General features: G+C 58.2%; 50 protein-coding genes. 29 read left to right on the top strand and 21 right to left on the bottom strand.

Annotated features, from left to right (window positions below; all coding sequences use genetic code 11):
- The 4 genes from BUB54_RS13290 to BUB54_RS13305 all read right to left on the bottom strand — a co-directional run bounded on the left by BUB54_RS13290 (position 1) and on the right by BUB54_RS13305 (position 5926).
- On the bottom strand, positions 1-1161 hold the full coding sequence (locus tag BUB54_RS13290) for a carbohydrate porin (protein ID WP_048880517.1): 1161 nt from the start codon (positions 1159-1161) through the stop codon (positions 1-3).
- 217 nt (positions 1162-1378) lie between these two features.
- On the bottom strand, positions 1379-3880 hold the full coding sequence (locus BUB54_RS13295) for a branched-chain amino acid ABC transporter ATP-binding protein/permease (protein ID WP_082075601.1): 2502 nt from the start codon (positions 3878-3880) through the stop codon (positions 1379-1381).
- The gene (locus BUB54_RS13300) at positions 3877-4746 is read right to left on the bottom strand and encodes a branched-chain amino acid ABC transporter permease (RefSeq protein ID WP_048878041.1); all 870 of its coding nucleotides are present in this window, start codon (positions 4744-4746) and stop codon (positions 3877-3879) included. Before BUB54_RS13300 ends, BUB54_RS13295 begins: the two co-directional genes overlap by 4 nt.
- A gap of 22 nt (positions 4747-4768) precedes the next feature.
- Positions 4769-5926, bottom strand: a complete 1158-nt coding sequence (locus BUB54_RS13305; RefSeq protein WP_244890787.1) for an ABC transporter substrate-binding protein — start codon at positions 5924-5926, stop codon at positions 4769-4771.
- A gap of 439 nt (positions 5927-6365) precedes the next feature.
- On the opposite strand from BUB54_RS13305, the gene BUB54_RS13310 reads away from it, so the two are divergent.
- The 5 genes from BUB54_RS13310 to BUB54_RS13330 are packed head-to-tail and all read left to right on the top strand — an operon-like array spanning position 6366 to position 12047.
- Positions 6366-8084 (top strand): FAD-dependent oxidoreductase, encoded by a 1719-nt coding sequence (locus BUB54_RS13310; protein WP_048878039.1) that lies wholly within the window; start codon positions 6366-6368, stop codon positions 8082-8084.
- Positions 8085-8087: 3 nt separating this feature from the next.
- The gene (locus tag BUB54_RS13315) at positions 8088-8699 is read left to right on the top strand and encodes an NIPSNAP family protein (protein WP_048878038.1); all 612 of its coding nucleotides are present in this window, start codon (positions 8088-8090) and stop codon (positions 8697-8699) included.
- A gap of 27 nt (positions 8700-8726) precedes the next feature.
- Positions 8727-9548 (top strand): shikimate dehydrogenase family protein, encoded by an 822-nt coding sequence (locus tag BUB54_RS13320; RefSeq protein WP_048878037.1) that lies wholly within the window; start codon positions 8727-8729, stop codon positions 9546-9548.
- Position 9549: 1 nt separating this feature from the next.
- Entirely contained in the window at positions 9550-10365 is an 816-nt protein-coding gene (locus tag BUB54_RS13325) for a sugar phosphate isomerase/epimerase family protein (protein WP_048878036.1), read from the top strand.
- Entirely contained in the window at positions 10362-12047 is a 1686-nt protein-coding gene (locus BUB54_RS13330; RefSeq protein ID WP_048878035.1) for an FAD-dependent oxidoreductase, read from the top strand. Before BUB54_RS13325 ends, BUB54_RS13330 begins: the two co-directional genes overlap by 4 nt.
- 86 nt (positions 12048-12133) lie before the next feature.
- Here the strand turns inward: BUB54_RS13330 and BUB54_RS13335 are convergent, their stop codons facing one another.
- From BUB54_RS13335 to BUB54_RS13350, 4 genes are all read right to left on the bottom strand, one after another.
- Complete coding sequence (locus BUB54_RS13335; protein WP_048878034.1) at positions 12134-12325, bottom strand: hypothetical protein; 192 nt, start codon at positions 12323-12325, stop codon at positions 12134-12136.
- 326 nt (positions 12326-12651) lie between these two features.
- Complete coding sequence (locus BUB54_RS13340; protein WP_048878033.1) at positions 12652-13491, bottom strand: IclR family transcriptional regulator; 840 nt, start codon at positions 13489-13491, stop codon at positions 12652-12654.
- A gap of 20 nt (positions 13492-13511) precedes the next feature.
- Positions 13512-14570 (bottom strand): Gfo/Idh/MocA family protein, encoded by a 1059-nt coding sequence (locus tag BUB54_RS13345; RefSeq protein ID WP_048878032.1) that lies wholly within the window; start codon positions 14568-14570, stop codon positions 13512-13514.
- A 79-nt stretch (positions 14571-14649) separates the two neighbouring features.
- Positions 14650-16053 (bottom strand): DHA2 family efflux MFS transporter permease subunit, encoded by a 1404-nt coding sequence (locus BUB54_RS13350; protein WP_241869330.1) that lies wholly within the window; start codon positions 16051-16053, stop codon positions 14650-14652.
- A gap of 245 nt (positions 16054-16298) precedes the next feature.
- Between BUB54_RS13350 and pobA the strand changes: the two genes are divergently transcribed.
- The gene (pobA, locus tag BUB54_RS13355) at positions 16299-17480 is read left to right on the top strand and encodes a 4-hydroxybenzoate 3-monooxygenase (protein WP_048878030.1); all 1182 of its coding nucleotides are present in this window, start codon (positions 16299-16301) and stop codon (positions 17478-17480) included.
- Positions 17481-17487: 7 nt separating this feature from the next.
- Here pobA and BUB54_RS13360 read toward each other — a convergent pair whose 3' ends face one another.
- Positions 17488-18255 (bottom strand): IclR family transcriptional regulator domain-containing protein, encoded by a 768-nt coding sequence (locus BUB54_RS13360; protein ID WP_052948318.1) that lies wholly within the window; start codon positions 18253-18255, stop codon positions 17488-17490.
- 103 nt (positions 18256-18358) lie between these two features.
- Between BUB54_RS13360 and BUB54_RS13365 the strand changes: the two genes are divergently transcribed.
- The 4 genes from BUB54_RS13365 to BUB54_RS13380 all read left to right on the top strand — a co-directional run bounded on the left by BUB54_RS13365 (position 18359) and on the right by BUB54_RS13380 (position 21848).
- The gene (locus BUB54_RS13365) at positions 18359-19066 is read left to right on the top strand and encodes a CoA transferase subunit A (RefSeq protein ID WP_048878028.1); all 708 of its coding nucleotides are present in this window, start codon (positions 18359-18361) and stop codon (positions 19064-19066) included.
- Complete coding sequence (locus BUB54_RS13370; protein WP_048878027.1) at positions 19066-19701, top strand: 3-oxoacid CoA-transferase subunit B; 636 nt, start codon at positions 19066-19068, stop codon at positions 19699-19701. The genes BUB54_RS13365 and BUB54_RS13370 overlap by 1 nt, the downstream gene beginning before the upstream one ends.
- A 114-nt stretch (positions 19702-19815) precedes the next feature.
- Positions 19816-21018 carry a 3-oxoadipyl-CoA thiolase gene (gene pcaF, locus BUB54_RS13375; RefSeq protein WP_048878026.1) on the top strand — a complete coding sequence of 401 codons (1203 nt, stop codon included), beginning with the start codon at positions 19816-19818 and terminating at the stop codon, positions 21016-21018.
- On the top strand, positions 21018-21848 hold the full coding sequence (locus tag BUB54_RS13380; RefSeq protein ID WP_048878025.1) for an aldo/keto reductase: 831 nt from the start codon (positions 21018-21020) through the stop codon (positions 21846-21848). The genes pcaF and BUB54_RS13380 overlap by 1 nt, the downstream gene beginning before the upstream one ends.
- Here BUB54_RS13380 and pcaQ read toward each other — a convergent pair.
- Positions 21797-22786 carry a pca operon transcription factor PcaQ gene (gene pcaQ, locus BUB54_RS13385; RefSeq protein ID WP_048878024.1) on the bottom strand — a complete coding sequence of 330 codons (990 nt, stop codon included), beginning with the start codon at positions 22784-22786 and terminating at the stop codon, positions 21797-21799. The genes BUB54_RS13380 and pcaQ overlap by 52 nt on opposite strands.
- Before the next feature lie 105 nt (positions 22787-22891).
- Between pcaQ and pcaD the strand changes: the two genes are divergently transcribed.
- Genes pcaD through BUB54_RS13410 form a run of 5 tightly spaced genes read left to right on the top strand, consistent with a single transcriptional unit; the run spans position 22892 to position 26512 of the window.
- Positions 22892-23686, top strand: coding sequence for a 3-oxoadipate enol-lactonase (pcaD, locus tag BUB54_RS13390; protein WP_048878023.1), 795 nt, complete (start codon positions 22892-22894; stop codon positions 23684-23686).
- On the top strand, positions 23679-24086 hold the full coding sequence (gene pcaC, locus BUB54_RS13395; RefSeq protein ID WP_048878022.1) for a 4-carboxymuconolactone decarboxylase: 408 nt from the start codon (positions 23679-23681) through the stop codon (positions 24084-24086). Before pcaD ends, pcaC begins: the two co-directional genes overlap by 8 nt.
- Positions 24079-24822 carry a protocatechuate 3,4-dioxygenase subunit beta gene (gene pcaH, locus BUB54_RS13400; protein WP_048878021.1) on the top strand — a complete coding sequence of 248 codons (744 nt, stop codon included), beginning with the start codon at positions 24079-24081 and terminating at the stop codon, positions 24820-24822. Before pcaC ends, pcaH begins: the two co-directional genes overlap by 8 nt.
- Positions 24823-24825: 3 nt before the next feature.
- The gene (gene pcaG / locus BUB54_RS13405; RefSeq protein ID WP_048878020.1) at positions 24826-25452 is read left to right on the top strand and encodes a protocatechuate 3,4-dioxygenase subunit alpha; all 627 of its coding nucleotides are present in this window, start codon (positions 24826-24828) and stop codon (positions 25450-25452) included.
- Between the two features lie 7 nt (positions 25453-25459).
- A complete protein-coding gene (locus BUB54_RS13410; RefSeq protein WP_048878019.1) occupies positions 25460-26512 on the top strand; it encodes a 3-carboxy-cis,cis-muconate cycloisomerase in 1053 nt (350 codons plus the stop codon).
- Between the two features lie 29 nt (positions 26513-26541).
- Here the strand turns inward: BUB54_RS13410 and BUB54_RS13415 are convergent, their stop codons facing one another.
- On the bottom strand, positions 26542-27933 hold the full coding sequence (locus tag BUB54_RS13415) for an amidase (protein ID WP_048878018.1): 1392 nt from the start codon (positions 27931-27933) through the stop codon (positions 26542-26544).
- Between the two features lie 110 nt (positions 27934-28043).
- Here BUB54_RS13415 and BUB54_RS13420 point away from each other — a divergent pair, with 110 nt between their 5' ends.
- Positions 28044-29000 (top strand): LysR family transcriptional regulator, encoded by a 957-nt coding sequence (locus BUB54_RS13420; RefSeq protein WP_048878017.1) that lies wholly within the window; start codon positions 28044-28046, stop codon positions 28998-29000.
- Between the two features lie 400 nt (positions 29001-29400).
- On the opposite strand, the gene BUB54_RS21825 is transcribed toward BUB54_RS13420, so the two are convergent.
- A complete protein-coding gene (locus BUB54_RS21825) occupies positions 29401-29526 on the bottom strand; it encodes a hypothetical protein (protein ID WP_264797911.1) in 126 nt (41 codons plus the stop codon).
- Between the two features lie 351 nt (positions 29527-29877).
- Here BUB54_RS21825 and BUB54_RS13425 point away from each other — a divergent pair, with 351 nt between their 5' ends.
- Positions 29878-30954 carry a sensor histidine kinase gene (locus BUB54_RS13425; RefSeq protein WP_048878016.1) on the top strand — a complete coding sequence of 359 codons (1077 nt, stop codon included), beginning with the start codon at positions 29878-29880 and terminating at the stop codon, positions 30952-30954.
- Positions 30948-31673 (top strand): LytR/AlgR family response regulator transcription factor, encoded by a 726-nt coding sequence (locus BUB54_RS13430; RefSeq protein WP_048878015.1) that lies wholly within the window; start codon positions 30948-30950, stop codon positions 31671-31673. Before BUB54_RS13425 ends, BUB54_RS13430 begins: the two co-directional genes overlap by 7 nt.
- A 270-nt stretch (positions 31674-31943) precedes the next feature.
- Here the strand turns inward: BUB54_RS13430 and BUB54_RS20325 are convergent, their stop codons facing one another.
- Positions 31944-39242 (bottom strand): autotransporter outer membrane beta-barrel domain-containing protein, encoded by a 7299-nt coding sequence (locus tag BUB54_RS20325; RefSeq protein WP_048878014.1) that lies wholly within the window; start codon positions 39240-39242, stop codon positions 31944-31946.
- Between the two features lie 80 nt (positions 39243-39322).
- A complete protein-coding gene (locus tag BUB54_RS20850) occupies positions 39323-39463 on the bottom strand; it encodes a hypothetical protein (RefSeq protein ID WP_175556515.1) in 141 nt (46 codons plus the stop codon).
- A 1316-nt stretch (positions 39464-40779) separates the two neighbouring features.
- On the opposite strand from BUB54_RS20850, the gene BUB54_RS13440 reads away from it, so the two are divergent.
- On the top strand, positions 40780-41898 hold the full coding sequence (locus tag BUB54_RS13440; protein ID WP_048878013.1) for a fumarylacetoacetate hydrolase family protein: 1119 nt from the start codon (positions 40780-40782) through the stop codon (positions 41896-41898).
- Positions 41899-42169: 271 nt separating this feature from the next.
- On the opposite strand, the gene BUB54_RS13445 is transcribed toward BUB54_RS13440, so the two are convergent.
- Both BUB54_RS13445 and BUB54_RS13450 read right to left on the bottom strand, forming a co-directional pair.
- A complete protein-coding gene (locus BUB54_RS13445; RefSeq protein WP_048878012.1) occupies positions 42170-43462 on the bottom strand; it encodes an NAD(P)/FAD-dependent oxidoreductase in 1293 nt (430 codons plus the stop codon).
- A 101-nt stretch (positions 43463-43563) separates the two neighbouring features.
- The gene (locus BUB54_RS13450; RefSeq protein WP_048878011.1) at positions 43564-44766 is read right to left on the bottom strand and encodes an MFS transporter; all 1203 of its coding nucleotides are present in this window, start codon (positions 44764-44766) and stop codon (positions 43564-43566) included.
- Positions 44767-44900: 134 nt separating this feature from the next.
- On the opposite strand from BUB54_RS13450, the gene BUB54_RS13455 reads away from it, so the two are divergent.
- From BUB54_RS13455 to BUB54_RS13465, 3 genes are all read left to right on the top strand, one after another.
- Positions 44901-45689 (top strand): AraC family transcriptional regulator, encoded by a 789-nt coding sequence (locus BUB54_RS13455; RefSeq protein ID WP_048878010.1) that lies wholly within the window; start codon positions 44901-44903, stop codon positions 45687-45689.
- A 462-nt stretch (positions 45690-46151) separates the two neighbouring features.
- Positions 46152-47936, top strand: coding sequence for a sulfatase-like hydrolase/transferase (locus tag BUB54_RS13460; RefSeq protein ID WP_048878009.1), 1785 nt, complete (start codon positions 46152-46154; stop codon positions 47934-47936).
- Between the two features lie 450 nt (positions 47937-48386).
- Positions 48387-48692 (top strand): DUF2867 domain-containing protein, encoded by a 306-nt coding sequence (locus BUB54_RS13465; RefSeq protein ID WP_264797922.1) that lies wholly within the window; start codon positions 48387-48389, stop codon positions 48690-48692.
- 39 nt (positions 48693-48731) lie between these two features.
- On the opposite strand, the gene BUB54_RS13470 is transcribed toward BUB54_RS13465, so the two are convergent.
- The gene (locus tag BUB54_RS13470) at positions 48732-49676 is read right to left on the bottom strand and encodes a GlxA family transcriptional regulator (RefSeq protein WP_048878008.1); all 945 of its coding nucleotides are present in this window, start codon (positions 49674-49676) and stop codon (positions 48732-48734) included.
- A 79-nt stretch (positions 49677-49755) separates the two neighbouring features.
- Between BUB54_RS13470 and BUB54_RS13475 the strand changes: the two genes are divergently transcribed.
- Both BUB54_RS13475 and BUB54_RS13480 read left to right on the top strand, forming a co-directional pair.
- Positions 49756-50439: a DJ-1/PfpI family protein gene (locus BUB54_RS13475; protein ID WP_048878007.1), complete on the top strand. Its 684-nt coding sequence runs from the start codon at positions 49756-49758 to the stop codon at positions 50437-50439.
- A gap of 27 nt (positions 50440-50466) precedes the next feature.
- Positions 50467-51210, top strand: coding sequence for a glucose 1-dehydrogenase (locus BUB54_RS13480; protein WP_048878006.1), 744 nt, complete (start codon positions 50467-50469; stop codon positions 51208-51210).
- Positions 51211-51253: 43 nt separating this feature from the next.
- Here the strand turns inward: BUB54_RS13480 and BUB54_RS13485 are convergent, their stop codons facing one another.
- The 4 genes from BUB54_RS13485 to BUB54_RS13500 form a co-directional block, all read right to left on the bottom strand.
- Positions 51254-52675 carry a DHA2 family efflux MFS transporter permease subunit gene (locus BUB54_RS13485; RefSeq protein WP_048878005.1) on the bottom strand — a complete coding sequence of 474 codons (1422 nt, stop codon included), beginning with the start codon at positions 52673-52675 and terminating at the stop codon, positions 51254-51256.
- Positions 52676-52678: 3 nt separating this feature from the next.
- Complete coding sequence (locus BUB54_RS13490; protein WP_048878004.1) at positions 52679-53008, bottom strand: hypothetical protein; 330 nt, start codon at positions 53006-53008, stop codon at positions 52679-52681.
- A gap of 68 nt (positions 53009-53076) precedes the next feature.
- Complete coding sequence (locus BUB54_RS13495) at positions 53077-53523, bottom strand: MarR family winged helix-turn-helix transcriptional regulator (RefSeq protein ID WP_048878003.1); 447 nt, start codon at positions 53521-53523, stop codon at positions 53077-53079.
- Positions 53524-53600: 77 nt separating this feature from the next.
- Positions 53601-54299, bottom strand: coding sequence for a DJ-1/PfpI family protein (locus BUB54_RS13500; RefSeq protein ID WP_048878002.1), 699 nt, complete (start codon positions 54297-54299; stop codon positions 53601-53603).
- An 81-nt stretch (positions 54300-54380) separates the two neighbouring features.
- Here BUB54_RS13500 and BUB54_RS13505 point away from each other — a divergent pair, with 81 nt between their 5' ends.
- The 5 genes from BUB54_RS13505 to BUB54_RS22100 form a co-directional block, all read left to right on the top strand.
- Positions 54381-55370 carry a GlxA family transcriptional regulator gene (locus BUB54_RS13505; protein WP_048878043.1) on the top strand — a complete coding sequence of 330 codons (990 nt, stop codon included), beginning with the start codon at positions 54381-54383 and terminating at the stop codon, positions 55368-55370.
- 347 nt (positions 55371-55717) lie between these two features.
- Positions 55718-56032 (top strand): DUF302 domain-containing protein, encoded by a 315-nt coding sequence (locus tag BUB54_RS13510; RefSeq protein WP_241869329.1) that lies wholly within the window; start codon positions 55718-55720, stop codon positions 56030-56032.
- A gap of 230 nt (positions 56033-56262) precedes the next feature.
- The gene (locus tag BUB54_RS13515) at positions 56263-56532 is read left to right on the top strand and encodes a cupredoxin domain-containing protein (protein ID WP_139284907.1); all 270 of its coding nucleotides are present in this window, start codon (positions 56263-56265) and stop codon (positions 56530-56532) included.
- 9 nt (positions 56533-56541) lie between these two features.
- Entirely contained in the window at positions 56542-56736 is a 195-nt protein-coding gene (locus BUB54_RS13520) for a hypothetical protein (protein ID WP_048877999.1), read from the top strand.
- A 39-nt stretch (positions 56737-56775) separates the two neighbouring features.
- A partial coding sequence (locus BUB54_RS22100; protein ID WP_139284782.1) for a helix-turn-helix domain-containing protein occupies positions 56776-57020 on the top strand: 245 nt, incomplete at its 3' end.

Here is a 57020-nt window from a genome sequence, read left to right on the forward strand (position 1 = left end):
TTACAGTACAGCTTTCACCTGCAAGCCGAAGACCCATGCATTGGGGATATGGGTGTAGGAGAACGTGCCTGGATCCATCACATATTGCATATTCGGATGGATAGTCAGCCAGGGCGTGGCGCGGAAGCCATAGCCAAATTCAAGAACGCCTTCGCCTGTGGACAGGTTGGTTAAAGTCCCGTTTGACGCTGCTTCCTTCGCGTCCACGGCACGCTTGTTGAGAATGGCGCGGACATAGCCTAGATCGATAAAGTCATTCGGCCGTGAGGCGAAGGGGCCTTGCGCGATCAACCCGCCCAGCACGGAACCTTGGAACAATGCTGTGGTCGGATCGGAATAAGAGACCATGGCAATGGCAACCAACCCCCTCTTCGGTGTACCGAAATTCACCAGCATCTGATGGCCGATGGCATAAAAGCCATAGCGCCCGCTCTGCATGTCAGAGCTGTTGGTGACGGAAGCCGCATCGCTGGTATCGTAATAAGCGCCAACCTTGTACTCGCCAGGCAAGCCGCCCAGCGTCATCTTGTACCCGGCCTCAACGGGGATCAGCGCGCCGGTGGAGCCGGACATACTGATCTTCAGGCCATTATTCTTCTCGTAATAGCCGGGGTTCACATCATACACGCCGGTTTCGAGATAGAGAGATGGCACTGGCGTAATCTTGATCCGCCCGCCCCATTTTCCTGTGGGGTAATCCGACCAGCCGGAAGACGCTGGCAGGTTCTGCGCATGCGCGCAGAAGCCAACGTTCTGGAAGTCGCAGCCATCCTCGATCTCGCCAAAGTCGTTACCCATCGGCGCGAATCCCACCTTGGTGTTGACCACGCCATGGTCGAAATTCTGCTCATAAGAGAGCTCGGTGAGGCGTAGCGTTTCACCCGCGCCGTAAACTTCCTGCACCGCTAGACGGTTGCCGATGAAGTCCGACGAGACAGAGCGACCCTGACGCTGGTTGAAGGCAATATGCAGCGTTCCCCCCTGCAGCCCAAACAGTTTACCCATATCAAGGTTCACGCCAAAGCCAAGCTGCTGCGCATAGCCATTGCCCTGCCGCTTGCCGCCGGAAAAGGCGTCCGCAAAATTGCCGTCATAGAACCCTTTGAAGGTCAAACCGGCATCTTCAAGCTTCGTCCGACCGCCATTCCAGTTCCCCGTCATCGTCGGACGTGTCAGAAAACTGTCAATAAAAGAACTCTGCGCGTGGGCAACTGACGCAAAACCCAAAGCTGTTATGCCACTTAGAAGTAATTGCTGTAGTCTTTTATTATTCATAAGATTTCCTCCCATTGTGCCGATATTTTGAGGTCACGCCTCTCCTGTCCGGGTGCCAAGCCTGGCACCCGGCGCATCTCATTCAGAAAATTAGTCGCTTCAGCTACGCAGCGTCAGCATGCACTACGCCAAGAAGCTTCGCCTGTAGCGCTTCGTCTGCGGCCAACGCCTCTGAAGATCCTTCATAGGCAACCTGACCATTAACCAGCACTACGGCACGGTCTACAATCGACAAGACCGATTCCGCGTGATGCTCTACGATAATCAAGCTCGCCTTGCTGCGCAGCTTTACAACCGCTTCCATCACTTCCTTCACCACTGAGGGGGCCAAGCCTTCAAATGGTTCGTCGAGAAGAATGATACGGCTTGGAACCATCAGCGCCCTGGCCACTGCCACCATCTGCCGCTCCCCTCCGGACAAAGCCGAAGCTCGAGACCGTGACAGCACTTTTAATTTTGGAAACAGCTCATACACGTCTTCCAAAGATGCTCCCCCTGGACGCATGGCCAAACGTAGATTCTCCAGAACCGTGAGGTTCGGGAACAAACGCCGCCCTTCAGGCACCAGGGAAAGCCCGCGCCGGTTGATCTCAAACGGCTTACGGCCTGTAATGTCCTTGCCGTCGAGTAGAATCTCACCGCCGCTGATATCTACACTGCCCATCAGGCTGTTCAGCGTCGTGGTCTTACCCACACCGTTACGACCCAGAATGGCGACTGCCTCGCCTTCGCGTACCGTGAAACTGACGCCATCAATAATCACGCTGCCTGCATAGCCCGCCGTGAGGTTTTTTACTTCCAGGACCGGTTTGCCGATTTTGGCCTGCTCCATTGGGTGAATTTCATGCGCAGCTTCCTTCTCGGCCCCCAGATACGCATCGATCACAGCAGGATTTGCAGCAACTTCAGCCGGCTTTCCATCCGCAATCAGGGCCCCTTGATGCAACACAGTAATTCGGTCAGACAGCGTCAACACGCGATCCATATCATGCTCTATCAAAAGTACCGCATGCGCGTCGGCCAAGCGGCGGATCAAAGCACCGACTACCTGCCGGTCCGCCTGCGCAAGCCCGGCCAGCGGCTCGTCCAGCAGCAACAGCTTCGCATCTGTCGCTAGGGAAATTGCAATCTCAAGAAGTCTTTGCTCGCCATGCGACAGATTTGAACATATTTCCGCTGCCCTTTGATCAAGCCCAACGGCTGCCAGCAAGGTCCAGGTCCGTGCATTGATCTGATCGATCTTGTATGCATCGTGAAAATACTGAATTGGACTCAACTTATGCCTGCGCTGCACGGCAATACGGACATTTTCAAACGCCGTTAGATTCTTGAATACACTTACAATCTGAAATGAACGACTCAGCCCCATCCTTACCCGCTGGTACGGCTTCAGTGCCGTAATTTCCTTTCCGGCAAAGTTGATCTGTCCTTCAGTTGGCTTAAGCAACCCCGTTAGAAGATTAAAAAAAGTGGTCTTTCCTGCGCCATTCGGACCAATAAAGCTGTGCAGTTGGCACGGCATTACATCAAGATCTATATTGCGAGCTGTATAAAGCGAACCAAATCGGTTGGTAAGGTTACGTACTGTCAAAACAGGTACATTCATGTCCACACCTTTAAAGCTCGGCTGATAAGGAGCAATCACCTCCGGACGGTTTGGAATTTCATTACGAGTCAGCGTCCATCGTGACTTTCCAATCAAACGCTGCACCATTCCTTGAATGCCTTCAGGTGAAGCAAGAGCAAACCCCATGATAATCGGCGCAAAGATCAGCCACCAATTCGCGGTCAGCAAGGAGAGCCTGTCCTGAAGTGTAATGAAGACGATAGCACCCCAAAGTGGCCCCAAAAACTGGTGTACGCCTCCTAGGACCGTCATCAGCAGAGCATCACCTGCGTGCTCCCAGCCCAGATTGTCCGCATACGCTCCTTGCAGCAACAGCGCCAGCAACCCCCCGGCAATCCCCACCACTACACCGCACAAGCAAAACGCAACCAGCTTGAGGTGCCCGGTGTTATAACCCAGGCAGGACATACGCTGTTCATTATCCCGCAACGCCTGTAAGGCCCTGCCGAACGGCGCATGTGCTAGACGCCACAACAGACCAACCACAGCCACAGCAAGACAAACTGTAAAAATGTAAAGCCGTAAAGGCGTTGTCAGCACGGAAAGCGGGACATTCTGTAAGCCATTCTCACCGCCGGTAACAGCCGTCCATTTAAAAGCAACCTCAAATGCAATCTGTGAAGCTGCGAGAGTCAGCAATGAAAAATACAAACCACGGCGTCGCAGAATAAGCAGGCCAAGCAGGAACGCCAACACCAGAGATGCCAACACCGCAAATCCTAGTGCCAGAAATTCATTATCTCCCGTGTTTATCATGAATACCGCAACAAAATAGGTGGCGCAGCCAAAGAACACAGAAGCCCCAAAAGGCACCAGCCCGGTATAGCCAACCAGCATATTCACGCCGAAACCATACAACACGTAAATTGCGATTTCGGTCAGTTTACTTAACGGCATACCGACCGCGGGGCCAATGAACCCAAGAAGCACCAGAACCGCCCCCAAGATCAGGACGGGATTTTTCAGAACGGCGTTCATTCGAAGCGCTCCCATTGCTCGCCAAACAATCCCCGCGGACGCAGCAGCAGCACAACAGCCATCAGCATATACATCGCAGCCGTGGAGGCTTCAGGCAGAAATTGAATCGTTAGTGATTGTACAAGACCAACCGCCAGCCCGGCCACGATGGCTCCCGCATAAGAGCCAAGCCCACCAATGGTGACCACGACAAAGGCGGGCATAATCGCGTTTGTTCCCATTGTCGGCGCCACTGTCCAAATCGGCGCCGCGAGGAAACCAGCGATAGCCGCCAGCAAACAGCCCAGCCCAAACGTGCCCGTCAAAACATGCGGCAAATTAATTCCAAGCAGTTGAACCATCTGCGGATCACGTGACCCGGCGCGCAAAACCCGCCCAAAAGGCGTGAAGTTCATAAACATCCAGAACCCGAACAAAATCACGATGGCGCACACCATGATCGCAACACGATAGCTGGCAATAATGAACGGCCCCATTATGATAACGCCATTCAACCAGGCTGGCGCACTAAATGGTTGTCCCTGCGGGCCCCAAATGGCGCGGATCACTGCTTCCGCCAGCAATGCCAATCCAAATGTCACAACCAAACTTATTAATGGTTCTTTATCATATAGTCTGCGGATCAGCAGAACTTCAGTTATCATGCCGATCACGCAGACAATGACCAAGGCCAGCGGTATCCCCCACCACCCCATTAGATTGAACAAGGTCAGTGAAAAATAAGCTCCCAGCGCAAAGAACACGCCATGTGCGAAATTAACGATGCCAAGCAGGCCAAAAATAATAGACAGCCCCAGGGCGATCAAAACATATAGAAACCCCAATGCAAGACCGTTTCCAGCCTGCATGATCATCATATCGAGCATGGCGGAGACTCCTCTCTCCCCGTTACAGCGGCGTCATATGGCAGGCACTGTCCGCCGCCGTGCCAAAAGCCTTTTCGGCTGCTTCATTATTTTCAGGAATTGAGCGGAGGACATCGAAATAGTTCCAATTATCTGGAATATGCTTTTTCACACCCACAACCAGGAAGCGATGCACAAGCTGGTTATTCCACTTATCAAAATGCACGGTAATACCGCCATCCTCCTCATGCCAATTCTGCAGTGCTTCAACAATGGCATCAGGTTTGGTTGACCCCGCTGCATTTATCGCCTGGAATAAAATTTTTGCTGAATACCAGCCCATCCAAGCTTTATCTGCGGCCGGACGGTTATATTTAGCCTGATAGGCTGCGGCAAAAGCCTTGTCGGAAGGTGAGTTATTTGGGTCTTTGTAATACCACAACGTCGTATATGTACCAGCGACATTATCCTTGCCCACAGCCCAAAGATCCGTATCCCCCACCGCAATTTCAGTGAAGGGAATCTTATCGCTCATCCCAAACTGCTTCCATTGCTTCAAGAAGTTCGACAGATCCGCGGAGGTCAGACCACCGATGATTAAATCCGGCTTAGCTTCACGAATTTTGAGGATGTAAGAGCTGAAATCTGAGCTACCCAAAGGTACGGAGTCATCCCCTACAACTGTTCCCCCAATCCCGGCCAGAAGCTTTTTGAACGAGGACGCAATGTCTTGGCCAAACGCATAAGACGAAGTAATAAAGTACCAGCGCTTACCAATGCTTTGCAGATAAGGCAGCATCGCCGCTGCCTGCACCGGTACAGGCGGCTGCAGCCGGAAGGTGTACGGATTGCACTTCGCCCCCGTGATTTCCTCCGCCGCAGCATTATTGATCACGAACGGAATCTTATGCTGTCCAGCAACGGCTTCTTCGGCCAACGCGTCGGAGCTGAGCGACCCGCCCAGCAGCGCGACAACCTTATTCTGCTGAATCAATTGCAGTGCATTCTGCCCTGCCCCCTGTGCGGAGGGTTCGTCATCCCACACAATCTCTGCCGGCCGCCCCAGCAGCTCATTATTCAACTGCTCCAGCGCCAAAAAAGTCCCTTGTTGGAGATACTGCGCCTGCACTGCAATGGAGCCTTCCTTCGCTTGCAACAGGCCAATACGAATCGGCTCCGCCGCACGTGCGATATGCGGCATCGCCAACGTCGAGGCCGTTGCCGCTCCTGCAGCCACCCCCAACAGACGGCGGCGGCCAGTCATGAGAAACGGCTGAGTCTTATCGTGATTCATGGTTCCCTCGTCTTGATGTTTTTGTCGTTTTCTTCCGCCCCAAGCGGTCAGCGGCCCAAAGCATCTCTGACACTTCGAGTCCCCAATTTATGTAACACCTGTTTAGTTCGCTTTAAAACCCTCCCGGTGCAATTTTATGCTACGGCTCTCATTATTAGCCTTCTGGCATGCAGCATTATGCACTTCCTCCACTATCACAGAAAGAAACACAAGCACAATATGGAATGTTATTTCATTTGCTAAAAATATCTGTCATGATTATTTTATGGAATTGAATTCCATTAATTAGCTTGATACTGGGCTATTAACTGATAACCGCCGCGTTATAGCTGCAAAAAGAGGGGAAATGGTCGAAAACGCCACCAACTTGCCACCAGTCCGCCGGGTGGACGTGCTCGTCATTGGTTCCGGCGCCGCAGGGCTTGCCGCCGCCGTTACAGCCGCCGTGCGCGGGCTATCCGTGCTGGTCGCGGAAAAGGCTCCACAGTTCGGCGGTACCACCGCCTTTTCTGGCGGCTGGCTCTGGGTGCCCCACAATCCGGATGTCCGCGCCGCCGGCATTGAGGAATCGGAGGAAGAGCCGCGCCAGTATCTGCGCAATATCCTGGGCAAACGATATGACGACCGCAAAATCGACACCTATTTAAAAGCCGGCCCGCAAATGGCCGACTTTTTCATCCGCAATACAGAAGTCAAATTCTTGCCGGGTTCCGCGGCACCAGATTTTCATGGCCAGTTGCCGGCTGCGGCCAAGGGTGGACGCTCCATGGTCGCTGCGCCTTATGACGGCAATGTGCTCGGCCCGCTTCTCTCTAGGCTACGCCAGCCGATTCCCGAAACGACCTTCCTCGGCATGGGTATCGCCTCCGGAGCGGATCTTTACCATTTCCTGCACGCCACCAGAAAGACATTATCTTTTCTACATGTTTCAAGACGCGTGACTAGGCATTTGAAGGATCTCGTCATCCACCGACGATCCACGCAACTCGTTAACGGCAACGCCCTCGCCGCCCGACTACTTCGCTCGGCGGCTGATAAGGGGGTGGCATTGCATGAAAATCTAGAGGCCACACGCTTGACTATTGAAAATGGTCGTGTCACCGGCGCCATTCTATCTGGCCCACAAGGCACTTGTCCTATCAAAGCCCAGGCGGTGATTCTCGCCACCGGAGGCTTCCCACACGACACACTGCGCCAGCAAAGTCACTTTCCGCACACAAGCACCGGTACGCCTCACGCCTCCGCCGCGCCGCAAGAAAATAACGGTGGGGGCCTGCGCCTGGGTGAGCAAGCAGGCGGCCATGTGCGGGAAGACCTTGCCGATTCCGGCGCATGGTCACCTGTCTCCTTACCCCCGCGCCGTGACCTCACAACCGGCCGATTTCCTCATCTTGTTGACCGCGCCAAGCCCGGTCTCATCGCCGTCACCGCCGACGGCAAGCGCTTCGCGAACGAATCGGGCCCGTATCATGATTTCATGCGCGCTCTTTTCGCCGCCTTACCACCAGGCGAGCCTGTGCAAGCTTGGCTCATCTGCGACACAATCTTCCTCCATCGCTACGGTCTCGGCGCGGTCAAGCCCTTCCCAGTTCCGAAAGGTTTTTATCTGCGCAAAGGGTATCTGAAGCGTGGCAAAACCATCACGGACCTGGCCACCGCCTGCGGCATTAATCCAACAGTTCTGACCCAGACCATCGCCACCCATAATGCAGGCGTGACACGCGGTGAGGACATTGAATTCGGCCGTGGCTCTACGCTATTCCAGCGTGTCAGCGGCGACCCGGATATCGGCCCTAATCCCTGCCTCGCACCCATCGCCAAAGCGCCATTCTACGCTGTGAGAATAGTCCCCGGCAGCCTCGGCACCTTCGCTGGACTGGATACGGACGAACACGCCCGCGTGCTGGACGAAAACAGCCAGCCCATCCCCGGCCTCTTCGCCGTCGGCAACGACATGTCGAGCATCATGGGCGGCCACTACCCCAGCGGCGGCATCACACTCGGTCCGGCCATGACCTTCGGCTGGCTCGCCGCCAATTTCATCGCAAATCAACAGGAAAGTTAGAAAATGACCAAACGCTATGAGCTCGCCACCCTCTCCATTCAGATGGGCAGCGCTCCGAAATTCATCCAGGGTGCCGAAGCTTATGTAAAGGAAGGCAAAGGCCGCCTGCTCGGCGCCTGGGTCTCTGATGTCGGCAACCTGAACAAACTCGTCCTCCTCCGTGAATTCGAGAATGACGCGGAATTGCAGCAGGAACGTCAGCGCGGCCTCACCGCTTCAAACCCTTTCGGCGCCGCGGAATTCCTCACCAGGCTGGAGATGGAAAGCTACGCCCCCTTCCCCGACCTTCCGCCCGTGGAACCCGGTAGCTTGGGCAGTCTTTATGAAATCCGAAGCTATGTCTTAAAAACCGGGGGCCTGTTGCCCACCTTCGAAGGCTGGGCAGAGAAACTGGCCGAACGCACCGCTATCTCCCCGCTAACCATCGCGCTTTACGGGCTGGATGGCACGCCCCGTATCACCCATATCTGGCCTTACGCGGATGCCAATGCCCGCTTTGCCAAGCGAGCTGAATCCGTGGCCGCCGGTGCTTGGCCACCGCGCAGCGCCGTGTGGCTTACGCCTGAAATGGTCTCTGGTCTTTACGTGCCCACAACCATTTCCCCGCTGCGCTGAAGCCAAAAGCCCCAAGGAAACGTTCAAATGAACCTAACAACCTCCCTCAACGGCGCCACGTCTGTCATTGGCATCGTCGGTGACCCTATCGCTCAGGTAAAATCCCCTGCGGGCATGACAGCTGGCCTAACCGCGCGCGGGCTCAATTCCATCGTCGTGCCTTTCCATGTCACGCCCGATAATCTCACGACTTTCGCTACCGGCGTTTCGCTGGCCAAGAACCTTACCGGCCTTATCGTCACCGTGCCGCATAAATTCGCCTTCTACGACCTCTGTGCCACCAGTTCTGCCCGCTCCAAGCTCATGCGCACCGTCAACGTGCTACGCCGAAACGAGGATGGTAGCTGGTATGGGGATATTTTCGATGGCGAGGGCTTCGTCGTCTCACTCATCCGTGGCGGCGGCGCGCCCCAGGGCAAGCGCGTTCTGCTAGTGGGGGCAGGCGGAGCCGGCACCGCTATCGCCATGGCACTTCTCGACGCCGGCGTGACAGAACTCGCCATTCACGATGGCAATGCGGAACGCCGCAACACTCTTCTTACCCAACTTGCCCCTGTCGCCGATGGCCGCCTCACCCAAGGTAGCGCGGACCCATCGGGGTTCGACATCGTGGTCAACGCCACCCCGTCCGGCATGCGCTCGAGCGATCCTTTGCCGGTTGATGTCTCCCGCCTGTCTCCCACCGCCTTCGCGGCGGACGTGATCACCGCCCCGATGGAAACGCCCTTCCTGCAAGCCGCCAAATCGCTCGGCTGCGGCACCCGTACAGGCATTCAGATGTTTAACAGCGTTTGTGAACTGATGCTGGATTTCTACACCCCGTCCGCCAGCAACACTCAGGCCGCCTAAGATGCGCCCTTACTCCCTCGCCCATCTAACAGTTCTCAACTTGCCGCCGCCGGCGGTCATCGAAACCGCCCACGCTGCGGGCTATACCCATGCAGGGCTGCGCCTGCTCCCCGCCTCCCCCGGCGGGGTGTTCTACGACCTCGCCAATAACGCCCCGCTGCTGCGCGAAACCCAGTCCCGGCTGAAGGACACCGGCATCGAAATCTTCGATGTCGAAATCGTCCGTCTCGGTCCGGATTTCCGGGTTGAATCCACCTTCCCCTTCCTGGACAACGCCGCCACCCTCGGTGCGCGCGCCGTGCTTGTGGCAGGGGACGACCCTGACCAATCTCGCCTTGCCGCCAGCTACGCCGCCTTTTGCGAGGCCGCCGCGCCACGCAACCTAACTGGCGACATCGAGTTCATGCCGTGGACCGAGGTGCCCGACATCGCCGCCGCACGCCGCTTGGTGAAAGCCGCCGGTACCCCCGCCAATGCTGGCATCCTTGTGGACGCTCTGCATTACGGCCGCAGTTCCGGCGGGCCGGAGGCCGTCGCCGCCATTCCACGCAATTTGCTGCATTATGGCCAAATCTGCGACGCCCCGGCGGAAATCCCCACCACCGTCGAAGGTCTTATCCAAACCGCCCGGCAGGAGCGTCTGCTCCCTGGCACTGGCGGTATCGACATTCTCGGTATGCTCGGCGCTTTGCCGCCGGAACTGCCGCTTAGCGTCGAACTTCCCAACTTCAAACTCGCCCCCGCGCGCGGCCCGCTAAACTGGGCGAAGGAATGCCTCGCCGCCGCCCGCAAAATTGCCGAGAAGGCCACACCATGAAATCCGCCTATGACGTCATCGTGCTGGGCTCTGGAGGGGCAGGCATGGCTGCTTGCCTCTTCGCCCGGCTCAACGGTCTTTCCACCTTGCTAGTTGAACGTACGGAATATCTCGGTGGCACCACCGCCTTTTCCGCAGCAACTGCCTGGGTACCGGGCTCCCTGCTTGCCGCCAGCGTCGGCGCCCCGCCAGACGATATTACGCAAGCCCGAACCTTCCTGAACGAAACCGTTGGTAACCATTCGAACGCGACCATGCGTGATGCCTTTTTGCACTGGGGCCCGCAGGCTATTGCCCGACTGCAAGGCGAAACCCAAGTACAATTCCGCGCCCGCCCCTTGCACCCGGACTATATCCAGGACGCCCCTGGCGCTACATTACGCGGCCGCGCCCTGGAGCCTCTTCCCTTCGATGGCCGCAAGCTCGGCAAACGGCTGGATCTCATTCGCCCGCCCATCCCCGAATTCACTATTCTCGGCGGACTGATGATCGACCGGGACGACATTGCCCATCTTCTGAAGATGACGAAGACCTCTGAAAGCTTTCTCTACGCCGCCAAACTCATCGGCCGCTACGGGATCGACCGCCTCACCCATAAGCGCGGCACGAGGTTAGTAATGGGCAACGCCCTCATTGGCCGTCTGCTCTCCTCGCTGGACGCAACAGGTGCAGACATCGTCACCCAGACGGAAACCGAAACGCTGCTTAACGAAAACGGCCGCATCACTGGCGTCCGCCTGCGCCAGAATAGCCGTGTGTTGGACATCATAGCCCAGCGCGGCGTGGTGATGGCCACGGGCGGCTTCAATCGCCATCCCACCCGTCGCGCGGAGATGCTGCTCCAACCCACCGCCGCTTATTCCCCCAGCGCACCAGGCCATACGGGCGAGATCCACGATCTAGCCTTGTCCCTCGGCGCGCATTACGGCGAAGGTGCCATGGACAATGCCTTTTGGGCGCCGGTCTCCATCCGTCGCCGGGCGGACGGCACTACCGCCGTGTTCCCGCACTTCGTGCTGGACCGCGGCAAGCCTGGCACTATATCGGTAAACGCGGCGGGACGGCGTTTCGTCAACGAGTCTACCTCCTATCATCTCTTCACCCGCGCCATGTATGAGTCCAACAAAACCGTGCCCACCATCCCCGCTTTCCTGATCGCGGATGCCGAGGCGCTGCGTAAATACGGGCTCGGCATGGTCCGCCCCGGCGGACGTCGGCTAAAACCCTTCCTAGATGACGGTTATCTGGTGGAAGCCCCAACTCTTTCCGCTCTTGCCGATAAGCTCGACATCAATGCGGCGGGGTTAGAGGAAAGTGTGAAGCGCATGAACGAATTTGCCCGCACCGGGGTGGATACGGAATTCGGACGCGGCAGCACAGATTATCACCGCGTGAATGGCGATGCCACGCACGGCCCAAACCCTAATATCGGCCCCATCACCGCAGCGCCCTTCTACGCGGTGCGGCTGCTGCCGGGCGATATCGGGGCCGCGACCGGCATGGTTACTAACGCCTACGCCCAGGTCATGAAACGCGACGGTACTCCCATTCCCAGTCTCTATGCGGTGGGGAATGACATGCAGTCCGTCATGGGCGGCGTCTATCCGGGCCCCGGCATAACAGTGGGCCCCGGCCTGGCCTTCGCTTACGCCGCCGCTACTCATTTAACCGGCAGCCTTTAAGGATGCACCGGCTTCCTCCCATTTATCAGACGGCATGGAGGAGGCCACGCCTAGTCAAGAAAAAGGGAAACGCCAGGGCAAGACCATCAGAGCAGCGGAACCTGCAGCGCGAGATGGGCCGAGTGCTGGTCACTGGCGGCAGTGGCATTCGGCCTTACATCGTCTACGGCCCCGGCAAAGGCTCCGGCATGAGCGCCAGCACTAGGTCGGCCTACCGCGCGGCACTCCAGGGGCAGCATTTTGAAATCAAATTCAACAGCCGCGTCGGCTTCGTCCATGTCCGGACGTTGCTAACACCTTTGCTGCTGCCATCCAAGCGGAGCGCCAAAGCGCGGAGGTCCTCAATCTCTGCGGCGAAACCGCCAGTGTTTCGGCTTTCATCGCGACGCTGTCCACGCTGGCGCCTGAGGCGAAGGTAGACTGTGCCGGCCCACCAATGCCCATCGCGCCTGAACTTTCCTCCGGCCCCTTACCTGCATGGCTGACAGATCTACCTGTCACAACATTGGAGCAAGGCATCGCCCGAACTTTGGCCAGTTTGCGGACTTCCAACATATAGGGGCCGGACCAAGCAACTTGGCTTTATTCTTTTGCAGCGCCCGCCTCAGCCTGAATCACCCAGGGACTTCGCGGCGGAAAGCTCTGCCTCCCGGCCCAGCCGCCAAGTTCCGCCGAAATAGACCGAGCCCAGGCTTGCCGCCGAAAGCTCCGCCGCCGAGGCCAGCAGATCCGGCACCAGCGCGCGCAGCCTCTCCTCCGGCAACCGCATGGCAGGCCCAGCAATACTCAAAACCCCAATCGTCCGTGCACCATCCTTTGTACGTATCGGCGTCGAAATGGCCGACAGCCCTGGTGCGGAATTTTCCACCACCAACGCATAACCATCCCGCCGGGCTAGCTCGATGCGTTGTAGCAGCGCCTGCACGGTCGCCACCGCATTAGGCCCCAACTGGCGCGGATCACCAAAGCCCTGGCGGCTCACCAGCCGTACTGCTTCCTCGTCGGACATGGTGGAAAGCCACGCATGACCGGAAGAGGTTGATGCCAGATGCGCCTCCGCGCCGGCATCAGGGTCGTACCGGAACCCTGTCCGCGCCCCTTGCGCCTTCGCCACCCAAGTCAGCCGCTCATTGCTGACAATAGAAAGCCGCACAAGCTCGCCCGCCTTCTCCGCCAGCGCATCTAATATCGGCTGAGCAATATCGAGAATCCCGTTAAGGGACAGGAAGGTCTGCCCCAGAGCCGAAATTTTCAGCGTCAGCCGATAGATTTCTGAAACCGGATCCTGCTCCACATACCCCAGCCGGTTAAGATCAGCCAGCAGCCTGTGCGCGGCGCTGCGCGGTATATCCAGCCGCTCCGCAATCACGTAAAGCTGCAGGCCGCCAGGGCTATGGGCCAAGCATTCAAGAATATTCAGGGCACGGTCGAGTACGGAAGACATATCCCGTTCCTTTCCAAATTTTAGGCAGGCTGGCAATTGCGTGCCGGGGTTACGGTCCGGCCGGTTCGCGCGGCCTCGAGCACCGCCATGGTGGCTGCCAACGTCGCCGCGCCATCCTTGCCGGAGACCATGGGCTGTTCCTCCCGCCGCGCGACGCGCAGAAAATGGTCAAGCTGTAACGCCAGCGGATCACCCGGCTCATAAGCCAATGGCTGGGCGGAAAGCGGCTGTGTCCAGCCTTTCTGGCCTGCATAATGCCAACGGATCAGCCCCGGCAGTTCCAACGCTGCCTCTGTTCCGCACAGCCGATAACATTGGCCTTGGTGCCGCGCGAAATCCTTATTCTCACCGGACGTCTGGTCCCAGCACCAGGGCGAGGGGGTCGCGTCAGACAAAGTTAGCGTCGCCAGCGCGCCGGAGGTAAAGCGCAGTAACACCGCCGCGGTATCCTCCACCTCAAAGCCCCGCGCCGCATTGCTGGTCACGGCCTGCACGCTTTCAATTTCACCGCATAGATAACGCAGCGCATCAATATCATGCACCAGATTGATCAATACCGGCCCGCCGCCCGACTGGGTGCGCCAGGGCACGTTGAAATAAGCGTCAGGTTTGCACACGGTCACATCCGCATTCACTGAAACCAGCCGCCCCAGTCCACCCTTGGCCAGCAAATCCCGCGCCGCGCGCATAACCGGATTATGCCGGCGGAAATGCCCCACTAACAGCGGCACATCCCGTTCCTCCGCCAAGTGCGCCAGGGCAAATGCGTCCGCGACATTATCCGCCAGCGGCTTTTCCACCAGCAGCGGGATATTACGGGCGATGCAAGCTCCCGCCATCTCAACATGCAGCGCATTTGGTGAGGCAATAATGACCGCATCCGGCCGCCACTCATCCAGCGCCCGCACAAGATGTTCACTATACCTCACCCCCAACATCTCAGCCTGAGCCTGGGCCTGGGGCATTGGGTCGATAATTCCCTTCAGCCAACCTCGCCTAGCCGGAAGCGCCTGAATTAACCTGATATGCGCCTGACCGATAACCCCCGCCCCGCAAACCGCAATCGAAAGACCGGACATACTTCCTCACCATTGACTACAATTCTTTTTTAGAATTAAGTTCTATTATAGTGAGTTGCGCTGATTTGCAAATATTCGCCTAAACTTTCGCGGGCTTGCCGCGAGACACATTAGCGCCAGCCTCACGCGATAACGTCAGAGAATCCGCAACACCCAGCAGAGATACCAGCGCCACCAGCAGGAATGCGATGCGAAACGGCAGGGCGGCCGACGCATCCGGCGGTGCCATCACCTCCCCCAATCTCCAGGAAATGGCACCCAGCGCAATTCCCAGTCCCATGGCAAGTTGGAACAAGGTGGAAAACAACGTATTCGCCGCAGTCATTTCGGCTTGCGGGACATCCGCGAAAGCCAGCGTATTGAAAGCGGTAAATTGCATCGACCGAGTCGCACCGCTGACGAACAGGATCGCGCAAATAGCCGGCACTGGCATGCCACCGCCAATGACCGCGCAAGCCGCGATTGCCAACGCGTTCAAAAGCCCGTTTACGATCAACACCGGGCGAAATCCAAACCGACGCAGGATGGGGGTGGTGATGGTTTTCATCGCCAAATTCCCCGCAAAAACCGCCATCAACATAGAGCCCGCCGCGAAAGCGCTATAGCCAAAGCCAATCTGGAACATCACCGGCAACAGAAACGGCACAGCGCTGACCCCCATGCGGAATAGTGATCCGCCCCAAATTGTGACTGCAAAGCTTTTCAATTTCAGGGCTGACAAATCTAGCATCGGATGCGTCACCCTGCGCAAATGCAGGGTGGCCATAACCAGCAAAACAATTCCCGCAGCGGTCAACAGCAACACCAAATACCATGCCAGACGTGGCGCCCCCACCAGTTCCGCCACATAAAGCAGGCAGAACAAGCCGGCGCTGCATAAGGCAAATCCAAGCCAGTCGAACCCCGCCCCGCGCTCATGCCGCGTATCCGGCACAACCAGCCAAGCCAGTATAAAAGCCACCACGCCCAAGGGCAGGTTAAGATAGAAGATCCACCGCCAGTTGGCATAATCCGCGATCCAGCCACCCAGAGGCGGACCCAGCACAGGCGCGACAAGGGCAGGCCAAGTCAGAATGGCGATGGCGTCTATGAGTTTCTCCTTCGGGGTAGCGCGCAACACCACCAACCGCCCCACGGGCACCATCATCGCCCCGCCTATCCCTTGCAGAATACGCAACATCACGAATTCCGGCAGGCTCTGGGCAAGCCCGCACAGCAAGGAAGTCACTGTGAACAACGCAATCGCCAGGCCGAAAATCCGGCGCGCGCCGAACCTGTCCGCGACCCAGCCGCTGGCGGGAATAAAAACCCCCAGCGCCAGCATGTAAGCACTTACACCGCTATTCAATGCCACGGGGCTGACCGCGAAGCTATGCGCCATCTGCGGCACTGCCGGGGTGATCACAGTGGCGTCCAGGTTTTCCATAAAAAACGTCCCCGCCACCAGCAGGGCGATCGCGGTTTGTTTGTTGAACCGGCTCACATGCTTCTCCACACACCAGTATCGTACTGGATGTTATCTGTTATCGCACTCACGCAGCCCACCATGTCATACCGAAAACAAGAATACAGCAGACAAGCTCCCTATAGCTTTCATGCAGCAATGCTGACCTGTTGAATTATCCAAGTTTTATAACTTCGCCGCCATGGGAAGATACAACCCGGGCATTACAGTACCCCCCTATAACCGGGCCAATAAAGCGGGCCCGCAGCGAAGGGGAAACCGCCATGAGAACGCAAATTGCCATTATCGGTGCCGGTCCGGCCGGCATGCTGCTTGCTCATCTTCTGGCACAGGCGGGCATTGATGCCCTGGTGCTAGAACGCCGTGACCGTGATTATGTGGAAGGCCGCGTGCGCGCAGGGGTGCTGGAACAGACAAGCGTTGACCTGCTCCGGAGGCTGGGGTTGAGCGAACGGTTGGACCGCGAAGGACTGGTGCATGGCGGCACCAATCTCGCGCTGGATGGCCAGATTTTCCACATCGATATGGCCGCACTCACTGACGGCTCGACGGTAACGGTCTATGGTCAACAGGAGGTCATGAAAGATTTGTTCGACGCCGCCCCGGCACGCGGCGTGAAGATTGTCTGGAATGCCGAAAACGTCGCGCTGCACGGGCTGGATGGCAGTAGCCCCAGCGTGACTTGGCAAGACGCCGAAGGAAAGCATCATCTGGCTTGCGACTATATCGCTGGCTGCGACGGCTTCCATGGCGTCAGCCGCGCCAGCATTCCGGCTTCGGTGCTGCAAGTGTTCGAGCGCGTCTATCCATTTGGTTGGCTGGGCGTACTGGCGGATGTGCCACCCGCCGCCCATGAGCTGATTTACGCTAACCATGAACGCGGCTTCGCACTGGCCTCCATGCGTTCAGCCACGCGCAGCCGCTATTATGTGCAATGCGGGCTGGATGAGAAAATTGAGGACTGGCCGGATGAACGCTTCTGGGATGAGCTATGCCTGCGGCTTGGCCCTGAAACCGGCGCCAAGGTGGTGCGGGGGGCGTCTTTCGAGAAATCCATCGCGCCGCTGCGCTCCTTTGTGGCGGAGCCGATGCGCTGGGGCCGGCTATTTCTGGCTGGCGATGCCGCGCATATTGTGCCCCCCACGGGCGCCAAGGGGCTGAATCTTGCCGCGTCTGACGTGATTGTACTGGCCGAAGGGTTGATCGAATTCTACAAATCCAGTTGTATCACGGGGATAGATCGCTACTCTGCCCGCGCTTTGTCACGTGTGTGGAAGGCGGAACGGTTTTCGTGGTGGTTTACCTCCATTACCCATCGTTTCCCGGATATGGATGGATTTTCCCGCAAGCTACAAATGGCGGAGTTGGATTACATCAAAGGCTCGCAGGCTGCGCAGCGTTCCCTGGCGGAGAATTATGTCGGGCTGCCGTTGGCTGCCGCATAAGCACGGTTCAACCCAGCGCCACGCGCGCCAGATGCGCCGCAGCCGCCTGCAGTTCCGGCAGAGCCGTCTGTAACAGCCAATCCTGGCTTCGGTGCGCGGATTGGGTGGCGAGGTTAAGCGCCGCCACAACCTGCCCTTCAGCCCCACGCACCGGCACGGCAATCGACCGCAGCCCAGCTTCCAGCTCGCCATCAATCATAGCAAACCCCTGGCCGCGAACCTTCTCCAACTCCGTGCGCAACGCTGCTGCCTGGGTCAGCGTTCGCGGGGTGCGGGCGGGAAACGGCGCCTGTGTGAGAAACCGCTCCAACTCAGCCTCCGGCAGCTCAGCCAGCAAGGCCCGCCCCATGGAGGCGCAATAGCTGGGCAAGGTAGCGCCAGCGAATAAAGGCACCGAAATAATGCGCGACGTTTCCGCACGGCAGACATACACAACGCAGTGATATTGGCTGCGTGTGTCGAACATGGCGAGCGAGCTGGATTCCCCCAGCCGGTCACGCAGGGCGTCCACCACCGCCTGCCCTGCGCGGACCAGTGGATTCCCCACGGAAAAAGCGCGTGCCATGGGCAGCAGGGCCGGACACAACGCATAGCTCGTGCCTTCGGCAACCACATAACCAAGGCGCTCCAACGTAAACAAACAACGCCCGGCCGCCGACCGGGACATCCCGGTGGCCTTGGCGGCCTGCGTTACCGTGAGGCGTGATTGCGTCTCGAAAGCTGCCAAAACCTCCAACCCACGGGCCAGGGAGGTCATGAAACGCGGGTCTTCCATGGACGATTTTTCCTTGACTTCTCCTGCCATCGGCGCGATATCTCCGATTAACGAATATTTTATCCGATAATCGACCATTACAGGTTAGAACGCAAGAGGGAAAATGCAAAAAATCTACGCGAGTCCGAAGGCGGCGCTGGAAGGCGTTTTGTTTGATGGCATGACCATCATGTCGGGCGGGTTTGGCCTCTCCGGCAATCCGGAAAGCCTGATCCCGGCCATCCGCGATGCCGGCGTGAAAAACCTTACCGTGATCTCCAACAATTGCGGCGCCGACGGGTTCGGGTTGTGGATGCTGCTGAACAACCGGCAGATCAAGAAAATGATCTCCTCTTATGTGGGCGAGAACAAGCTGTTCGAGCAGCTTTACCTTTCCGGCGAGTTGGAGCTGGAGCTAAATCCGCAGGGCACGCTGGCCGAGCGTATCCGCGCCGGTGGCGCTGGCATTCCGGCGTTTTACACCCGCACCGGCGTTGGCACCGTGGTGGCCGAAGGCAAGCCGGTTGAGGAGTTCGAGGGTCATAAATATGTGCGCGAGACTTGGCTGCGGTCCGATCTTTCCATCGTGAAAGCGTGGAAGGCGGATGAAGCCGGGAACCTCGTGTACCGCAAGACGGCGCGCAACTTCAATCCGAACATGGCCACAGCTGGAAAGATTACGATCGCCGAGGTTGAAGAGATCGTGCCTGCCGGGTCGCTGGACCCGGACAACATCCACACGCCGGGGATTTTCGTGGACCGCATCATCAAGAGCACCATCAACGAGAAGCGCATTGAAAAGCTGACTGTGCGCGAGAAGGAGACCGCCTGATGCCCTGGACACGCGATGAAATGGCCGCCCGCGCTGCCAAGGAGTTGAAGGACGGGTATTACGTGAATCTCGGCATTGGCATTCCAACGCTGGTGGCCAATTACATTCCCGAAGGCGTGGATGTGACACTGCAAAGCGAGAATGGCATGCTGGGCATCGGCCCCTTCCCGTTTCGTGGGGATGAGGACCCGGATCTGATCAACGCTGGCAAGCAGACGGTGACGGCGCTGCCGACCTCCAGCTTTTTCTCCTCTGCTGACAGTTTCGGGATGATTCGCGGCGGGCATATCGACATGGCCATTCTGGGCGCCATGGAAGTGTCCGACAAGGGCGACATCGCCAACTGGACCATCCCCGGCAAGATGGTAAAGGGCATGGGCGGGGCTATGGATCTCGTGGCGGGCGTGAAGCGCGTGGTGGTGGTGATGGACCATAACGCCAAGGACGGCTCACCGAAGATCAAGGAAAGCTGTGACCTGCCATTGACCGGTGCGGGCGTGGTGGACCTGATTATCACCGATCTTTGCGTATTGGAATGCGACAAGGAAAAAGGTGGGCTGACGCTGCTGGAGCTCGCCCCCGGCGTAACGAAGGAAGACGTGATCGCCAAAACCGCGGCGCCCGTAAGGGCCTGACCGCGCCTCTCCATGGGGGTTTAATGCCCCCATGGAGCCATAGATTGCGGCCTAGCGCCCAACAGTTTTTGGCACCGCTTTTTCTAAAAAGCGGCTTCTTCAAAGGAACCCTTCATGACCGAAGCTTTCATCTGCGATGCCGTGCGCACGCCCATCGGCCGCTTCGCGGGCGGTCTTTCTCCAATGCGCAGCGATGATCTGGCCGCCGTGCCGATAGCCGCCCTGCTGGCGCGCAACCCGAATTTGGACCGCGAGGCGATCGAAGAAGTCGTGTTCGGCTGCGCCAACCAGGCGGGCGAGGATAACCGTAACGTGGCACGCATGGCCGCTCTGTTGGCGGGGCTGCCAGTTTCCATTCCGGGCACCACCATGAACCGGCTCTGCGCCAGCGGTGCGGATGCGGTGGGCACCGCCGCGCGGGCGGTGATGACCGGGCAGATCGACCTCGCCATCGCGGGCGGCGTGGAGAGCATGAGCCGCGCGCCTTATGTGATGGCAAAGTCTGGCACGCCCTTCGCGCGGGACATGAAGATCGAGGACACGGTGGTCGGTTGGCGGCTGGTGAACCCGAAGATGCACAAGCTATACGGCACCGCCTCTATGCCGGAAACGGGTGAGAATGTGGCGCAGCGTTATAGTGTAAGCCGCGAGGACCAGGATGGGTTTGCCCTGCGCTCCCAGCAACGTACGGCGGCTGCCGTGGCATCTGGCTATTTCGCTGAGGAAATCGTGCCCGTGACCATCGTGGGCAAGAAAAGCGAGACCGTCATCTCCGCCGACGAGCATCCCCGCCCGGGCACAACCCTGGAAGCGCTGGCCAAGCTGAAACCGATCGTGCGGGCGGATGGCACGGTGACGGCTGGCAATGCCTCCGGTGTGAATGACGGCGCGGCGGCAATGTTCGTGGCCTCTGAAGCAGCGGCGAAGAAACACGGCCTCACCCCGCGCGCTCGGATTCTGGGCATGGCCACGGCAGGCGTTGAGCCGGACGTGATGGGCATTGGCCCCGTTCCGGCCAGCCGCAAGCTGATGGCCAAGCTGGGGCTGAGCATTGGAGACTTTGACCTGATCGAGCTGAATGAAGCTTTTGCCTCGCAGGTGATCGCGTCGATGCGTGAACTCGGAGTGGACCCAACTGCGGATTATCTGAACCCGCATGGCGGAGCGATTGCGCTGGGGCATCCGTTGGGCTGCTCTGGTGCGCGCCTGGCAATGACGGCAGTGCACGGGCTGGAAAAGCGCGGCGGCAAGCGGGCGCTGGTGACAATGTGCATCGGCGTTGGCCAGGGGCTGGCTCTGGCTGTTGAGCGCGTGTGATGCAGCGCCTCACCAACGCCAACCGGCTGAATATGCCCAAGCTCGGCCTCGGTACCTGGCCGATGCTGGGCGAGGATTGCACCAAGGCCGTGATGCAGGCGCTTGAGCTTGGCTACCGCCATATCGACACCGCCGCCGCCTATGACAATGAGGAAGCGGTGGGAGCGGCCCTGACCGCCACCTCCGTGCCGCGTGAGGAGATTCACGTCACCACAAAGGTCTGGTGGGACCAGCTTGAACCTCAAAAGCTACACGCCTCGTTCGAGCGCTCCTTAAAGGCGCTGAGCAGCGATTATGTGGATCTGTTCCTGATCCATTGGCCCACGAAGGACTGGGACTTACCGCGAACCATCAAGGCTTTGGTGGCGCTGAAGGAGAGCGGCAAAGCGAAAGCCATCGGCGTTGCGAATTTCCCTCTGCCGTTGCTGCGTGAGGTGGTGGAAGGACTTGGCGCCCCACTGGCGGCGTTGCAGGTTGAATTTCATGTGCTGCTCGGCCAAGCGAAGCTGCTGGATTACTGCCTTGCGCACGACATAGCCCTGACGGCCTACAGCCCGCTAGCGCGCAACAAGGTCTCCGAGGTACCGGAGCTCATCGCCATCGCGGACAAACATGGCATGCTGCCCACGCAGGTGGCACTGGCTTGGCTACTGGACCAGCAAGGCGTGGCCGCCGTGCCCAAGGCGGCGGGACGGACGAACCAGCTTTCCAACCTCAACGCCCTGAACATCCGCCTGGATGACGAAGACCGCGCAAAGATCGCCGCTTTGCCAAAGGATCAGCGTTTGGTGAACCCGGCTTTCGCGCCGAATTGGTCAGACGGGGAATGAACCGCCAGCGCCGCCACGGCGGCGCGGACGGATTGCGCGAAAAGCTGGGCAGGCATGGAGGGCTGAATATCCGTACGGGTGGTCAGCCCCACCGGGCCCAGCGTGGCGCTGGTATCGGCCGGTAAACGGGCCAGGAAGCCATGGGCCAGTTCCTCCGCCACGACGCCTTCCGAGATAATCCAGACGGCGTCAGATCCACGCACATAGGCACGGGCGAAATTATCGGAGATGGTCTCGATCTCTGCGGCAAACGGCCCCAGTGCATGAGCTGTGAGATAACGCTGCACAGTAGGGCGAATGATGGAGCCGGGCGGAGGCATGAGAAGCTGATAATGCGCGATTTGTGCGAGATCGAAGCGCTTGGCGTGCAGCATCGGGTGACCCGGCCGCACCACCAAAGCAATAGCTTCCTCATACAAATGCTCGAACGCAAACCCGCGCATCATTTCCTGCTCAGCCATGCGGCCAAGCACGAGATCCACCTCCCCGAGCCGAAGCTGAGACAACAAATAGGCATTCGGCCCGGTGACAATACGCGGCTTGAGACCAAGATTTTGCGCCGTGAAATGCGCTGCCGCGCGGGGCAATATACGCGCCGAGACAGTCGGCAACGCACCAATGGCGAAAGCCGCCGCCTCATCCTGCCTCACCTGCGCCATGGAGCGCATGCCCTGCTTCAACGCCGTGAGGCTGGCCCCGGCATAGCGGTGAAACACCTCGCCAAAGCTGGTGAGCTTCAACGTACGACCAGAACGGTCGAACAATTTAACCCCGAGAATCTCCTCCAACTCCGCAATGGTTTTGGACAAGGCCGGCTGGGTGAGGCCCAGGCTTTCTGCCGCGTGGACCACGCCGGAGAGACGCACCACCTCCAGAAAGGCGCTAAGATGGCGAAGCTTGATGCGTGGATCCAAACCTTCACCGCGCAGCGTTGGCATATAACCTCCAGGTTATGATTTATGCGTAATATCTCATTTTACATGAAACTCTGAAAGTATTTTATTCACAGCAACGGGGCCAAGCGCCCAGGAGGAACACAGACCATGGCATTCACCAAGCTGAATAATGTGCGGCTGCACTGGCGTGAGACCGGACGTAAGGATGCGCCGGCGGTCATCTTCGCCAACTCGCTGGGCACAGATTGCCGGTTATGGGACGAGGTGGCGGCAGCACTCTCCGCCAAATACCGTGTAGTGCTGTACGACAAGCGCGGCCACGGCCTTTCAGAAAACGCACCGGGTCCCTACAGCATCGACATGCTGGCGGATGACGTGCTGGCGCTTGCGGACCATCTGGAGCTGGCCCAATTCGCATTTGTCGGGCTCTCCGTTGGCGGGTTGATCGCACAGCAGCTTGCTGTGAAGGCGCCTGAGCGGCTCTCAGCACTGGTAATCTGCGACAGCGCCGCGAAAATCGGCAATGACGAAAGCTGGAATGCGCGCATTGAGGCGGTCATAACCAACGGGCTAGCGAGCATTACGGGCCCGGTGATGGAGCGCTGGTTCACCCCCGCCTACCACGCTGAGAAGCAGATGGAGCTGGCAGGATGGATTCAGATGCTGCTCGGCACGCCGAATGACGGCTATGCCGCTACCTGCGCGGCATTGCGCGAGGCGGATCTAACTAGGGTCGTTACCAACATTAAAACACCGACGCTGGTAATCTGCGGTGACGGCGACCAATCCACCCCGCCGGAACTGGTAAAGCAAACAGCGGATCTAATCCCCGGCGCAAAATTCGAAATCATCAAAGGCTGCGGCCATATCCCGCCCGCCGAACAGCCCGAGGCGCTGCTGACGCTTCTGACCAAGCATTTTGAGGAGCATATCCATGTCTAACCCTTCGCCCCGCTACATTCAGGGGATGAAGACCCGCCGCAAGGTACTGGGTGAAAAATATGTGGACGCAGCGGTGACCAATACCTCGCCCTTTACCGAAGATTTCCAGGAACTGATCACCGAGACCGCCTGGGGGAATGTTTGGTCCCGCAACACCATTCCACTGCGCGAGCGCTCCATGCTCACTATCGCGCTGCTGGCCGCCCTTGGCCATTATGACGAGGTGGCGATGCATGTGCGTGCCACCCGGAATACGGGGGCCAGCCTAGAAGACATTAAAGAGGCGCTGCTGCACGTGGCGATTTATGCCGGGGTGCCCGCCGCCAACCATGCATTCAAGATTGCCGCCAAGGCTTATGCCGAGATTGAAGCGGCAGAAAAGGAGGAAGACCATGCGTAACGAGCCAGCGCCCAACCATAACGGCGCTTTCTATCAGCGTGACAGGTCCTGGCACCCCCCGGCCTTCACGCCAGATTACAAGACCTCCGTGCTGCGCAGCCCCAAGCACGCGCTGCTATCCCTCACCAACACGCTCTCGGAAATGACCGGCCCGGTATTCGGCCATTCCATGCTGGGACCGCTGGATAACGACCTGATCCGCAATTTCGCCACCACCGGCGATGCGATCGGCCCGCGCATTATCGTGCATGGGCAGGTGCTGGATGAGGATGGCCGCCCAGTGCCCGGTGCGCTGGTTGAATATTGGCAAGCCAATGCGGGCGGGCGCTACCGCCACAAGAAGGAAAGCTACCTGGCCGCCATCGACCCGAATTTCGGCGGCTGCGGGCGCAGCATCACCGATGAGGAAGGCCGCTATTGGTTCCGCACCATCAAGCCCGGCGCCTACCCATGGCCGAACGGCGTGAATGACTGGCGTCCTGCGCATATTCATTTCTCGATCTTCGGCCACGCCTTCGCGCAGCGCCTGATCACGCAGATGTATTTCGAAGGCGATCCGATGATCTGGCAATGCCCGATCGTGATGGGAATTCCCAGTAAGGAAGCTGTAGAAACACTCGTCGCTGCCCTGGACCGAGCCGCGACAATCCCGATGGATACGCTGGCATATAAGTTCGATATCATACTGCGCGGCCGCCGTTCGACGATGTTCGAAAACCGGATGGAAGGAAACTGAGCCATGGTGCAATCTCTTAACCGGCTGCAGGAAAGCCCCTCGCAGACCGCTGGCCCGTATGTGCATATCGGCACAACGCCAAATTTCATCGGCATCAACTCCGTCTATCCTGAAGATCTGGGCTTGCGCCCCTGCCCGGCCGAAGCCAAGGGCGAGCGCATTATCGTCACGGGGCAGATCTTCGATGGTTCCGGCTCCGTGCTGCGCGATGCGCTGATCGAGATCTGGCAGGCGGATGCGGACGGGCTCTATCCGGGGCGCGGCGAGCATCGCGGGGCGGCGGACCCGAACTTCCCCGGCTGGTTCCGCCAGCCCGTGGACGGCAGCACCGGCGTGTACCGTTTCGAGACCATCAAGCCCGGCCAAGTGCCGTATCCGGACGGGCGGAAAATGGCGCCGCACATCACCTTCTGGATCGTGGCGCGCGGCATCAATGTCGGTTTGCACACTCGGATGTATTTCGGTGATGAGCCAGCCGCCAACGAAGCAGACCCGCTGCTCGGCCGCGTGGAGCTGAAGGTACGCGTGCCGACGCTGATCGCCGAGCGCCGTGAGGATAATGGCGTGCCTTGCTATAAGTTCGATATTCATCTGCAGGGCGACAAGGAAACCATTTTCCTGGATATCTGAACACATCATGACACTACCCTTCACCGCCGCGCTCTGCGCGGATGCCGAGATCGAGAACTGCCTGGCCCCCAAAGCGGAGCTGGAAGCCATGCTGGCCTTCGAAACCGCCTTGGCGGATGCCCAGGCCGAGGCCGGGTTAATCCCGGCCGAAGCAGCGGCGGCGATTGCGCGGGGTTGCGCGGCGTTTGAAGCGAACGAGGCCGCGCTGACCTCCGGATTGTTTAAAGACGGCGTGCTGGGGCCAGGCTTCGTGAAAGCGCTGCGCCAGAGCCTGCCGGAGGCTGCGCGGCCGCATCTGCATTTCGGAGCCACCAGCCAGGACATCACCGACACGGCTTTGACCTTGCGACTGAAGCCGGTGCTCATGGCGCTGGACGCTCGGCTGGCTTTGTTGATTGATGGGTTGGAAGCGTTGGCCCGGGAACAAGGCAGCCTGACATTGATGGCGCAAACGCGCATGCAGGCAGCGCTGCCCATTACAGTGTACGACAAGCTTGAAGCTTGGCTGCGGCCTTTACGGCGACACCAGGAGCGACTGGCGGCCCTGGCGCCACGCCTGCTGGTGATTCAGTTTGGCGGCCCGGTGGGCGCGCGGACGGAGCTGGGCGACAAGGCCGATGCCGTGGCTGCTGGGCTGGCCGTAAGGCTGGGGCTGGGCAACGCCCCCTGCTGGCATACCTCCCGGGACAATATTGTGGAGTTTGGCGCAACGCTGGCGCTGGTCGCGGGCGCTGTGGGTAAAATCGGCCAGGATACGGCGTTGCTGGCACAGACTGAAAATGGCGCGTTGAAAATTGCCGGGGGCGGATCATCCTCCGCCATGGCCCATAAGGCCAATCCTGTAACAGCAGAGTTGCTCGTGGCACTGGCGCGCTACGCGGCGGGACTTTCCGGCACTCTAAACCAAGCTTTGGTGCATGAGAACGAGCGTTCCGGCGCGGCCTGGACGCTGGAATGGTTCACGCTGCCGCCTCTGGCCGTGGCCACGGGGGCGGCGTTGCGTGAGGCCATCGGGCTGGTGCCCCGGATGCAGTTTCAGACTAAGACGCAAGCCCGCTAAGGCTTGCGTCTGCCTCAGACCATCGCGGTCTAGCCAGCAAACATATCTTCCAGAGCCGCGGCCAGGGACAAAACGCGGGAATCCGCGCCGCGCGCGCCAATCACCTGCATCGCCACCGGCAAGCCCGCCTTTGTGGTACCGCAAGGTGTCACGGCGGCGGGCTGCTGGGACAAATTGATGGGAAAGCTGAAGCCTGCCCACTCCGTCCAGCGTTTCAGCCCGGACTCGGCCGGCTGCTCCGCCCCTGCCTCAAAAGCGGGAATGGTGGTGCCGGGAGAGAGGATGAAGTCATGCTTCACCAACGCCGCATCCATCGCGGCGCCGAAATCCGCGCGGCGGACCTGCGCCTGAACCAGTTGAATGGCATTCATAGCCGCGCCCTCACGCGCAATCTCCAACAGGCCGGGATCGATGCGCTCCAGCCGGTCTTCTGGCAAAGCCGCTAAACGCGCTGCCGCGCCGGTAAACCAATGAGCGTGAAACAGCGCCAGCAGGTCATCACCGGGTAGTTCAAAGGGCGTGATCTCAGCCCCCGCAGCGGCCAGTTGCGCTATCCTGGAATCAATTATAGATGCCACCTCCGTATCCACCTGTCCGACGGGCGGTTGGCGCCAATAGCCGATTTTCAGCCCATTTAGCGCCATGGACGTCAGTTGCAGAGGCGGCAAGATGCCGGCGCACTGGTGCCAGTCCCGCAGATCGCGACCAGACATGATTTTCAGCATCGCCATCACATCGGCTGTGCTGCGAGCCATGGGGCCAATATGCGCCACCGTGCCAAAAGCGCTGGCAGGGTAAGCTGGTACACGCCCGAATGTGGGTTTGAGCCCGCTAATGCCGCAAAACGCGGCGGGAATACGGATGGAGCCACCTCCATCCGTGCCCAGATGGAACACGCCCGCCCCAGCCGCCGCTGCTGCCGCCGCGCCACCGGAAGAACCACCTGGTGTTTTGGAAAGATCATGCGGGTTGCGTGTGATGCCAAAAGCTGGACTATCCGTCACGGCCTTCCAACCAAATTCAGGCATTGTCGTTTGGCCGATAAACACCACCCCGTGCTCACGCAACAAACGCACGGCGGGAGCATCGTCCTCATACAGCGCGTCGGATGTCGTCAGACTGCCATACCGGACATGCCAGTCTTTGACCCAGACAATGTCTTTCAGCGTTGTGGGGATGCCATCAGCATCGGAATGCGGCTCTCCTCTTCCCCAGCGCGCTTCTGACGCCTTGGCCGCCGCTAAAGCGCCCTCATGATCAATGAAAGTAAAGGCGTTGAGGCGGGGATTGATCTCTTCTGCCCGCGCCAGGCAGGCTTGGGTGACCTCAACTGGAGAGAGCCGGCCGGCTTTGTAAGCCTCCGCCAATGATGCCGCATCCAGGCGGCAAAGTGCCTCGGGGCTGGAAACCGTCTCAATCATCGCAACACCTCGTTTGTAAAAAGATTGCTTAAGGTCGCAGATCTGTTGCCGCCGGACAGGAAATAGATAAACTTTCCTGACTTCGCACATTTATTAAAGGATACCACGCATTGAAGCTGACCATCCGCCAGTTGCGCTATGTGCATGAGGTAGCGCTTCTGGGTAGCGTGCAGGCCGCGTCGCGTGCGCTGAACATCTCGCAATCCTCGATCCTGGCGGCCATTTCCGTCGCAGAAGCCGAGATTGGCGCACGGCTGTTCGATCGCAAACCCGCGCGCGGTGTGAAACTGACCCCGGCTGGGGAGAGATACATTAATGCCGGACACTATCTGTTGGAGGCTGAGAAGGAGTTTGACCGGACCATCGGAACACTCTCCAGCCGCGTCCCACCTGTGCTCCGTATCGGCTGTTTCGAACCTCTCGGCGCGATTTTTATGGCGGATTTCCTGCGCGCCTATCTTGATGAAATCGGAGGGCAGATAGAGGTATTTCTGCAAGAAGGCGACCAACTCGAAGTACGAAACTGGCTGGAGCAAGGTCGCGTGGATCTGGCCGTGCTTTACGATGTAGGGCCTGAAATCCCCGGGTCTACCACCCGCATTTGCAAAGTGCCTGCCCATGCGTTGCTTTGCGCAGATGACCCTCTGGGAAGCAAAGCCGCGCTTAGCCTTTCTGAGCTTGCGACCCGGCCGCTGGTCCTGCTCGACACACCGCAGACCTCCACTTACCTGTTGGCATTGTTCGATGTGCTGGCGCACCGGCCCGTGGTGAAATTCCGCACGCGCTCTTACGAAACCGTCCGCGCGGCGGTGGGGGCCGGGCTTGGTATATCGGTTCTCAATATGCGCCCAATGGGCCGAGCCACGATGGATGGGCCAGGCATCGTGCGCCGCCCCCTTTTGGACGATTTGCCGCCACCCACGCTGCTGGTCGCGGATATGTATGGCGGTATGAAACCAATGTTTCTGCGCGTTTTCATCGATACAATGAGGGCATTTTTCCACCGGCTCGGCCCAGCAGGGTTTGCCGTCACCACGCCGGATCGGCAAAGCCAACTGCTGCTCTGAGCATAGCTTATGTTCCACTTGGCACCACACTTCCACCCTACAATACGTGCTTTGACAGGAGCCAAGCTTAACAACGGCCAAGACTTTACGAAAAATATATAATTTAAAAAAACTTCTGCCATTTTATGTTGGAACAGTGCCTCTTAGCCAGTATTTCCCCCAGAAATTATGTGGATTGTTAAGTAGAACTTTCTCCGCAGAGTGCTTGAGGAGATTTGGATGCAACAGCCAAAATACAGAAACGAAGATTCTTGCTATTTTGTGCGAGGTCGAGAGCAATATGCCTGTAGGAGAAATTGTGCCGTGAACACGGGTTGAGCACCACCTCAATCTATACCTATGGACGGCTCTCCCTTTGCAAGTAGAACTTGAACAGCACTGCATGATCAGTTGCAAACACTTATCCGGGGTCGACCAGCTTTCGCCGGAACGCCCAAAGAGCCAGCGCCTTGCCATTATCCTCAATGCAATGAAGCTGGAAAGCCAAATTGGTCATTTCCAGGCCAACTATGGCAATCCGCTTCATAGAATGGTCCTTCCTCTTTGTAGCATTCAACGCAACCACGTTAGGTATCTCCCATGCCATTTCGACGGGCCATTCCACATCATCATCTTGCTGTTATTTGGGGGATATGCTTTGGCCGCTTCATTGGGAGTATCTTGCAGAATGCCTCCGCGCATCATCACCACGGCCACCGATCTCACGCACGACCCAACGCCAGATTGGTTGTACATGGTCAGCGCCAACCGCCCATTAGGCCGCCTCATAAGAAGGACGCGCTCTGAATTGCGTAGTAGCGGGACAATCTCGTATTCTCACCATGATCGGTAATCGCGGCCGGTCCAGCTTTTCGTCCACCTGCAAATATACAAAATTATGTCAAAAAATTTGAAACAAAAAAAACTTTCTCCACAAAATGATACGCCGCATGCAGGGCAGGACCGAATCGCCTTCTTCTTCGGCGCGTTACTTGTTTATCTTATCGGCATCACGGCTCGTGTTACCGCCTTTCATAGCCTCTGGCGCGGAGTGCAATGCACGCTCATTGTCGATACCACTGCATTGTTGCTTGTACTGGTGAACCGACACCTGCTGCATGCCGTACAAAAACATCTTCGTAACGGCTATGCTTTGGCCGGTTATATCCTCACAAGCGCCGCTCTGTCCGCCGGAGTTATTATTCTCTTCACGCGTTTTCTCGGCACTATACTGCCGCTCCTCGCCTCTCCTTGGACACGATTGCCAAATGCACAATTTGTCTATTTCACATATTTGTTCAGCGCTTGGGCTGTCGCTGGACGTTGGCTTGACGAACGTGCACGTTATAACAACGAACGCATCGATGCCCTCGCAGCTCATAATGCGATGGTGCAGTCAGAAATGCAGCGGCTACGGCTTCAGCTCAGCCCTCACTTCCTCTTCAACACCCTCAATATGCTCGCCGTGGAGATTCCCGAACATTCCCGCCGTGCCTTGCTCGTGCTGCGCGAACTGAATCATTATCTACGTTACACACTGGATAATGCTGAGCGAAGCTTGTTGCCTGCAACACAGGAAATCGCAGGTTTACGCTCATTCGTACGGCTCCAGCAGATGCGTTACGGTGAATCACTAAGACTGACCATCAAGGTAGAGGGATCGCCACAAGGGCATTGCATGCCAACCTTTCTTCTGCAACCGATCGTTGAAAATGCAATAAAACATAGTATGATCAGCGCCAATGGAACCATCGATGTGCATATCCACATCGTTACGAAACCGGGAATAGTGAGCGTCCAGGTTAGTAATTGTGGTGATCTTGAAACACCATCTGAGCTACCAGGCACCGGAACGGGACTGCGCAATATTGGTCGCCGCCTCGCGCTACATTATCCGGAACGGCACAATTTCTTGCTTGAGCAGCAAGGCGAACTTGTAGTGGCACAACTCATGCTGCGCGGTGAACCATGCTAAATGTCATCGTCGCTGACGACGAGCCAGCCGGTAGACTAGCCTTGACCCGGCTCATTTCACGAAACTCTAATCTAAAACTTTCTGGAGAAGCGGCCTCCGCGGCGGCCGCGATCAGACTGATCGAATGTTGTCAACCCGATGTCGCTTTCCTCGATATCGAAATGACCGGCGGTAATGGCTTCAGTGTCGTTGCAGACATGGCTCGACCGCCGAAACTCGTTTTCGTTACCGCACATGCGAACTATGCCGCCCAAGCCTTTGACGTGGAAGCAGTGGATTTCCTGTTAAAACCGGTTGAGCCACAACGTTTCATGCGTACGGTACGGCGGCTGCAAAAACTGCTCGTGCCAAGCACCGCTGAACGGCCACCAATAGCGCGGCATACAGAACTAGTCCCGATCCCGGTTACCGGTGGCCAGAGACTGCTGCCAGCCAATGATATACTCGCGGTGCTGGCCGATGGCGACGATAGCCGGTTGCTCCTGACGGGTAATGCAGAACTACGCGCGCGACGGCCAATCGGCGCGTTCTCTGGTAGCCTGCCAAGCCCGCCATTCCAGCGCCTCGGCCGTTCACTTATCCTAAATCTCGAAAGCTTGTACGGAATCCGCACAATCTCCCGTGATACCACCTACATAGCCCTGCGCGGGCACAGCCAAACCCTACAGCTTGGGCGTAACGCGACCGCCATGTTACGCCGGCAGCTAGCACAACTTTAATATATCTCCCTTAGAGAATATCTCTCTAGCTAACCGCATAAGACCCCGTGGAGACACGGACTGGCGTAGTGTGGGCATGATATAAAAGGGCTCATCAGACAAAGGCTTCAATCTTTATAGCTGTTTGCTGCCGGTCTACGGCAGAGCATGACGGATGCTGAACCGCGCCAGATCTCCCAGCGCGGTCTTGTTAGATTTCTACGCGGCTATGGCCGTAACCACAAGCTCTACTTCAGCCGCCGACAGACAACGTCCATCTCCGTGTTATGCTTAGAAAGTGGCGTGCAATGCAATGTCTCCTGCATTGACGCTTGTATGCTTGGAGAAAGCTCCATTATATTCAGCGCGCAAACTGTAGCGCCCCATTTTCACAAGCTGCAGTCCCACCCCAATCCGCGCTGTGGCAGTGTCCATCGCCACAGTTGTATTAAAATCGGGAGTCCCTGCTGGCGCGGCGATAAAGCCATAGGACTGCGTCCAACTATCGCTGGATTGCAAACTTACCCCCGTAAGGAAGCTCAAACGCAATTCCATCCCATGACGCAGCGTAAAGCTCTTTCCAAACTCTACAGATGGGGTTGCAACGAAAATGCCCTGACTGCTGCCATTAGATTTTGTTACATCAACGGAAGAGCCGCTTTCAGTATAACCCGGCATGTTGATATAAAGTCCATCCAACGTCAGCCGCGGTCGAATATAGGCACTACCAAAGCCAAACATATACGCCGCACCAGTCCGCACACCAACGGCATCAATCGCTGGAGAGCCTTTAACTATCGACTGCTCCCCAGGCAAATTAATGACACGCGATGTGGTATAGGCGCCCCCTGAACCGAACAGGCCACCCATAAACGACCAGTCCCCCACCTCATCGCGCAAGCCAACGCCACCGTAACCTGCTTGGCCAGAGCCTTTTAGTGTGTTGCCCTGCGCACTCAACCAGCTGTTTTGGTAAGCGAGTGCCGCATCCAGGTATAGATTGTGCGAGAGACGCGTCTCTCCACCGATCGCATAAGTACTCTGATTCAGCGCGAACCGGGCGGCACCATAGCTGCTCGATTGGCTCGTTAAGTTGCCGCTCAGCGTAAACCAAGCGCACCGTCCATTTGATAAGGCGAGATAGTCGCCCCCATTTCGATCGCAGCCATCCAAATCGCCAGCGAAATCTTCTAAATTGCTTACCTCGCGTGAGGCATAATCTACTGCGGCCTCCGGGGCGAGGTTCGCGAGTGCGCCTGTATAACTCCCAATACTACCCTGCGCCAGATTGTCGAGAGCACCATATAATGTACCAAAGGACGCATTTCCCCCAGCCTCCCAACTCGAGAACAAGGCGCGCGCGATGGAGCTTTGAAGCGCGCTGAGCTTAACCCCAGAAGGATCGAAATCAGCTGAAACATTGGTCAGCAGGTATTGCGTTTCATTGCCCCCTATCGAAGCATCCGACGAAGCCGCGGTCTTGGTGATTTCATACCCAAACAAAGGCGAAGAGCCTGCGCTCAGTCGGCCACTTACCGTTCCATCTACAGTCATGATCGGCACACTCACCCAGGGGAGCACACTCTGCGCTACTGGTTCAACAATCCCAGCGAGTTGGGCATTGCCCGTCACCAGGAGCATATCCGCCTTTCTAGTATCGAATTGCACATTCGGCGCATAGACACCACTTGCCGTCTGCTGGAAATCACCCGCAACCGAGACAGCTTCATAATTATTCGCCAGCAGCGGGGCGATCCGCCCAGCATTAACAAAGTTGCCGCTAAGCGAGCCGCTCGAAATCCAAAGACCACCCGCTTCGTTAGTGAAAGTGCCCAGTGTAGAGTTCTTGTCCTTTAACGTTACCGTCCCGATGACTGTCCCGTAATTCTGTACATTAGTGATACCATACCCTGTAGACACAATGGCTTGTTTGGAAGCCGATCTAACCAAGCCCGACGAACCGATGGTGACATTATTGGTCGAATAATCACTATCCACCCATATTCCGCGCCCCTGCGTGCCGGATCCGCCCGAAAGGCTGCCGTTAACCGTAATGGCAACGCCGGCACTATTGCCAAGCCCGCTGCCGTTTTGCCCGATTGATTGCGCAAATATGCCGACGGCATTGACCCCTGACGCATTAATCGTGCCATTATCGAACACCGTTACCAGACCGCCAGTGCCGCTCGACCCAGTGGCACCGGTGGTGCCGGCGATTTCCGAAACGCCGTCATTGCCGGATTCCAAGCCGCCACCCGCCCCAACGCTTTGTGCGAAGATGCCATAAGCGCTGGCGCCCGTGGTGATAACCGAGGTGCCGCCGGTATTAACAGTTACATCACCGCCGTTGCCGGTCGTGACGTAGCCGCTCCCATTTGCCGCACTCGCCTCATAAAGCAGCGTTGAGCCAGAAGCGAAGCCCGCGATACCGCCACCGCCACCCACCGACTGGGCGAAGATCGCGTGGCTGCCATCGCCGGTGGTCTTAATAATACCATCGCCGACCTGGATGCTGACGGCGCCGCCATTCGCGACTGTCCCGTTCCCTCCGCCGAGTTGATAGACGCTGCGCGCACCGAGTTGAGTAAACGCGACCCCGCCGCCGCCGCCAATACTTTGCGCCAGAATGCCATAAGCGCTGGCGCCGCCGGTGCTGATAGTCGCATAGGCGCCGGTCGAGACAAAGCTGACCGCACCGCCATCGCCGGCCGTGCCCGTGCCGCCGTCACGCAGCTTAATGTTCGTCGAAATCGGCAGAATGCCTGGGGTCAGAGTAAAGCCATCCCCGGCTTCACCACCGCCGCCGCCGACTGATTGCAGGAACACTGCATGCGCGACGTCGCCCGCCGTTGCGATCGTGCTGGGGCTAGAACTGGGCTGCCCGCTCGTCGGCGGTGATATTGTCAGCATGACGCTGCCACCATTGCCACCGGCGGAGCCGCCCGCCGATCCGGAAGCGCCGAGCGAAAAATAGCCGCTGGCATCTGTCTCCGCGGAGCCCGCCGTGCCGCCCCCGCGGCCCACGCTCTGCGCGAACACGCCATAGGCGGCATAGCCCTGTGTGGTCAGACTCGAATTTCCGAGGAAGAGGCTGACGGCGCCGCCGGCGCCGCCATCGCCCCCGCTGGCACCGAGAGCGAAATTAGCGTTGATCTTCATGAAGCTGCCAAGACCGGACGAACCGCCCGCGACCGCACCGCCGCCAATACCGCCGCCGCCGCCGATCGATTGCGCCAGAATCGCGTCCGCATAGTCGCCCTTGGTCGTAACCGAACTGCCCGTGAACGTCGTACTCACCGAACCGCCCACGCCGCCGCTGCCGCCACTGCCGCCGACCGAGATGTTGAGATTAAGCGAGGGGTAGAAATTGTTCAACGCGCTGACCGCCGCGCTGGTCCAGCCGCTGCCACCCTGCACCGCCTTGACAACATCGCTAAGGTAGCCGCCGAGTGCGTTAGCGAATTTCTTGCCTGCTTTCAGCTGTGAAATGCCGCAACACGACGACTCAACGATATTTGGATCGTCGGACGAGCCCGTGGAACCAGCAGAGCCGCCAATACCGCCGCCGCCGCCGACACTTTGCGCGACAATACCATCTGCGGCCTGGCCATTGGTGATGATGGTAGTGCCATCCAAGATGAGGACGACCTGTCCGCCACTTCCCCCGCCAGTACCGCTGGTACCCAGCGTGAGCGTGGCGCCTGAGGTGAGCTGACCTACTCCACCGACATCCTGACCGTTGAGGACCTGGTTTACTGCGCTGAGCGACGGCAGGCCAAGCTGGTACGAACTGCCCGAGGACGTGCCGCCGCCACCGCCAATGGACTGTCCCTCGATGCCATAGGCGGAATCGCCGAATGTTTCGATAGCGGTTCCCGCATAGGAGGACAAGCCAGCATAGCCGCCATTACCACCGCTGCTACCTGCCGCGCCAAGTGTTACCCCCAGCGTCAGTGCGGTGGAGGAACTGGTGCCATTCTGCGTCGACCCGCTGCCTTCCCCCGCATTGCCGCCGCCACCACCAATCGATTGCAGGAGTACGCCGTCGGCATTGTCGCCAAGTGTCACGATCTGCGCCGGCGCGTTCTGGGAATTCGGATCGACACCGCTCATATTGCCACCCAGATTCACTAGGGCCGACCCGCCATTGCCGCTGGCGCCGCCACTACCACCGAGCGAAACCTCTAAATCTAGGTTATAATTGGTCACGCCGGTCACCTTGGAAGCTGTCTTGAAGCCAAAGGCGGTCGATTGCGCGGAAGAATCCCCACCATCGCCGCCACCGCCGCCAATGGACTGCGCCATCACTGCATGGGCGCCGTTGCCATAGGTCAGGATGCTGTCGCCACTGGATAAGTTGACTGCTGCGCTCCCCCCATTGCCGCCGGCCCCGCCGCTGCCACCTTGCGACCAGGTACCCGAGACCGCGAAGCCGACCAGAGATTCGGTCGTGGGAAGGGTGAGATCCTGGACGAAAGCCTTGGCCAGGGACGAGCCGCCTATGCCGCCGCCGCCGCCGACACTGAGCGCCAAGACACCATAGGAATCGGTCGCAAGCGGCACCATCACGCTATTGTCAGATAGCGTTGTCGGGTCAATCGCGTTCTGCACGCTGCTCGCGGTGACGATGCGGGTCTGACCGAGATTGACGGTGGCATTTCCGCCATTGCCGCCATCTCCGCCTTTGCCGCCGACGGCAAGCGAAACGCCAAGACCAGCGCTGACGCTAACCGAATAGGCCGCCCCGCCGACACCACCGCCGCCACCGGCCGATTCGGCCGCGACACCGGTCGAATTCCCGCCGGATGTTTGTTCGGACAGGCTATTGCCGTTTACCGTGGCTGCACCACCCGCTCCGCCGCTGCCGCCGCTGCCGCCGATCGTCAGGCTGACAATGCCGGAATAGGAGGTCACATCGCTGGCCTTTCCGCCACCACCACCGATCGATTGCGCCACGACGCCAGCCCCGAGGTCCCCCGTAGTGTTGACACTGCCGCCAGCATCGATGGTCACATTGCCACCGCCACCGCCACCACCGCCGGCGCCGCCGACCGCGACAATGTTGTCTGCCGAGCCGCCGATACCCCCGCCGCCGCCGATCGACTGGTCGAGAATCCCAAACGAATCATAGCCGGAGGTGGTGATGATCCCATTGCTGGATACCTCGGCCGCGCCAGCGTTCGCAGCAAAGGAGGCTGAGCCGCCGATACCAGAATTGGCAAAATCCAAATTGCCACCATCACCGCCTCCGCCGGAGATCGATTGCGCGAGCAGCGCGGTCGAGTCTGAGCCGCTGGTCGCGATCGACGCACCCGCTAAATTCTGCGCGGTGACAAGACCGACCGCCCCAGCCGTGGCACCCGTGCCGCCCTCGGCGAAAATGCCACCCGCCGTACCACCGGCGCCGCCGCCGCCGGACTGCGCCTGCGCGAGCAGGCCCGGTGAATCGGCGCCCTGGGTGGTGATGCTACCGCCATTGCTGGCCTGCACCGCAGTCAACACGCCGTTCAACTGGGAGCCCGCCTGACCGCCAGTGCCGCCCGGCCCGCCCTGACTCGAAATAATATTCGAACTTGTGTTGCCGTTGCCCCCGGCGCCGCTGAGGCTGACCGCGGTGAAGCCTGGCGAACTATTCCCAGCGGTAGAGATCGAAGCGCCACTCTCGAGTGTGGCGGTGACAAGGCCGCTAGTGCCACCATTGCCGCCGGGCCGCGGGCTGCCGGTCATATTCGCACTTCCGGTGCCGCCATTGCCACCGGCACCGCCATCGGATTCCGCCACGACGCCCGGCGACTTGCTACCGGTAGTCGTGATACCGGTGCCTGACTGGATGTCGACCGTCACATCGCCACCCGCCCCGGCATTTCCGCCGCCGCCAGCGTCGCCCGAATTGCCGTCACGGTTGCCACCCCCGCCGCCATTGCCACCCGTAGAGAAGGCGACGATCCCGGAAGACAGACTGCCCGTGGTCAAGACACTACTGCCCGCGAGATTGACTATGACATCGCCAGCATTGCCGCCGGCGCCTCCATTCCCGGCGTCGTGGCCGAAAGTGCCCTCATAGGTCGCCCCATCACCACCAGCGCCGCCCTGTGCCGCAGCAACGATCCCGGGGGACTCTATGCCCGCGGTATTAACCGCGGCACCGCTGGAAAGCTCCACCTGCACATCATAGGTGCCGCCGCCACTGCCGCCATCCGCCTCGTACCCGCCAACAGGCGTGGACTGGCCCGTGTCTGAATTGCAGCAGACCGTCATATAATTGCCATCGCCCCCGGCGCCGCCGATGTTGCGCGCTTCGATGCCTGCCATGTTGTTGCCATAAGTCCCAACCGATGCACCTTGGTCGCTGACGCCGGTGATTTCGCTACTTAAGGCCGAATCGTTGCTCGTATTCGCCCCTGCGGTACCGCCGGCGCCAGCCGTCACCCCTCCGCCATCGACCTGCCCGCCCGCCCCGCCCTGCGACAGCGCCGCAACGGCCGCCCCCGTCAACGGCGGAATGATACCTTCGTTCGGCAGACCGCTCCCGGTGTTCAGCGCGGACACATACACATCGCCGGAGGCGATCAGGCTAACGCTCGCCTGTCCGCTAGAGCCGCCGGGACCGCCATTCTGCCCCTTCTCGGCCCGGTTCGCGTTTTTTCCGCCAATGGAGGAGGCCAAAAGGCCGTACAGAGTAGCCGAACTGGGCGCGCCGTTGTTCTGCCAACTCCAATACAGGGTGACCGGCTGAGTGTTATAGATACTGGCAGGGCCACCGGCCCCGCCAATGCGCTCGGCAGCCGCCGCACTTTCACCGCCCGCTCCACCTTGCGACAGCGCTTCAAGCGCGACCCCGCCTGAATCTCCACTGGCCTGCGAGATATTCGTCCCGATCGTCACCGGGGCATAATTCTCAAGCTGCACCACACCGCCATAACCGCCCGAACCGCCGCTGGCGCCACTACCGCCATTACCGCCGAGACCGTTGGCCTCTAGCGCGGTGACACCCTTGGGAAATTCGCCGGTTAGCGTAACCGGCTGGTAATTGCCCACATACACATTGCCGAGCGCACTACCGCCGTTGCCGCCGTTATAATTATCGTTGCCCTGGGTGTAGTTACCGCCATTGCCGCCAATCGACTGCGCCAGCAACCCATATTCCCAGACCGCCAGATCGGCCGACCCTGTGAGGTTAAGCGCGCCGTTGCTGAGGAGGCCCGTACTCTCATATCCTGCGGCCGTCCCGGTACCCGCATTGCCGGAACTCGAATTGGCGCCATTGACGCCGCGAGATATGAAATTGAGGCCGTAATCGCCCGCGCTGGATGCCTGGATATTGAATGTGCCTTGGTCGCTGACCAAAAGGGCGCCCGCGCTCTCCGTCAACGGCTCGGTATACGTGCCCGCCGGCACTGTGCATCCGTAGCCGCCGCCGCTCTGGCTGCAGGAAGGGCTGGCGCTTTGCGCCATGGCACCACCGCCCGAAAAAACCGCCCCCAAAAGTGCCAGCGCGCCGATCAGCCTCTTTCTTGGCCATACGCCCCGCCCCCGCCGGGCGCCAAGACTTGAACTGGACTTGTGTGTGTCGTTCGGGCGCACGGTCATGTCTCCAGGGGCCACATGGCGGCCAATGTGAGGTTCTGGCTGGAAGTTAGCGCGCTGGCGGACGCTGCGGTTGCACGGCGTTAAAGACGCTGGCATGTGCGTCCGAAACCGAGAACAGCCGCGACACGGTCATCTGCGTCGGCCGCGACCTCGGCAACACCCAGGGCACCGCCAGTACCCAGTCTCATCTCTCGCACGCCACGTTGTATCGAACCGCTCATTGCCTTTTAGCCAATGTTAACGTGGTAGCAGTGCCGGATGCCGCCGCACGCGGCAATGTAAATTCGATGAACAAGGCAGATTCCCCGATGAACCCGGCGAGAGCGAAAATACTACGCGGACGGATTGCGCATCGGCGATTTGATATCGTAAACTCTACTGCGGCCGGCGGGAGGACCAGCCTGAGTTCTCCATTGACCAGCAGATATACGTAATCATATCAGACGCTTTAAGACCGCAGCCAATACACGCGCATCATGATGCACCCCATGCGTTGCAAGATTGTGCTGCCTTCCTGTTAGGTGGACTGCTTGTACATCTGATCCAAATGACGTTCCACAACTCTGACAGCTGGTCAGAATGACACTGCCGGCAAGGCCGGACGAACTATCACAGATAGAGTAGCTTTAGGGGTCCGTTTTTACAAACGGAAATAATGACTTTGGCACCGCGTACGTAAATGACGGCGTAGCAGTTACGTGTGTCATAGGCACCTTCCGCGCTCACAGTTTTAATCGGCTCCTCACTGTGAATGTTTGCCCGAAGGTCTCTCTGGGAGTGTAGGACAACGCCTACTTCGTTGGTTATAACCTTAATCGCCCGAATATACTGCATATAGGTATCGAGTCTTAGATGAACCTTCTACCATCGACGGCGATAGGACGCGCGGTGCTTTCGGGTTTTCCATTCGCCTTCTCCTACTATCTTGATAGCAGTGTTGTCGACCAGCAGATGCAGTCCGCCCAAATTCACGCGGCCAGCCAACGCCCCCGCCGCTTTAATGACGCATTATAGGAACGCCAATTCGTCGTACGGTAATTCGGTTTTATAGGCTTGGGCATAACAAACAGCTACGCCTTTAAAAACAAATAGGGATTCCTAACCAACTACCAAATTTATGCAACAAGGCCACTTTCATCCCACCATTCAAACGTTGGCAATCGTGGTATAGACAATGCGGTGACCACTCTCAGGCCCCCTCCCCCCGACCTTGCATCCATCGGCCATGACGAAGACTTCCAACCTGATGATATGAAGCCCCAGAATGTGCGCAGAGCCTATATCACACAAACCCAAACGATATAAATTTTATTATGATACATGAGAATATTGGCATTTGACGACAGCAAATCACTCGATTTAATTATAATCTGAATTCAAAGACAATTAAATGTTCTTTTATAGGAATAGTTATGTGAGGATTTTCTATCTGAGCAATTTGGAAAGGCACATTGACTAAATACAAATGGTAGAGCTTTCACGTAATTCCCGCAGATACGTCTGTTGAAATGAAACCTTATTAGTTTGGATTCATAACATGTTTAACGAGACAAGTATCACAAAAATTTTGCCTTCTGATTGGAGGAAAGGTCTGTTTCTTGGGCGCATCCAGACTGCCGACGGCCCCTCTCCTATCCTTGTACAAGATGGAATGGCCTATGACCTAAGCAAAACTGCACCGACAACGTCAGAATTGGCCAATCTGATACCTATTAATGCTAAAGCAAATACGCTGCTTGGGCCTCTCGAAGCTTTGGAGTTTCCTCTTCTTTCGCCCGTTGATTTACAATGCATCAAAGCTTGTGGGGTTACGTTTGCTTCATCGGCATTGGAACGCGTAATTGAAGAAGCCTCACGAGGCAATGCAGGAAATGCTTTAAAAGTGCGTGAGCGCATAGAAGCACAAATCAGCAGTTCATTACGAAAGGTTGTGCCAGGATCCACCGAAGCCCAAGCACTAAAGGAAATATTGATTGAAAATCATTTGTGGTCACAATATCTCGAAGTCGCCATTGGTCCCTATGCTGAAGTGTTTACCAAGGCGCCTGTTCTGTCTACGGTAGGCCCGCATGCCGAGGTCGGTATCCGATCTGATTCAAAATGGAATAACCCAGAGCCAGAAATTGTATTGGTTATTAATGCTCGCGGCGAAGCCATTGGTGCCACTCTAGGAAATGATGTAAATTTAAGAGACCTCGAAGGCCGCAGCGCCTTGCTTCTAGGTAAGGCCAAAGACAACAATGCATCTTGCGCTATAGGTCCGCTTATTCGTTTATTTGACGATGATTTTACGCTTTCTCACATACGTGAATCCGAAGTTGATTTGCTCATTGAAGGCAAAGACGGTTTTCGCTTGGAAGGAAAGTCCAACATGTCGGATATAAGCCGCGAACCCTTGGATCTTGTTAGCCAAACGTTAAGTGAACACCAGTATCCTGATGGCTTTGCCTTATTTCTTGGGACGATGTTTACACCTGTAAAAGATAGAGACGTTAAAGGCGAAGGATTCACACATAAAGTTGGAGATGTTGTAAAAATTTCGAATTCATATCTCGGGGTGCTAAGCAATACCGTTACCACTTCTGCTAATGCCAAACCGTGGACAATTGGCATCGCGGAGTTTTACAAAAACTTGTCATTACGCGGATTAATTTAAGGAGTGATCACAAGGAAAGCTGACTTGGCTTGTTGCTGAAGAACTCCGTTTCTCGGCGATGGGTCAATATTTTTCGCCATTATGGAAGCTAAACTCCCTGCGCAGGCGAACTGACCTATCCGCTAGTTGGCCCTCGATCACAAGCTTAACTTACTTTTCACCAAACTGGCAGAATTCACTGCGGAGTTTCTTTTTGCCCCTACACTCGTTTAACTAATCCAGAGTTTTTTGTTCGATTTCCTTTGATCTGTCTCAGCAGATAAAGGTCCTCCTAAAACCGCTCAAGCTGAAATGCGGCCGGATCAACCACAGGCTCGTCTCCGGTCACGATATCGGCCATCAGCCGCCCCGCGCCTGGAGCGATGCCGAATCCGTGACCTGAGAAGCCGGTGGCAATGTAGAAGCCAGGTTGGGTTTCGACATTTGAAATTACTGGAATGGAGTCGGGCGTTCCATCAATGAAGCCTGCCCAGCTTTGCGCTACTTTTGCACCTGCGAAGATCGGCAAATCCTTTACCAGATGCTTCATCGCCAAACGCAAGCCACCCATCTGCGGGGCCGGATCGAGGATGCGTTCTTGCTCAAACGGCGTGGTGAGACTCGAGAGATAATCGCGCTCCTGTTTCCATTCCCTTAGGAATTGTCTGGAGATGTGCGGGCGTAGATAATTTCTCTCGGAAAAAAACTCCGGCATGAATTTGGGAAAAAGGCGAAAAACATCCGGCGTGATCTCCGGGCTGGAGATCCAACCATTGGCGATGGTATAGCCGCCATCCAGCCGCTTACGAAAAGCGTACTGATGCGCAGATGCGGAAAACTCTGGTCCGTCCAGCTTTTCCGTGCGCAACACGGAGGAACGTACCTTCAGTTGTGGCAGCGCCACGCCATGCTTGCGGCAGAAGAGACGCGACCAGGCACCACCCGCCAGCACCACTTTCGGGCAAGCGATGCGGCCATGCTCGGTCTCCACCGCGGTGATAAAGCGGCCGTCGCGCACCAGCCCGCGTACAGCACAATTTTGCAGAATCACCACCCCTATGGCCTGGGCGGCGCGAGCCATGGCGGGTGCCGCAAGTTGCGGTTCAGCCCGCGCATCGCTGGCTGTGTAGAGCGCACCCACAAAGCGACGCCTGCTGCCGGGCAGCAAGGCGGCGGAAGCTGCGGTATCCAGCATTGTGGAGGCAGCGCCCAGGGGAACTGCCTTGGCTGCCCATTTCGTACGCTCGCGCTGTTCTTTCTGGTTGGTATTGAGATAAGCAATGCCGCAGACGCGGAAACCGGTTTCCTCGCCGGTGAGGTCATTCATCCGATGCCAGAGTTTCTGTGCCTCGAACATCAAGGGCAGTTCCCGCACATCGCGCCCCTGCACGCGTATCCAGCCCCAGTTGCGGCTGGATTGCTCGGCGGCAATACAACCTTTCTCGCACAACACGACCTTCGCCCCCTTCTGCGCCAAACTCCATGCCGTGCAGACGCCGATAATGCCCCCGCCGATTACCACCACATCCGCCATGACAGGGGCAACCGCGAATCGCGTGTCTACAATGCTGATTTCAGGACCCATGAGGGGTGTCTCCGTCTAGCTGGCATTAAGGTCAAGGGGATTAACGTTAACGGCGGTTGGTTATCAAATAACAACAATCATCTCGGCTTAATTTGAAAAGTTCATAGCGATTCTCTACCAAAATTCGGCAGGAAGGCAGCTGTGAGACCAATCAATGGCAGGAAAGAGCAAACATGGTAAACAAACCCGATACTGGTATGGTCGGCTAAAACCCCCAGTACCGCTGCGCCCAAGCCGCCCATACCAAATGCCAACCCGAAGAATAACCCAGACACTGTCCCGACCCGGCCGGGCAGCAGCTCTTGTGCATAAACCACTATGGCGGCAAAGGCAGACGATAGCACTAGCCCAATAATGACGCTTAGCCCAATGGTCGCGCTCAGCCCCACATAAGGCAACGCCAGCGTAAAGGGCAACACACCCGCGATTGAACCCCAAATCACGCGCTTACGGCCGATTCGGTCACCAACGGGACCACCAATCACAGTACCTGCCGCCGAAGCCGCCATGAAGATGAACAAATCAACCTGCGCGGCCTGCACGCCCAAATGAAAGCGCTGGATGAGGTAGAAAATATAGTAGCTAGTGAAACTGGCAAGGTAGAAGAACTTCGAAAAGATCAGCGCCACCAGAACCGCGAGCGAGAGTGTGACCCGGCGGGTAGAGAGCCCCAAAGGCGCCGTTCCGACGTTACGTGCCGGGCGCTTGGCATGGCCATTGGCTTGATACCAACGGCCGAGCAGCGAAAGGATTGCCATGCCCAGCACGGCCGCGAAGCCAAACCAGGCGATGCTCGCACGCCCGCGCGGCAGCACAAAGAATGCCGCCAGCAGCGGCCCCAGTGCCTGCCCGAAATTACCACCAACCTGAAACACCGATTGGGCCAAACCATGCCGCCCACCCGAGGCCAGCCGCGCAATGCGTGAGGATTCTGGGTGGAAAATAGACGAGCCCGTCCCCAGTAGCGCAGCTCCTGCGAGCAACACGGTATAGCTTGGCGCCAGCGCAAGAGTGACCAATCCGAGCAGCGTGAACATCATGCCTATAGGTAACGAGAATGGTTGCGGGCGGCGGTCGGTGTAAAGGCCGATAAGCGGCTGCAGTAGCGAGGCCGTGACCTGATAGGTCAACGTCAGGATACCAATCTGCCCAAAATTCAAATCAAACCCTCCCTTAAGGATAGGGTAAACAGCTGGTAACAGCGACTGCAGCATGTCGTTTAATAAATGACAAAAGCTGATGGCTCCCAGCACTGGCGCGGCGGTGCCTGACGCGCGCGAAGGCGCCGTTATCGTTTGCGTCATATCTTAACTACATTCCCCTGCCGCATCCGTGTTTACAGTTGGATCGGCCTCTTGCGTGTGACTAAAGGCTAGAATAGCTATGGGCCAGACCGGCCTACCACCGCAAATAGGCCGAATATTTACGAGAGTGGGCCATGGTCCGGAATAGCAGGGTCGAGTTTTTCGATGACATACAGCGCCCACTCATCGCACTAGGCAATGATTTCCCAAGCGGCCACAAAGTACTGCCGCATAGCCATCGGCGCCACCAATTGCTTTATGGCGCGTCGGGCACTGTGGTCGTGGGCACGGTGGCTGGCACCTGGATGATCCCACCTCAGCACGGCATGTGGATCCCCAGCGGCGTAGTGCATGATGTGCTGATGCGCGGTGATGTCGCCACTCATAGTCTCTATCTTGAACCTAACGCGCTCGACGGCGTACCTAAGACATGTCAGGTGGTTAGCATTTCCCCGTTCATGCGCAATCTGATGATGGAAGCGGTCGACCTGCCAGTCGAATACGATCCCGAAAGCCGCGCAGGCGCGCTGATGACGCTTATCCAGCACGAGCTGCGCCAGTTGCCGGAAAGACCACTGGCCCTGCCCTTGCCTATTCATGCCGGACTAATGGCGCGCTGCCAAACGTTCCTCACCCAGCCAACCCCCCATGAACATATTGACGCCTGGAGCGCCGATCTTGGCTTGAGTCGGCGCGCCTTCACCCGACTGTTTCGATCCGAAACGGGCTTGAGCTTTGTTGCTTGGCGTCAACAAGCTTGCTTACTTACCGCCCTACCCCGCTTGATTGCTGGCGAGCCAGTGACGCTGGTTGCACTTGATCTTGGCTACGACAATCCTGCTGCCTTCACCGCCATGTTCAAGCGTACCCTTGGGCTATCACCACGTCATTACTTCAAGCAATACGCCCATCCAGGCGGATAAACTTGGCTAAACAAGCTGGAATGCCATCCCACTTGAACAACTCGTGGGAAAACATTCGCCTAGATATTGTAAGAAATACGTCGCCTCTCGGTCCCACCCAGATATAGGGAGGCGGCACAACTCATGCGCCAGCCAAGAAAATCTAGCGCCACGCTCTTCAGAGGCTGGTCTAAGCGTGCACAGGTGTGAAGCTAAGTAGCGCATCTGGCGAAAATGGGCATTCCATCGTTGCTCCAAATCATTGGGTACAACCGCCTGATTGGGGTTGCAGGAATGCTGTTTGTAAGTGGCTTGTATCCATGACATCATGATGAGATAGCTGCAAAAAAGCACAGTCGGCAATGAAGGTTCAGCCGAAAACAACATGTCTTTACATCCACAACTAGCTCGAATTCGTAACATAATGCTTGCCCCTATGCCGCGCGCTCCATACGATGCCGCCAGGGTCAAGGAGGCTTTTTAATGCAGGAAAGAAACGACAAAAACGCACCTCAGAGCGGCGTTGGCCGCCGCACTGTGCTCGGTAGCCTCGGTGCGGGTCTGGGGGCTGTTGGTCTTGCCGGGCGGCCCGTCGGCGCTGCGGTGCCAGAGCTTACTCCAAAGCCCGCCGCGCCTTCGGCGCCGTTTCCGGCCAGCCGCAGCGCGCCGCTTGGCCGCCCCTATAATATGATACTTATCACAACCGATGAAGAAGCCTATCATCTGCGCCCAGCTGACGGGTACAGCACACCAGCGCGCGCCGAATTACAGCGCCGGGGAACAAGTTTCCTCAATCACTATATCGCCTCGGCCATGTGCACGCCCTCACGCGGTGTCATGTATTCTGGCCAACCACCCCAGATAAACGGAGTGTTTGACCAGATGGAGACGGGCTATGTGCCGAGCCTACGCACAGACCGACCGAGCATCGGCACTGTGTTTCGCGAACTTGGCTACCATACCGCCTATTTCGGTAAATTCGAGCTGCGGCGCAGCATCGTCGCGCCTAACCCGGACATAAATTACAGCAGCGCGCTCAGCGCCTATGGTTTTGATAGTTTCTCGCCGGACGGCGACAAGATCGGTACACCCGACCAAGGGTACGATACGGACATCTTCACCGCAGGCGAAGCGATCCGCTGGATGCGCACGCATGGCCAAGCACTGAACGCGCAGAATATTCCTTGGCTACTAGTGGTGAGTTTTGTTTCGCCACACGACATCATGTATGCTGATGTCAACCAGCCTGGCCAGAATGTGCAAACCTCGCAAACCGGCGGGACGCTTACCCCACCGCCAGCCGATGGCATATTCGCGACACGCTGGACCTTCCCGCCCTCACCCAGCGCGCTAGAGCCGCTGGACAAGCCCGGCCGTCCTCCCGCCCAACTTGCCTATAATAAAGGCTGGTCGGCTTGGCTTGGGCAGATTCCGCCGGGAGAGAGCGCGATGTGGAACGATTATTATAATTTCTACCTCAACCTCATACGCGACAATGACAACACGCTGCAGACCGTGCTCGACACCCTCTCAGCGCTGGATCTATGGCCTACGACGGCTGTTGTGCGCACAGCGCACCATGGCGAGCTAGGCGGCGCACATGGAGGGTTACGCGGCAAAGGGCCGATGCCCTATGAGCAGGAAACGCATGTACCTATGGTCGTGGTCCATCCTGAATATCCCGGCGGCCGCAGTTGCAAGGCAGTGACGAGCCATATTGACTTGATAACGACACTCGCGGGCCTCACCAACGCGCCAGCGTCGCGCCGCACCGCCGCGCTTGCCGGTTTGCCCGGGCTTGATTTCAGTACCCTGCTGAAAAATCCAGAACAAGCTGCCTACACGACCCTGCGCGAAGGGGCGCTATTCAATTATGTCGGACTGTGGACCGTTGATGCCGCCTACATGACGAACACCGCATGGGATCTTAGCAAAGGGCAGACCGTGCCACCCTTCGGCGCTCTGCGACCGTCGCTGACGCCACGCGGCTTTCTCAGCTTCTGCTTTGACGGGCGGTACAAATTTGCCCGCTATTACGCACCGGACAATTTCAACACCCCCACGAGCTTCGGGGCGCTGGTCAAACATAACGATCTTGAGCTCTATGATCTCGCTAATGATCCCGACGAAATGCATAATCTCGCTACCGCTCCGGACGCCAGACGCGACCTCATTATGGCCAATAATGAGCTGTTGAATCGACTGATGGAGCGCGAGGTCGGCGAAAATGATGGCAGCTTCCTCCCCGCGGCGCTGCGGCAAGCATAAGGAGGAACTGCTTGTCCACGGCATGGGTATCTGCGCCTTGGTAAGGTACGGCCGTCAGCCCCCCATGCCCTGCTCTTTTCCGGTAAATTCAAATATGATCCGAACGTTATGGCTGGATAGTTCAGGCGCTCTATGGGGAGGTTCTGGTGCCTGCTCACATTAACACGGCATTCATGTTCGTTAGAAGCACTGCTCCAGGCTTTGCTCGTCCACCTGCTCCAGAAGCCGGACGCGGCATCCGGCTGACGCTTCGCCCTTGCCGAAAAGAGATTGCGGGTGGCAATCGTTGCCATGAACCGCTTTCCGCGCCAATATAGCCGCCGGGTCAGTGGCGCACATCCGTTGCCCGCGTCAGCCTGGCTAGCCTCATGACCAGCCGCTAAGATACAAAGAATAGAATGCTGGACCGGACAATTCTCCTGCCTACGCGATAGCGAGGTTTCCCGTTGGCTGTCCGGCGCTAAATTCTCAGGGCAGTTGCGTCGGCAGGCCGTAGCCACCGAGGCCGAGCACGTCCACTTCTTCCTGGTCATCTCGCAGTCAATGGACGAGATCATACTGGGCGAAGATGACCGGGGCCACGACTTCCGCGTCTCGCTTCTGCTTCGCCAAAAAAGTCATAGCAGCGGCGCCGAACTGATCGCGCTGACCATCGTGATCGGCCTCGGCCTCATGGACAGAGCCTATATCTTCGCACTCACACTCTCTCATTGGCCCGTCATTCGCACCAACCTCGCTGCCACTGCGCGCGACTGAAAGAGATGCAACCTGGCGGATCAAAGCCGGCCTCCCGGCTCAGTCCACTTCCTTTCGCGCGGCTCGGCGGATGGCCTGCGGCGGAACGCCATGGAGCTTGACGAAAGCTCGGCGCATCCGCTCGGGATCGGTGAATCCCACGCCGCGTGCGATTTGCTCGACCGGCTCCGCCCCATCCCGCAGCCGCAGGCGCGCGGCCTCGACGCGCAGACGTTCGACAGCGCGGGCAGGCGTTTCCCCCGTCTCCCGACGGAAGGCACGGCTGAATTGCCGCGGGCTAAGATGCGCGGCCTCGGCCAGACGCTCCACGCCCAGCTGCTCTGACAGATGATCCCGCGCGAAGGCGAGCGCAAGGCGAATGCGATCTGTCGCTGGCTCCATCTCCGACAACGAAGAGAACTGCGACTGTCCTCCCGAGCGCCGATGGTAGACGACAAGTTCGCGCGCGACCCCACGCGCCACCTCGATCCCGTGGTCAGCTTCGATCAGTGCCAGGGCGAGATCTATGCCTGCCGTTATCCCGGCCGAGGTCCAAACGCCACGATCGGCGATGAAGATGTGATCAGCCTCGACCCTGACTGCTGGATACTCCCGCTGCAGCAGATGCGCGACCCTCCAATGCGTTGTCGCCCGGCGCCCCGCCAGCAGCCCTACCTCCGCCAGCAGAAACGCACCGGTGCAGACGCTGGCGATACGTACTGTCTCCTGCGCAAGCGCGCGCACCGCGGCGACCTGGCCGGGCGCCCGCATCGGCGTGATGTCTCCTCCGACGACGATAAGCGTGTCCAGCGCGACTTCTTTTGCTGCACGGCTTTCTACCAGGGCTCCGCCACTGCCGCGCACCAAGCCACCTGCCTGCGACAGGGCCTCCAGTTCATAGAGTGGCCGGCCGGCGATCCTGGCAACCGCCTCGAATGCGCCGAAGGGCCCAGCGAAATCCAGGATCTGGTGGCCTGGGTAGAGAAAGAATCCGATCCTATGCATGATATCCCAAATTAAGGGATATACGTCATTTAAGCCACAAACTTTTTCCGCCACTTTCGTCGGTAAAAGGAGACTTACTATGACACATGTCGTCATCCCCCTCTACGAAGGAGTGACACCGCTCGACTTCACGGGCCCTTATCAACTCCTCCGCGTCTTGCCGGAGATGGATATCACGTTGGCTTCAATCAGCCGGAAAGAAATCGTCGCAGACGGGCTGACTTTCGGCGCGCTCAACGATCTGGAGAGGATAGATTCCTGTGACATCCTCCTCGTTCCCGGCGGCCTCGGCTGCATTGCGGCGCTGGAGACCCCGCGGTTCCTCGCCGCAATCCGGCGTCTCGCTGAAGGCGCAACCTATGTCACCTCGGTCTGCACTGGCTCACTGATCCTCGCCGCAGCTGGGCTGCTGGATGGCCGCCGAGCAGCCTGCCACTGGGCCTTCAGGGGCCTGCTTGCGGCATTCGGGGCGATCCCGGACGCTGGCCGGGTGGTACGCGACGGCAACCGCATTACCGGTGGCGGCGTAACTGCAGGAATCGACTTCGCCCTCTCGCTAATTGCCGAGTTACGCGGGAAAGAGGCCGCGCAGGGCGCTCAGCTTCTGCTGGAATACGCGCCAGAACCACCCTTTGCGGCGGGTTTGCCGGAAACGGCGCCACAGGCCGTCATGGATGCGATCAATGCCCGCCTCTCCAACGCCATTGGCGATGCCGAACGACGCATCGCGATCGTCGCCGAACAGGTGCGGCAAGCCGGCTGATATCTTTGCTTCGAAAGGAATATGAACATGAGACTGAAGGACAAAACCGCCCTCATCACCGGTGGTACCAGCGGCATTGGCCTAGCCACCGCGAAGCTCTTCCTCCGCGAAGGCGCGCGTGTGGCCGTCACCGGGCGCGATACCAGCCGCTTCGAGGCGGTGCGCGCCGAGCTTGGCGAAGAGGCGCTGATCCTGCATGCCGACGTCAGGTCGGTCGCGGATATGCAGGCGGCCAGCAAGGAAGTCGCGAAAGCCTTCGGTGAACTCGATATCTTCTTCGCCAATGCCGGCATCGCCTATGGCACCCCACTCGCCGAGACCGACGAGGCGCGTTACGACGAGATCATGGATATCGACGTCAAGGGCGTCTTCTTCTCCATGCAGACCGTGGCCCCGATCCTCCGTCACGGCGCCTCGGTCATCCTGACCACCTCGTTCATCATCCATGTGGGCCGGCCTGGCCTTTCCCTGCTCTCGGCCGCCAAGGCAGCTGTGCGGTCCCTCGCACGAACCTGGTCTCGCGAATTTATGGATCGAACGATCCGCGTCAACACCATCAGTCCTGGTTTTATCGACACGCCACTGATCGGTCGGCATCGCAGCCCGGAAGAGCTTCAGGCGTTCCGCGACAAAGCCGCTGCGACGGTACCCATCGGACGTATAGGGAAAGCGGAGGACATTGCCGCCGCGGCGCTCTATCTGGCCAGCGACGAGTCCAGCTACGTCGTCGGCGCGAAACTGGTCGTAGATGGCGGTGTCTCGCAGATTTAAGGCTGAGCCATGGTAGCAGGCAAAATGCCCGCAAGCTTCTCCTCTATCTTTCAGCACGCCTGACATCGTCCAAACGGCGCGGCAACCGGCGTGCGGCGAGGAAAACACCGGCCTGGAGCATACAAAGAAGCAGAAAGGCCCAGGCGTAAGCGCTTGTTACCGCCGGGCCGGAACCATGCGCCCCCAGCCTCCAGGCGAGGAGTGTCGCGCAAAGCGTTGTCATGATCGGCCCGCCGAGGCGCTGAGCGATGTTCAGCGAGGTGGTTGCCATGGGCAGATCTTGCTTGGAGATAGCAGCATACGCAGCGGTCATGGATGGCAAGCCGACAGCGCTCATGCCCAAGCCCCGCAGGAACAGCGCGGGGATTAGTATGAACAGGTTGAGCCCGTGGAGCGCCAGATAAAGAAACGCCATCGTGGCTATGAAACCCAGCAGAGCACCGCCCGCCGATAGGGCACGGATGCCAAACCTGTCGGTTAGTGCACCCATCTGCGGATAAGTCACCATCATGCCCAGCCCGAGCGGCGCCAGCATCCAGCCCATCTCGGCGGGCGCGCGGCCGCAAGCCTGAATCAGAAAGGCGGGGATGAGCATTTGCCCCGCGAATTGTATGCCGTTCGAGAGGAACTGCGTTATGACGGCGGCCGAAAACACCCGAATCTTGAACAGCCGCAGATCAACCAACGCCGCATCTCCTTTGCCCCGCGCCGTCCAGAGAAAACATGAAATCATGATGACACCGGAAGCGAGGGTTGCACGACCCGTCATCCGACCGATCTTGTCCGCACCATAGAGGCACAGCGCCAATCCCGGCGAAAGCAATACAAGGCCCAACCAGTCCAGCTTCTTATGAGCGACCTCTTCCCGGTCTCGCGGCAGGAACAGGAACGCCAAAAGAAAAGCGAGCGTCCCAACCGGCAAATTGACCAAAAAGAGCCAGCGCCATGACGCATATTGCAGGATGGCACCGGCAATGATCGGACCAAAGACCGGCGCCAGAAGAACCGGGAGCGCCATGTAACCAGCCACGCGCGCCATATGTCTGCCAGCCGCCTTGGCGATCATCATCTGTGCCATAGGGGCAAGTAGCCCGCCGCTGATGCCCTGAAAAACGCGGAACGCGATCAAGGCATCCGCTGACCAAGCCAACCCGCACAGCGCCGAGGACAAGGTGAAGCCCGCAAAACACCAAAGGTAAAGCGATTTCGCACCGATGCGGCCAACCAGCCATCCATTCAGCGGCAGTGCCAGGGCTAATGCCAAAAGATAGCCGCTGGTGACCCACTGAATGATTGAGAAACTTGCGTGCAGATCTGCTGCCAGACTCGACAGGGACACATTGACGATGGTGGCATCGAGTTGCGCCAGCAGACCGCCAAACAAGGCGACGGCGGCAATTCTCCATACCGAAGGATCGAGTTGCGTATCCTTCGCGACGTCTTCCGAGGCCGGGCCTTGGGGCATACGTTATGAATGCTTCGGCGAATGGCCACCGTGGAAACGCCCGAATGTGCGGGCGGAAAACAGGCCGATCAGCAGAACGCCCGCGCCGGCGGCGATGACCTGATCGGCGGCATGCAGATTGAAATTGCCGACGCGAATAAGGAGCAGATAAGCCAAGACAAGGTTCGCAAATCCCCAAAGGACATTGACGGTGGAAGAGGAAAGCCCCTGCCCCGGCGGCTTGGCGAACGGGCTTTGAAACGCCTGCCCCATCGTGCCGCTGACAAAATGCGGAACGGCATTGGCGAGAAAAACCCCGCCGAACAGATAAGATACGTCATGAAGCCAATTCATGATTAAGGGCTCCCTTTCAAAAGATGAATTTCAGCCGCCATATTGGGGTTGGGACTCTGCGCAGTTGCCTATTCCGCCTCACCCAGACGCTTGATCAGCACGACCGCGGACATAAGCGTCTCTCGCTCTGAGGGGGAGAGTTTGGCCATGGCTTCGAGCAGCCATTTCTGTTTCGCGGCACTGCGCCGATGCCGCGCCTGAATGCCGGCCTCCGTCAAAGCGAACAGAATCTGCCGGCCATCGGTTGGATGCGGATGGCGCGATACCAGCCCCTCACCTTCCAATTCCGCGAGAGTGGCACCCATGGATTGCGGCTTAACCCCCTCTGCCCGCGCGAGGTCGGCTGTCGTCATCGGGCCGGCTTTATCGAGCCGTGCCAGCACCATGGTCTGGGACCATGTCAGCCCGTCCGGATTGGTATCGGCACGCAGGCGCCGCAAGAGTTGGCCCACCGCCAGCGAAAGCTCGGTGACGGCCGTTTCAAGAGACGTTGGCATGTCGTAGGACCGATCCATGTCTAACGTCATACAACACAGCAGTTAAACTTGCAAGTTTAGCTGCTGTGTTTCAAGCGAAATGAACTAACACTCCTTCAAGCCCGCCCCGCACCCAAACGTCTCGCAGCCTCGCGGACTTCTGCTTCGCGGCGGGGCTGAACATACGCCATCTGGCCCCGAAACGCGGCGAGGCTGCTGGCCGGAGCAGTCTCCGGGCGCCCAGCATCGAACGGCGGCGCAGGCGCATATTCGAGGCCAAGCTGAACGGTCTGCGCCAGTTCCACGCCGCCGATCTCGGCCAGCACAGCCAATGCGAAATCGATACCAGCCGTTACGCCGCCACCGGTCATAATATTGCCATCACGCACCACCCTCCCGTCATCGGGGACCGCGCCGAACAACGGCAAAAGATACCTCCAAGCCCAGTGACAGGCGGCGCGTCGGCCAGCCAACAAACCAGCGGCGCCGAGGATCAACGAGCCGGTACAAACCGAGGTGATATAGCGCGCTGCCAGTCCCAGACGCCGGACCTCGGCAATGAAGGCCGTATCCAGCGCCACTGCGGTCGCGCTGGCGCCGCCTGGTACGCAGATCAGATCGCACGCGCCAATATCCGCCAGTCGCTTGGTTCCCGCAAAGATCAGCCCTTCGCTCAGCACGTCGCCCCCGGCGGGGCTGGCGATGATCACCTCGCTGCCCGGCAGGCGTGAAAGAAACTGGTGCGGCCCTGTGAAATCGAGGTGCGTCATACCGGGATAGATGGCGAAAACGATGCGGAAAGGGTGTTCGGTCATGGATGACTCCTGATGCTGACGACAGCATGCCCGAGCCGGTCAATTGACTAAATGACAATGATCCCTCATTTTCTGCCTCCGATGAAAAATATCGCAATCTTTTTGTTCGAGGATTTCCAGATCCTCGATGCTACCGGTCCAATCGCTGCTTTCGAGATTGCCGAAAGGATCGCACCCGGTTCCTACCATTTAAAGGTTCTCTCGATGGAAGGCGGAACGGTCCGTAGCTCGTCCGGTATCACCATCGACAGCGCCATAGCCGACAGTTCGCAATCTTTGGACACGCTGATTGTGGTTGGCGGCAAGGGCAGCCGTCAAGCAATGCACGATCATGAGAGTACCGCATATCTGCGTGCCCGCGCCGAGAATACGCGGCGTCTCTGCAGTGTCTGTTCCGGTGCTTTTCTGTTAGCCGCAGCAGGGTTACTTGAGGGCAAACGAGCAACGACCCACTGGCATCGGTCGGAGGAATTGCAGCGCCTCTTTCCGGCAATACGGGTTGAAGCAGACCGCATCCATATTCGTGATGGCACAATCTGGACATCTGCTGGAATCAGCGCCGGGATCGATTTGGCGTTGGCGTTAACCGCAGAGGATCTGGGAGAAGCGATCGCAAAGCGCGTTGCGCAACAGATGGTCGTTTATTATCGCAGGCCCGGCGGGCAGTCGCAATTTTCCGCGTTGGCTGAACTGGGTAGCGATGCGACGTCCTTCTCCTCCCTATTTGAGTACATGCGTACCCATCTTTCCGAGCGCCTGACCGTGGAGCAGCTTGCGGCACACATCGCAATGAGCCCTCGCAACTTTGCCCGTGCCTTTGTACGCGAGGTGGGTATCAGCCCGGCGAAGGCAGTAGAGCGGTTAAGGCTGGAAGTTGCCCGCGAACGCGTCGAAACCTCCCGCGAGCCAATCGAACAAATCGCTTCATCGACCGGTTTTAATGACCCTGAACGGATGCGCCGGGCATTTGTCCGCCATTTTGGTCAACCACCGCAGGCACTGCGCCGCGTTTACGCGCAACCAAATACCGCCGGTTCTCTACGGTCCAAACAGCATCCTTTTATCAAATAGCCTCCCGATTGGTCGTTCCGAATCGCTTGGCGGAAGCACTCCGCCTTCAAGCGCTCCTGCCAAGCATAAAAGGGCTGCACGCCGAAGTCCTGACTAGCCATTCATCGGCTGCTTCTTGTAAGGCTCTGCACCCTTCTGGTCATCTCTGAGCAGAGATATTTATCCCTCAATTAGCCCTTCAGATTGGTTTGGTTTGGCGTACAACTCAAGAATTTTTGAAATAAAATCTGCAGACCAAGACGGAAGGAAAAATACCCAAGCCCTATCACTTTTCGGTCAGCGTACAGAAGCCCTTCGAAGAGGTTATTGACCAAACAAAATTGGTTTTGAAACGACATGGTTTTGGCGTGCTCACAACCATCGACGTGCAGGCGAGGCTGAAAGAAAAACTAGGCGTGGAGTTCAGGCCATATCTGATTCTGGGGGCCTGCAATCCGCAAATGGCCTACAAGGCATTACAGGCCGAAGATAAAATTGGCACAATGCTGCCTTGTAATGTCATCATACAAGACAGCGGAGACGGTGTGATTGAGATATCAGCCGTTGATCCCGTAGCTTCAATGAAAGCCATTCAGAATCCTGCGCTTTGTGAGGTCGCACAATACGTGCGAGGCCAACTGAAGGCCGTGATCGCAGATATAGCCCCGACAGCAAAGGTTTGAACCTCATACGCTCGCACGAGCTCGACGCCACTGGTTTGACATCTGTCAATATTAAACCAGCTTGGTCATTGCCTATTAGGAATATGTCCAAAGATCTGCTTCCACTTTTCGGCTTTCAGCTGTAGCGGCCGCCTTGCTTTCTGCTGGAGTAGCCTTTGCCCGGCCCGGGCTGGGGACCAGGATACAGCATGGGTCCCGGCATGATGGGTGGTAGAATGATGGGCGGGGTCATGGGTAATTATCCCATCACGCCAGGCTGGGGAGGTAAGGTTCTCGATTATGCCGCGGCGCAAAGCTACATCCGATACGGCGAGACCCATGGTAAGGCGGATTCCAAGGCCAACAGTGTCACTTTCACGGGTAGTGACGCGGTAATTAATCTCGTCGCTGTCCAGCCTGAATTTGAAGATCAGACATTTGAGCTGTACGGCCTTACCACCCTCGCAATCATCGTGCCGCTTAGGGCCAAAGTTCCATTTAATCTCCTCAACATGGATTAAGGCAACAACATGGAGCACACGACAGTGATTACCACGACGCCACCGCCTTACCCCTATATGGCCATGATGTATCTTGGGCAGCCGCAAGTGCCACCCATGCCAGAACTCCCCTGGCGTAGCCATAACGACATAAAATCCGCGCACTACGCGGCGCTGGGAGAAAACCTTATTGCCAGCGCACCTAGTGTCCTGATCGGAAAGTAGTCTACATTCTGGCTAAACCTTAAACTTGGGGAGGCTAGGATGTCGAAGGGTCGTGCGGTTGCTGTCATGTTGGATGATGCTGAGGAAGCTGCCCTGACGGCTCTGATCCGCAAGCATGGAGCGCCACAGTCGCTGGCATTACGTGCCCGCATCGTGCTTGCCGCGGCGGACGGTCTAACCAACAAGGATATTGCGACGAAGCTGAATGTCTGCGCCCATACCGCTGGCGTGTGGCGCAATCGGTTTGCTCGCGATGGTCTGGATGGGCTGTACGATGAGCCCCG

It is taken from the genome of Acidocella aminolytica 101 = DSM 11237 (assembly GCF_900129125.1).
GTDB lineage: Bacteria > Pseudomonadota > Alphaproteobacteria > Acetobacterales > Acetobacteraceae > Acidocella > Acidocella aminolytica.

Coding starts and splice junctions, on each gene's coding strand:
- BUB54_RS21825 (WP_264797911.1), bottom strand. CDS start 29,526: ATGAAGCGGATTGCCATAGTTGGCCTGGAAATGACCAATTTGGCTTTC.
- BUB54_RS13380 (WP_048878025.1), top strand. CDS start 21,018: ATGCAGCGCCTCACCAACGCCAACCGGCTGAATATGCCCAAGCTCGGC.
- BUB54_RS13500 (WP_048878002.1), bottom strand. CDS start 54,299: ATGACCGAACACCCTTTCCGCATCGTTTTCGCCATCTATCCCGGTATG.
- BUB54_RS20850 (WP_175556515.1), bottom strand. CDS start 39,463: ATGAGCGGTTCGATACAACGTGGCGTGCGAGAGATGAGACTGGGTACT.
- BUB54_RS13360 (WP_052948318.1), bottom strand. CDS start 18,255: ATGGAAGACCCGCGTTTCATGACCTCCCTGGCCCGTGGGTTGGAGGTT.
- BUB54_RS13505 (WP_048878043.1), top strand. CDS start 54,381: ATGAAAAATATCGCAATCTTTTTGTTCGAGGATTTCCAGATCCTCGAT.
- BUB54_RS13490 (WP_048878004.1), bottom strand. CDS start 53,008: ATGAATTGGCTTCATGACGTATCTTATCTGTTCGGCGGGGTTTTTCTC.
- BUB54_RS13410 (WP_048878019.1), top strand. CDS start 25,460: ATGACACTACCCTTCACCGCCGCGCTCTGCGCGGATGCCGAGATCGAG.
- BUB54_RS13340 (WP_048878033.1), bottom strand. CDS start 13,491: ATGTCTTCCGTACTCGACCGTGCCCTGAATATTCTTGAATGCTTGGCC.
- pcaG (WP_048878020.1), top strand. CDS start 24,826: ATGGTGCAATCTCTTAACCGGCTGCAGGAAAGCCCCTCGCAGACCGCT.
- BUB54_RS13515 (WP_139284907.1), top strand. CDS start 56,263: ATGGGTAATTATCCCATCACGCCAGGCTGGGGAGGTAAGGTTCTCGAT.
- pcaH (WP_048878021.1), top strand. CDS start 24,079: ATGCGTAACGAGCCAGCGCCCAACCATAACGGCGCTTTCTATCAGCGT.
- BUB54_RS13315 (WP_048878038.1), top strand. CDS start 8,088: ATGACCAAACGCTATGAGCTCGCCACCCTCTCCATTCAGATGGGCAGC.
- pcaF (WP_048878026.1), top strand. CDS start 19,816: ATGACCGAAGCTTTCATCTGCGATGCCGTGCGCACGCCCATCGGCCGC.
- BUB54_RS13470 (WP_048878008.1), bottom strand. CDS start 49,676: ATGCATAGGATCGGATTCTTTCTCTACCCAGGCCACCAGATCCTGGAT.
- BUB54_RS13365 (WP_048878028.1), top strand. CDS start 18,359: ATGCAAAAAATCTACGCGAGTCCGAAGGCGGCGCTGGAAGGCGTTTTG.
- BUB54_RS13475 (WP_048878007.1), top strand. CDS start 49,756: ATGACACATGTCGTCATCCCCCTCTACGAAGGAGTGACACCGCTCGAC.
- BUB54_RS13305 (WP_244890787.1), bottom strand. CDS start 5,926: ATGCCGCATATCGCACGTGCGGCGGAGCCGATTCGTATTGGCCTGTTG.
- BUB54_RS13460 (WP_048878009.1), top strand. CDS start 46,152: ATGCAGGAAAGAAACGACAAAAACGCACCTCAGAGCGGCGTTGGCCGC.
- BUB54_RS13445 (WP_048878012.1), bottom strand. CDS start 43,462: ATGGGTCCTGAAATCAGCATTGTAGACACGCGATTCGCGGTTGCCCCT.
- BUB54_RS13320 (WP_048878037.1), top strand. CDS start 8,727: ATGAACCTAACAACCTCCCTCAACGGCGCCACGTCTGTCATTGGCATC.
- BUB54_RS20325 (WP_048878014.1), bottom strand. CDS start 39,242: ATGACCGTGCGCCCGAACGACACACACAAGTCCAGTTCAAGTCTTGGC.
- BUB54_RS13330 (WP_048878035.1), top strand. CDS start 10,362: ATGAAATCCGCCTATGACGTCATCGTGCTGGGCTCTGGAGGGGCAGGC.
- BUB54_RS13450 (WP_048878011.1), bottom strand. CDS start 44,766: ATGACGCAAACGATAACGGCGCCTTCGCGCGCGTCAGGCACCGCCGCG.
- pcaD (WP_048878023.1), top strand. CDS start 22,892: ATGGCATTCACCAAGCTGAATAATGTGCGGCTGCACTGGCGTGAGACC.
- BUB54_RS13520 (WP_048877999.1), top strand. CDS start 56,542: ATGGAGCACACGACAGTGATTACCACGACGCCACCGCCTTACCCCTAT.
- BUB54_RS13485 (WP_048878005.1), bottom strand. CDS start 52,675: ATGCCCCAAGGCCCGGCCTCGGAAGACGTCGCGAAGGATACGCAACTC.
- BUB54_RS13325 (WP_048878036.1), top strand. CDS start 9,550: ATGCGCCCTTACTCCCTCGCCCATCTAACAGTTCTCAACTTGCCGCCG.
- BUB54_RS13425 (WP_048878016.1), top strand. CDS start 29,878: ATGTCAAAAAATTTGAAACAAAAAAAACTTTCTCCACAAAATGATACG.
- BUB54_RS13480 (WP_048878006.1), top strand. CDS start 50,467: ATGAGACTGAAGGACAAAACCGCCCTCATCACCGGTGGTACCAGCGGC.
- BUB54_RS13455 (WP_048878010.1), top strand. CDS start 44,901: ATGGTCCGGAATAGCAGGGTCGAGTTTTTCGATGACATACAGCGCCCA.
- BUB54_RS13370 (WP_048878027.1), top strand. CDS start 19,066: ATGCCCTGGACACGCGATGAAATGGCCGCCCGCGCTGCCAAGGAGTTG.
- BUB54_RS13295 (WP_082075601.1), bottom strand. CDS start 3,880: ATGAACGCCGTTCTGAAAAATCCCGTCCTGATCTTGGGGGCGGTTCTG.
- BUB54_RS13300 (WP_048878041.1), bottom strand. CDS start 4,746: ATGCTCGATATGATGATCATGCAGGCTGGAAACGGTCTTGCATTGGGG.
- BUB54_RS13415 (WP_048878018.1), bottom strand. CDS start 27,933: ATGATTGAGACGGTTTCCAGCCCCGAGGCACTTTGCCGCCTGGATGCG.
- BUB54_RS13335 (WP_048878034.1), bottom strand. CDS start 12,325: ATGGACGAAGCCGACGCGGCTGTTGAATTTGATTTCAAAATGCTGCCC.
- BUB54_RS13345 (WP_048878032.1), bottom strand. CDS start 14,570: ATGTCCGGTCTTTCGATTGCGGTTTGCGGGGCGGGGGTTATCGGTCAG.
- pobA (WP_048878030.1), top strand. CDS start 16,299: ATGAGAACGCAAATTGCCATTATCGGTGCCGGTCCGGCCGGCATGCTG.
- BUB54_RS13430 (WP_048878015.1), top strand. CDS start 30,948: ATGCTAAATGTCATCGTCGCTGACGACGAGCCAGCCGGTAGACTAGCC.
- pcaQ (WP_048878024.1), bottom strand. CDS start 22,786: ATGCCAACGCTGCGCGGTGAAGGTTTGGATCCACGCATCAAGCTTCGC.
- BUB54_RS13440 (WP_048878013.1), top strand. CDS start 40,780: ATGTTTAACGAGACAAGTATCACAAAAATTTTGCCTTCTGATTGGAGG.
- pcaC (WP_048878022.1), top strand. CDS start 23,679: ATGTCTAACCCTTCGCCCCGCTACATTCAGGGGATGAAGACCCGCCGC.
- BUB54_RS13495 (WP_048878003.1), bottom strand. CDS start 53,523: ATGGATCGGTCCTACGACATGCCAACGTCTCTTGAAACGGCCGTCACC.
- BUB54_RS13310 (WP_048878039.1), top strand. CDS start 6,366: ATGGTCGAAAACGCCACCAACTTGCCACCAGTCCGCCGGGTGGACGTG.
- BUB54_RS13290 (WP_048880517.1), bottom strand. CDS start 1,161: ATGACGGGGAACTGGAATGGCGGTCGGACGAAGCTTGAAGATGCCGGT.